A 55,530-nucleotide genomic window follows, 5' to 3' on the forward strand; every position below is an offset into this window, starting at 1 on the left:
GAGCCGGAATTGGCAGCCTTGGTGGCAGAGCGGCGGGCCATTCAACATGACGCGCCCCTGACGCCCGGCGACTTCGAGGGCGCAGCCATGGCTTTCATCGCCACGGGCTGCCCTGGCTGGGATGCGGCGCTTCACGGATTGGCGCAGGCCGCGCATTGCCCGGTCAACGTGGTCGACCGCCCGGACCTGTGCGACATCACCACGCCGTCCATTGTGGATCGCGACCCGGTTGTGATTGCCATCGGGACAGAGGGGACGGCCCCGGTTCTGGGGCGTGATCTGAAGACCCGTATTGAGCAGATGTTGCCCGCCAATCTGGGTGGGTTGGCTGCTTTGGCAGGCCGGTTGCGTCCTGCGGTGGCGGACGCGGTTCCTCGCGCCAAGCGGCGCGCCTTTTGGGCGTGGGTGTTCAAATCCACCCCCCGCGAGGCGTGGACACGCGGCGCAGAGCGGGAGGCTGCGCGGCAGATCAAACAGGCGATTGCGGATCGGGGTGCGCCGGATGCCGAGGACGTAGGGTCGATTGCTTTGGTTGGTGCGGGGCCGGGGGCGCGGGATCTGCTGACCTTGCGCGCGGTGGAGCGGCTGCAAGAGGCCGATGTCATCTATTATGATCGGTTGGTGGACCCGGAGGTGCTGGAACTCGCCCGGCGCGATGCGGAGCGTGTGTTCGTCGGCAAGCATGTGGGCGCGCATGCCTGGCCGCAGGACAAGATCTCTCAGGTGATTGTGGCCGAGGCCTTGAAGGGGCGGCGTGTCGTGCGGTTGAAATCGGGCGATCCGGGGATCTTTGGTCGCGCGGGCGAAGAGGTGGAGGCCGCGAAGGCCGCAGGCGTAACGGTGGAGATCGTGCCGGGTGTCACGGCGGCGTCCGCCGCTGCGGCATCTTTGGGCCAAAGCCTGACGATGCGCGGTGAGACCGATACGCTGGTGCTGGCCACGGGCACCGGGTGCGCGGATGCGCCCTTGCCCGATTGCGTGCGCCATGCCGTGCCGGGAACGACAGTGGCGATCTACATGGGCGTTCGGCAGGTGGATCGGATTTGCGCGGCGCTGGCCGAGCGGGGGTTTCCGGCTACGGCACAGATCGATGTGTGCGTGAATGTGTCCAAGGCGGGCGAGCACATGTTGACGGCAACCTTGCAGGACTTGCCGGGGCGGTTGCAGGCGGAGCAGGTGGACGGTTGCGCGATCTTGCTGGTCAGGTGGCCTGTCCCTGTCGAAGCGGCCAAGCCGGTGCGACAGCTGGCATTGAGCGGCTGAGGGTCAGTGCCTTTGGGCGTCGCGGATCAGGGCGGCCAGGCGATAGAAGCCGTGGGCCATTTTCGTGTACGGCATCAGCAAGAAGAACCCCAGGACCGACCCGAGGTGGAGCGCCAGGAGCGTTGGCATAAGCGCGGTCTGTCCCATTGCGTAGAGCACCAAGCCGCTAAGCGCGACAAAGCCCAGAAGTGCGATGAAGGCGACTTCGCCGCTTCGGGCCTGGGCGGCACCCAGAAGCGGATCGGCCTTGCGCTTGAGGTCAAGCAGCCAGACCGCGCCGAACGTCATCATGATGCCGCCGGGGATGCCCAAGAGCTTGGGCAGGGACAGCAATCCGTAGGGGGCGGGCATATCGAAGGCGTAGTGCAGAACCGTGCCGGACGCGGTGCTGGCGAAGCATAGGGCGAACCCGTAGAGCACGGCTTGATGTGCAAGGCGGCGGGCTTGAGTGAAGCGGTCCTCATCCTCAAAATTGCAGCCCTCGCCATGGCCGCCTGCCAGATTGCGCAGCGTTGCGGCACTTTGAAAGGCCGCGCGCACATGTGCGAAGCGGACGGGCCCGCCGCCCGTGGCGACCCAATAGCGCCGCAAGCTGATCGCGATGCTGGCCAAGGGCGCCAGGAAAGCGGGCGCGAAGATAGCGACCATCAGGTTGTGGGACAGGACGGCGTAAAACCCCTCGCCGTCGCTTGGTCCGGCCCATTTCGCCAACGCAAAGAGGAGCGCGAAGCAAAGCGTGACGGCAATGGTGATGGCCATGCCGTTTCGTTGAAAGGCGCGTGCGACGACCCGTGGAAAGGCAAACTCCTCCCAACTGTCCTGGCGCACGTCGGCCAAGGCGGCGGGCAGGTTCAGGTCGAATTCATGGGGCGCTGTGTATTGGCAGGCGTAGTAGCACCCACGGCAGTTATGGCAGAGGTTTGCCAGCTGCGTGATGTCGCCATCCGAGAAGGCGCGATTGGCGTGGAGGGCGGGAAAGACCGAGCAATAGCCTTCGCAATACCGGCAGGCATTGCAGATTTCAGCCTGACGTCGAGCTTCTTGTATAAGATCAGTTTGCATGTTTTGCGGCCTCCGCCCCTGCGATGCGGCCGAAGACCGTGCCGATGGTCATACCGAACCCGGCCAGATAGCCCTGACCCAAGATGGAGCCCGCCATCGTTTCACCCGCCGCCCAAAGATTGCTGACCGGGCGATTGCCAATGCTGCACTGCGCAGTCTCATCCACCTTGAGGCCCAGATATGTGAAGGTGACCCCGGTGCGCAGCGAGTAGCCGTAGAACGGCGCCTGGGTGATCGGGCGGGCCCAATTCGTTTTCGGAGGCGTCAGCCCCTTGGTCGCCACGCCGTCCAACTCGGTTGGTTTGAAGCCGCGCGTATCCCCGCAACTTGCGTTAAAGGCGTCCACCGTTGCGCGTAATTTGTCTTCGGGCAAACCCATCATGCGGGCCAATTCCTCCAACGTGTCGGCTTTGATGGGCGGGAACACTGATGGCATGAAAAGATCGAGGGATTGAGCATCGATGATCGCGTAGCCCACCTGATCAGGTTGCGCGGCCACGAGCCGCCCCCAGATCGCATAGCGTTTGGGCCAGACATCTTCCCCTTCATCATAGAACCGCTCGGCGTGCTTGTTCACGACGATGGAGAACGGCACGCAGTCGAGGCGGGTTACGATCCCGCCGTCATATTTCGGCGCGCGCCCATCGATAGCGACCGCGTGGCATTGTGTGGGGTCGCCCACTTGTTCGACGCCCTGGTCGAGAAGGTCAGCCAATACCACGCCGCGATTGTATGGCGTGCCGCGGATCAGGAAGTTCTTTGCCGCAGGTCCCCAAGCGCGGGCGAGCCAATCGGTATCGGCCTGAAAGCCGCCCGAGGCAACCACAACGGACTTGGGTTCGAGCCGATGCGTTATGTCGTTTTGCGTGTAATCGAGGTAGACGACACGGCCATCCTCAACTTCCAGATGCGTGACCTTTGCTTCGTATTCCACAGCCACGCCAAGCTTGGCTGCCGTGCGGTAATAGGCGTTCACCAACCCTTTGCCGCCGCCCAGAAAGAAGGCGTTTGTGCGGGCCAGTGATAGAGTCCCAGAGAGTGAGGGCTGAAACCGGACGCCATGCGCTTCCATCCAGGGAAGGCATTCCTCGGACGTGCGAATGGCCAGCCGCGCGAGCCCTTCATGGGTCTTGCCGCCTGTGACTTTCATCAGATCGGCGAAGTATTCATCCTCGCTATAGCTTTCGACCAATGGGCCAAGCGGGCCGTCATGCATGCATCGAAAGTTGCGTGTGTGGCGGGAATTGCCACCGCGATAGGGCTTTGGCGCGGCTTCAAGGATCAGAACCTGCGCCCCGGCCTCAGCCGCGGTGATCGCCGCGCAAAGGGCGGCATTGCCGCCACCGATCACCACGATATCGGGAGTGGGTTTCATGCCTTGCTACCGTCGAACTTCTGGATTGATGACATGGATGGGGGTGCCATCGGCGTAGGCATTCACCTGATCGAAAATGTCGCTGAATTGCAGATCAAACTCATCCTCGGTCACATAGCCGATATGGGGTGTCGGCAGGACGTTTGGATGCGTCAGCAAGGGATGGTCAGTGTCTGTCAAAGGCTCGGTATCGAATACGTCCACGGCCGCGTGAATGCGGTCTCTAGAAATCTCGGCCTCTAACGCGCCTTTGGCGATCAGCCCGGACCGCGAGGTGTTCACCAGAAGGCTGCGCGGGGCCATCGCCGCAAGGTCGGCGGCCGTGATGATCCCGCGTGTCTCTGGCTTCAGGCGTACATGCAGGCTGACAATGTCGGAGGTTGCGAAGAACGCCGCGCGGCTTTCGGCCACGCGGACGCCGTCGGCATGGGCGCGGGCGCGGCCTGCCTCGGACGACCACCATTGCACTTGCAGGCCCAACGCCTCGGCGTAGGTCGCGACTGCTTTGGCGATGCGCCCGTAGCCATAGAGCCCCAATATCCGCCCGCGCAGGGTTCGGCCAACGCCTGCCTGCCACTGGCCAGCGCGGATGGAGGCGACCTGCTGGGGGATCTGGCGATAGCTTGAGAGGATCAGGGCGAGGGTCATTTCGGCGGCCGCGTAAGACGGGGTATCGCTGTGCATGTTGGAGCACAGCATCACGCCGTTGGCGCTGCAGGCCTCCACATCAATATGCGGGTAGACGCTGCGTTGTGAAATGAGCCGGAGGTTCGGCAATCGCGTCAGCAGATCAGCGCCAATGCGCGTCCGTTCCCGAAATAGAACGAGGGCTTCGGCGTCAGCGACACGGTCGGCAAGACGCGCCGGGTCAGGTTCGTGATCCGTCCAAACGGTCACGTCATGGCCGCTGAGCTTTGCGAAGCAGGGCAGCCCTTGAAGCGTGTCAAACCAATCGTCGAGGATGTGAACCTTCATCGGCTTTCTACACCTGCATTGGGTGTTGGTGTGCGGGGGTGGCCACGAACACTGCCGTGCGCAGGGCGTCCAGTGCGTGACGGATCCGCGCGCGGTCATCCAGCAGGCCGTTGAACACGGCATCGCACCCGGAGATAGGTGTGGGGTAGGTGCGGATCTCGTCGGTAATCAGACGTTCGGCCATCTGCAGCTCTGCGTGCGCGAGGGTGAGGCATTCGGTGTATTCATCCGGCATTTTAAGCTCCGATCCATAATTGTATACCATAGTATACAAAACGGAAATGATCAAGCTGGCCTCCAGATGGAGTGGGGCACCATGACCTCGCCCCGGGCCAGAAGGCGAGCGGTTCGGACGAGGCCGGCGGATTTGAGGGTGATGTCCCCGTCGAACCGGGAGAAGTCGACACTGACTTCGATTTGCCCGCTGGCATGTTCGAGAATGATCCGGGCGGGGGCCGCTATGTCGGTTGCCGTCATGCCGTCTGCAACCGACCCCGGGGTCAGCACGCAGGCCGCAAGGCATTGCGCGCCAGTCACGGCCATTGTCGGGTGCGTTTTCCAGGGCATGAAGTAGCGCGTGGCGACGGTGCCGCCGTCTTTGGCAGGGGCCAGAAGGCCGAACTTTGGCGTGACGGACTGGGCCACATCCGCAATGCCCATCGCTTCGCCGGCCTTGATGCGTACAGCCTCCATCCGGGCGAAGAAATCAGTGTTTTCGTTCAGCGCCTCTGCGCTTTCATAGCCGGTCAAGCCAAACGCCTCGGCCCGGGCGATGACCATGGGCATCGCGACGTCCATGCAGGTGACGGCGATCCCGTCGATCATGTCTTGCCTGTGCCCCGTGGGAAAGAGCGCGCCGGTTGCGCCGCCTATGGTGTCCATGAACTGCAAGGAAATGGGCGCGGCTGTTCCCGGCACGCCGTCAATGGCTGCATCGCCTGCGTAGTCCACGGCGCCCCCCGGCGTTTGCACCGTTGCCACCACCCGCGCGCCTGTGTTCACGGCACGTATGTTGATTTGCGTTTCAGGGTCTGCTGCGCGCACCAGACCCATCTCGATCGCGGCGGGACCCACACCTGTCAGGATATTGCCGCAGGTTGGTTTGAAATCGACCGATCGGTCTTCAACGCTGACCTGCGCAAAGAAATAGTCGATATCGGCCCAATCATCCTCCGACGCGCTCAGCATGGCGACTTTGGTGGTGACGGCGTTGCCGCCGCCGATGCCGTCGATATTGAGCGGATGGCCGGAGCCGATGGCGGCGACAAGAACCTCGGCCAGGGCCTCCCGATCCTCGGGCAGGTCGGAGCGTTTGAAATAGGGTCCGCGGGACGTGCCGCCGCGCAGGAACCAGAACGGGATGGCGGTTTGGGTCATGTCAGCGGCCATGGCAGATCAAAGTAGCTTTGCAGCAGGCCGGGTGGGAAATCGCGGTTCAGAAGCGCCGCCATGGCGCAGATGAAGGCGATGCCAGCTGCGGTGTACAGGGCGGCAAAGCCCCAACCCTTCCCGGCGCGGAACCGGATGAACAGCAGAAGGAACACGGCCAGCGCCAGGATGAACCCAACAAGCGATGTCAGGATCAGAAGGCCCGCGAACCAGCCAAGGGTGGGCCAGAGCCCGAAGGCATTGCTGCTCCGATCCTGCACTTCCCGATCAGCAAAGAGCGCGTCGGTTTCCGGCTTGAAGCGCATCTGTAGCAGCAGGATCGCGCCGCCGATCAGGCCGATGGTGGCCACGAAGACCGGGAAGACGCGATCCGTGCGGGCATAGTCGGGGATCGTTGCGGCGTCGTAGTAGGCAATGCCGATATAAGCGGTCACGGCCAGCAGGAAAATCAGCGGCGCACGTTTGCTACCGGACACCACGTCGCCCTCGGCCTGAATGTTCTTGGCCTGCCGCAGGCCCACCACGACGGAGACCAGCGTGACGATGATCAGCACGATGACGATGGGGCTGAAGATGTAGTCCAAGCCCTCCTCAAAGCTGCGGCGGAAGCGGGAGCTGGCGATCTGATAGGCCTGGTTTGTGTACCGCTCCGCCGGAGCCGAGAGCACGAAGCCGATCAGAAAGGCGGGCCGCGACCAGTCGAACCGGCGCATGAGGATGCCCAGAAGACCGATGCCAAAGAGCGCCACAAGATCCCAGATCGACTGGCGAGATTGGAAGGCGGCAAAAGCGATGATCATGAAGAGGAAAGGCGCCAGCAGAGCAAAGCGAATGCTTGTCAGCCGCGCGATGCCGCCGGCGGCGCCAATACAGATCAGCGTGCCCACGACGTTGGCGAGGGCCAGCAGCCAGACGATGGCATAGGTGAAGTTGAGGTTGTTGTTGATCATCGAGGGGCCAACCTCGATCTGGCCGGTGCCCAGAAGGGCGATGCCCGAGATGAAGATCGCCATGGAGCCAGAGCCGGGGATGCCGAACAGAAGCGTTGGGACCAGCCCGCCGCCTTCCTTGGCGTTGTTGGAGGACTCAGGCCCCACAACGCCCCGGATATCGCCCGAGCCGAATTGCGATTTGTCCTTGGACGTCTGGACCGCATGGCCATAGGCGATCCAATCCACGACGGATCCGCCAAGGCCGGGGATCACACCGACCGCGACGCCAATCAGCGAACAGCGGACGGAGAGCCATTTGTTCGCCCACCAATCTTTCACGCCAGTCATCCAGCCCCCGCCCAGGAGCTGCCGATCCGAGATCGCCTTGTCCTGCCGAAGGAGCGCGATGATTTCGGGAATGGCGAAGATGGCGAGGCCCACAATCACCAGTTTGAACCCATCCACCAGATACGGAAGATCGTAGGAGGACATGCGCAGCTCACCCGAAGCGGCACCTTCGCCGATGGTGCCGATCAGCAGACCAAGGCAGGCGGCGACGATGCCTTTGATCGCCACGCGACCCGCGAGGATGCCGACCATCGAGAGGCCGAAGATCGTGACCATCAACAGCTCAGGCGTTTGGAACGCCAGCACGATGGGGCGGGCGGCGAGGATGAAGAATGTCAGGAACGTCGCGCCCAGAAGGCCACCGAAGAGGGATGAGGCAAAGGCCGCAGAAAGCGCCCGCGCCGCCTGGCCCTTTTGGCTAGCGGAAAGCCATCCAGCACGGTGGCTTGAGATGCCGATGAGCCGGGTATCCCCATGAGCACACTGGCAAAGGTGTCGGATGTTGGGACGACGGCCACCATGCCGACCATCAAGGCGAGGCCGTAAAGCGGCTCCATCCCGAACATGAACGGCAGCAGCAGGGACAGGCCCGCAATGCCACCCAGACCCGGAAACACCCCGATGCACAGACCCATGCAGACGCCAAGGATCAGGTATCCCAGCACGGCTGGCTGCAGGATCATGCCAAAGGCTTCAGACAGCGCAGGCAGCGCCGTTGCTAAGAGATCCATGACGGCCTCCGCTTCGGGTCAGGGAAAGGGATGCCCCCGCGCAGCGCGCGAGGGACGTTGGATCGATTACTCGAGGACGACGCCGTAGCGGTCCGCAAGCCACTCAATCACGAAGGTCTGTGCCTCTTCGGGCACTTCCGTGGCAGACGCCATGGCGGTGACAGCAGCGTCACCGGTCATCTGCGGATAGACACCCAGACGCGCGGCCGAGATTTCGGCGAAGTCGTCGCGCTCGGTGATGGCCTGGAAGGCCTGCGTGTAGGTGTCGATGGCCGCTTGCGGTGCGCCTGCTGGCAAGAACACCATCTTCTGAGCCGGGAAACCGGCGGTGAAGAAGGCGACCCAGGCGTCCCATGCGGGGCCGGAGGTTTCGCACGACGCTGCCGCTTCGCAGACTTCAGCGAAGGTGGGCATGTCGGGGAAGGTGGGGTCGCGCACGATGTTGCCATCCGTATCCAGCGCGCCAAAGGAGAACCACGGCACGGCGGTGCCTGCTTCAACCAGGGGCGTCACGCCCGAGAGGTACGACGACGAGGTCTGATAATCGATATTGGCTTCGCCCCGCTCGAACATCAGGCGGCCATCGCCACGGCCTTCGATGCCAAACACAGGCTCGACGTTCAGACCCAGCATTTCCCAAGCCAGAAGCGGCACGAGGTCCAGACGCGTCGCGCCTTGGGACCCGTAGATGAAGTTCTCGCCCGCGATAGCTTCAATGCCGCCGTCAGCCAAAGCTGCGCCCAGGTCGGCGGGCAGGTACGCGACGCCGCCGGTGCCGGAGGCCAGAACGACGTTCCAGTCGTTGTACTCATAACGCACGCGCGGGTCGTTCAGCAGGTAGGGGAACTGTGTCGAGCCGGACGAGCCAAAGATCGTCGTGCCATCTTCATAATCCAGCTCCTGGAAATGGTTTGCCCCACGGGTGGAGCCGGCGCCGGGCATGAAGGTCACCACAACGGTGGGGTTGCCGGGCAGCGCTTCGCTGAGCAGCGGTGCATAGAAGTTGGCCCAGCGGGCCGAGCCGCCGGTTTCCGAGAACGGAATAATCCATTCAACGGTCTCGCCGGACAGGTCCAGCGCGTGACCATCTGCGTAGGCTGCAGCTGCCGAGTGCGGCAACCGATACGCCAAAGAGTAGCGCGGTTGAGCGCTTTGCGAGTGTCTTGATCATGTCTTCCTCCCAAGTGCCGCGTCACGTTGGATGCGGCTTTCCTCCCAAAAAGGCGAAATTCGCCGTCTTGATGCTGCCTATGATTGAGTGCCAATCTTGCATGAACCTTGCACTTGCGAAGATTTGGGGACTTTTCGTGCGGATCGTCATGGTCGAGGACAACATCGCGGTTGCGAAAGGCGTGGCCTACCGTCTGCGTGACGAAGGTCATGCGGTCGACCTGCTCCACGACGGCGGGCAGGCGCTTGAGTTCTTGCGCGACGACACCGCCGATCTGATCATCCTTGACATAAAACTGCCCGGGCTCAGTGGGTTGGAGGTGCTCAGCAGCCTGCGCGCCCGCGGCGATCATCGACCGGTTTTGATGCTGACGGCGCAGTCCGACACCCCAGACCGGATTGCGGGGCTGGATGCAGGCGCCGACGATTACCTTGTGAAACCCTTTGAGATGGCTGAATTGAGCGCCCGCGTCCGGGCGTTGGGGCGCCGAAACACCACCGCAAATCGCGCAGAGCAATCAATTGGACCGCTGCGGTTTGATACCAATGCCCGCATGATTCTGGGGCCCGACGGGCCTTTGACCGTCCCGCGGCGGGAGGTGTCGTTGTTCGAGACACTCCTGCTTGCCAATGGGCGCACTGTCTCAAAACAGGGGCTGTTGGATCACCTTTATGGCACCGGTAGCGATGTCGATGAATCCGTGGTCGAGGTCTACGTCTCGCGCTTGCGCAAGCGGCTCAAGCCCTTTGGCGTGGAGATCACGGTGCAGCGCAGCTTGGGATATGCTTTGTCTGTGGCCGCGTCGTAATGCGTCGCTTTTCCCTGCGCGCGCGGTTGACCGCGATCATCCTGGTGCCCCTTTTGCTGACCGTTCTGGCGCTGGCGATCTGGGCGTCGCGGGACGCGCAACAACGTGCAGCGGACCGGTTTGACCGCTCGCTTCTGGTCACGGCCCTCGGCATTTCGCGGGATACGGCCTTTACCGGCGGCGATGCCCTGAGTCGCGAAACCCGCGACTTGCTCAGCGATACGTCCGGCGGTCCGGTTTTCTATCACGTCTATGCCCCGGATGGGGTCTTTGTGACCGGCTATGCCACGCCGCCCGTTCCGCCCATGGACGAGGTCGCAGGCGGTGCGTTTGCCTATTTTGATGCGACGTATCAAGGCCAGTCCGTGCGGGCTGTCCGCTTCTCCGATTTGATGACGATTGATGGGCTATCGGGCGAATTCACCTTCACCGTTTGGCAAGACCTTACCCTGCGAGACGGCTTTGTGCGAAGCCTGTCGCAGCGGACCTATGTGGTCATGCTGACATTGGTTTTGGCCGTCGCATTCATCGTTTGGTTCGGCGTGCGTCTTGGTCTGGCCCCGTTGTTGGATTTGGAGGACGCGATTGCGCAGCGATCGTCTGAGGACCTGAGCCCTATCCAGCGTCAGATCCCTGTCGAGGTGCGCGGCATCGTCGGTCGGTTGAATACGCTCTTGCAAGAGCTGTCGGCGACGATGCGGACAAAGGACGACTTTATCTCCAACGCCGCCCACCAGCTGCGCAATCCGATTGCCGGTGTGCTCGCCTTGTCTGAAGCTGTCGGTGCGGCCAAGACCATCGAGGAAAGTCAGGAGCGAAGCAGGGATTTGCTCGAAGCGTCCCGAGGGGCGGCAAAACTGACGGAGGATTTGCTTGCATTGGAACGCGCAAAATCGATGCGACCCGATGCAACGGCCGAGCCGGTTAGACTTGTCGTCCGTCCTGCGTGGCATTGCATCCGACTTGAAGGGCACATGTGCGGCCGCAGGCGTCGTTCTTGAAACGGATATTGCCGCGGGCAGTGCCCAGTGCCAAATTGACAGAACACTCTTCGAGCAAGCGGTGACCAACCTGGTCACGAACGCCTTAACGCATGCTGGCCCCACTCTCACCCGCATCGATATTGCCCTGGAAGTGGGTCAGGGGGGCATCTCCATCACCGTTTCCGACGACGGGCGCGGATTGGACGAAAAGGACTTTCACGCCGCCCTTTCTCGGTTCGCGCAAGTGTCCCAAGCGCCGGGAACGGGTCTGGGGCTGCCGATTGTCCAAGCCATTGTGGAAGGGGCTTGCGGGACGCTGTCCCTGAAATCGCTTCCCGTTGGGCTTTCTGTTTGCATGACGCTCCCGCCGGCGATGGCCAAGTGACACGTCGCTTTAAAGGGCCCGATCAAGTCATGCACCGTAGGAAAAGCGCCACGCCGCTCCAGAGTTAGAGGCCATCGAATGCCTGCAATAGCGGCTCAATATCTGAGCGGCGCAAAGGGTGAGAGGTCGACATTCGGTGTCACACCCGCCACCAGATCCGCAATCAAATCGCCGGTTTTCGGGGCCATCATCAGCCCGTAATGCGAATGGCCGAAGGCCGCGAATAACCCGTCCTGCTCAGGGATCGGGCCAAGTGCTGGAAGGCTGTCCGGGAAGGATGGCCTGCGGCCCATCCAGAATGTGCCGCCACTGACGTCCAAGTCCGGAAGCATTGCGCAGGCCTGTTTCGTGAGCAGGGTTTCTTTCTTTGGATCAGCCAGCGCATCAATCGACGCAAATTCGGATTGCCCGGCGATCCGGACGCCCTTCAGCATCGAACTGGCGACGATTTTCGCGCCGACATCCATGACGGAGTTATTCAACTCAAGCGATGCCGCAGGGAATTCAACATGGTATCCCCGTTCCGCAATCAGCGCGCTTTTCAGGCCGAGGGATTTGAGTAAACCAGCGCTCCACACACCAGCAGCGAGCACGATGTTGCGGGCCCGCATCTCTTGGTTTGAGGTTGAGAGGATCCAGCCACCATCGTCGTCTTTGGACAGCGATGTGATTTCAGCTTGAACGAATTCTGCGTTCTGAGCACGAGCCTTTTCCGCCAAGACCTCGGCAATTTTGCCGGGTGAGCGGGCGCGGGCTTGCCCTTTGATCAGGATCGCCGCCTGGAAATCACGGGACAAAGCGGGTTCTTCGCGCGCCAGATCATCGGCACCCAACAGCTCCATCTCTGCACCCTTTTCCTTACGGATCCGGTAGCCGAGATCATTCAGGCGTGCATCCTTCGCATCCCGGAACGCATGCACATAGCAGCTGTCGACGACGAGGTCCTCGTGGCCGGTGCCCTCTAGATGGCGCCGATAAAGCGCGACCGATGGATGGCATAGAATGTCCATCGCGTCTGCGGTTGACCGGGCAGAGGCTTCATTGGATTTACTCAGGAAATGCAGGCCCCACGGTACCATTTTGGGCCAGAATGAAGGGCGTACAGACAATGGCCCTTCCCGATCGAACAGCATGGACGGAATGGACCGCCAGATACCGGGCATGGCTTGCGGTACGATCGACCAGGGCGAGATGACGCCGGCATTGCCAAAGGATGTCTCTGATCCCGGCGCGCTGCGGTCGATGATCCGAACCTTTACTCCGCGCTCCTGCAGCGACAACGCACAGCAGATGCCGACAATACCGGCGCCGATGACAGTGGCACCGTCGCTGCATTTCAGGCCGCAGTCGCGGCGGATCGGCGCTTGATCACCTGGCTGATTATGACGGGCGCACACAAGATCAGCGCGAAGAGATCCGCTTGCAGCGACGGCGCAATGAAGACGAGGCCCGCAAATGCCAGCAATATGCGGAAGGCCGCATTGACCGGGGCATAGAAGTATCCGACGACCGCCGTCGACAGGGCCATTACGCCAGCGATGCAACTGGCGGCGGTGTAAGTGAACTCCCATAGGTCGAAGCCGGTGGAGGATACGAAGAGCAGCACCGGCGCGTAGACAAAGGCCATGGGCGCGACCACCTTGCCAAGGCCAAGCGTGAAGGCGGATATCCCGGTTCGGAACGGGTTGGAGTTCGCGATCGCGGCCGCCGCATAGGCGGATGTGCACACCGGCGGCGTGATCTCAGCCACGACGCCATAGTAAAGCACGAACATGTGGCTTGCGATGGGCGGGATGCCCAGTTGCGCCAGCGCCGGCTGCGCGACAGACACTAGCATGATGTAGAGTGCTGTGGTCGGAACACCCGCGCCCATCAGGATGCAAGCCACCGCAATGAAGACGAGGCTGATGAACAAAGTCAGATCCTCGACGGTGATGAATTGCAGCCCGGTTGCGGCGAACAAGACATGCAGATCATTGCCGAGGTTCGACGCCCCTTGCGTCACCATGAACCCGATGCGGAAGCCGATGCCCGTGGTGTTGATGACGCCCACGACGATGCCCACGGCGGCTGAGGCGGCGCCCACAGCCAGCGCGTATTTCACGCCGGTCTCGAAGGTCTGGGCCATCTCGGGCAGTTTGATCCGCTCCTGCGGGTTCAACGTGCCAAGGACGGCGCAGGCAATCAGGATAAGGCTCATCGGCAGGTCAAAGCCACCGTCCGTGTATTTCCATATGACAAAGGCAATGAACGCCGCGGCGTAGATCAGCGAGCCTGGCGTTTTGACCCGGCTCATCCCTGCGATGATGGCAACGGAGATGCCGCAAAAGGCGGACATGTACGGCGTGTAGCCGGAGAAGAGCACGACCAGCAGCGAGATCAGGGGCACGATATTGGCCCAACCGTCGCGCCAGACTTGGGCGAATTGCGGCAGGGCGTCCTTGGTCAGGCCCTTGAGGTCCAGCTTCTTGGCCATCAGGTGGACGACGGTGAAGACGCCGACATAGTGCAGGATCGCCGGGAAGATCGCGGCAATCACGATGGTGGTGTAGGGGACCTCAAGAAATTCGGCCATGATGAAGGCGGCGGCCCCCATGATGGGCGGCGTGATCTGGCCGCCTGCGGATGACGCGGCCTCCACCCCGCCGGCGAAAGTGGCCGGGATAGCCCAAGCGTTTCATGTTCGGGATGGTCAACGCGCCGGTGGACACCGTGTTGGCGACGGAAGAGCCCGAAATGGTGCCGAAGAAGGCCGAGGAGACGACCGACACCTTGGCAGGCCCGCCCGTATAGCGGCCCGCCAGAATGGTGGCATTGTCGATGAAAAGCTGCCCCAGACCGGTGCGCTGCGCGATCACACCGAACAGGACGAAGTGGAACACGATGGTTGAGACCACCCAAAGGGTCACGCCGAAGATGCCTTCCTGCGGGAAGTACATGGACGACACGAAGGTGCGGAAACGCACGCCCGGATGCTGCAGCACGCCCGGAAACCATGGGCCAAACAGGGCATAGGCGATGAACACGCAGATAATTGCGGGCAGGATCCAGCCAAGTGTGCGGCGCGCGATGTCGAGGACCAGCACGATCAGCACGAGGCCAAAGAAAATGTCGTAGTTGTTCGGATTGCCCATCCGAAAGGTCTGCTCATCAATGCCGAGCATCGGGATGCCGCGCCAAGCCAGGCCAAGATACATCGCCGAAGCAACGCCCAGGGCCATCAGAACAAAGTCGAAGATCGGCACATTGCCGATGCGCAGGCCACCGGTGCGCATTTCGAACGCGCGCTTGGTTTTGAAGATGGGAAAGAATGCGTAGGTCAGGATGAACAGGCCCGCCAGGTGCCAGCCCATGTGCCAGTGGTCAGCGGGAAGGGCGAAACCGGCCGTTAGGTAATGGTAGACAGCGAACGCCAAAGCCACACCGCGCAGCGCCAGAGCGAGGCGCGGGCCGACGGGCCGGATCGCGGCGCCTTCGTCGTATTTGCGCTCGATCTCGGCGAGTTCCTCTTCGGTCAACTCGCGGGTGTCGGTGTTGTCTGCCATGGGGTGCCCTGCCGGTTCCGGTGTCCCTTGTGATTGGGGCGCCCGCTTTGGACGCCCCGACCGTTGATTGGATTAACTCTGGATCACTCCAGAAGACCGGCTTCCTCATAGAAGCGCTGCGCACCTGGATGCAGCGGCACGCCGAGGGCCTCGATGCCCGCCAGCGCCGTGTCGGGCGTGATCAGGCGGCCCTTCGGGTGACCATTGTCGAGGATACGACGGGTCGCATCGTTCCAGAGAGCGGCGGTGATGTTGTACATCAACTCTTCCTCAACCTCGGATGACGTCACCAGGAGCGCCGAGACGGCAGGCGTCAGCGTGTCGTTGTCGATGCCCTCGTAGGTGCCGCCGGGGATCATCGATGGGATGTAGGCCGGGATCGCTTCGTTGATGCGGGCCATGTCTTCCTCGGTGAAGGAATGCAGGTTCATGCCTGAGGTCGAAGCAAGCTGAACCATCGCCGCGACCGGCCAGCCGGCAGCGTAGAAGTAGGCGTCAAGCTGACCGTCGGCGAGACGCGCAGCGGATTGGCTGTTGTTGAGCTCAGCCTCTTCGATGTTGTCGCGGGTGATGCCCCACAATTCCAGCATCTGAAGCACGGCCACCTGTGTGCCGGATCCGGCTTGGGCGATGCCCACACGCAGGCCCTCAAGGTCGCTCAGATCGTTGATCGTCACGCCCGCTGGCAGCACGAGATGCAGGTCTTCGGGGTAAAGGTTGGCGACAATGCGCAGGTTCGGGTGCTCCCTGCCTTCGAAATTGCCTTCCCCAAGATACATCGAGCGCGTCACGTCAGCGGCCGCAAGGCCAGCCTCAAGCTCACCGTTTTGCACCGCCGCGTTGTTGAACACGGATGCGGTGGTAGATTGGGCGATCGCGATCAGCCCTTCGACGCCGCACTGACCACCTTCGTCGCAGGGACGCGAGCCCGGCGGGTTGGAGATACCAGTCGCAATCGCGCCGCCGATGGGGAAGTAGGTGCCACCTGCCCCACCCGTGCCAATGCGGAAGAATTCCTGGGCTGCAGCAGGCGCGCTGACGGCTACAGCAGCCATCATTGCAAGGCCTGCAAAGGTCTTTGTCATATTCATCATCGTCTCCCGGTTGAAGGATTTGAGATTCGGTTCAGCCGAATTTTGCCCCTTCAGGCTAAGAGCGAACTGCATAAATACAAATTTATAATACTTCACAAAACGAAAGCTGAGCTTATGGTTTGGTATGAACATCACCCAACTCACCGTCTTTCGAGAGGTCATGGACAGCGGTTCCATCTCTCAGACCGCAAAGAAACTCGGGCGCACGCAGCCCGCCATTAGTCTGGCCATCAAGAACCTCGAAAAGACGCTGGGGTTATCTCTGTTTGAGCGGCGCGGCAGGCGTTTGTTTCCCGTCCCGGAGGCGCAGTACCTGATGACGGAGGCAACCGAGATCCTTGATCGCCTGGCGACCGTCTCAAGTACGATGAAGGAGTTGAAGTCAGCCGAAACCGGGAGCTTGAATGTCGCTGCAATGCCCGGCCCATCAGCCTACATTTTCCCGCGATTCATCAGCGAAAATGTCGGCACTGGCACAGACTTCCAAACCACGATTTCATCTCGCAGTTCGCCGCAGATCAGGGAGCTGGCGAGGACGCAAAGCATCGATTTCGGGTTTGCGGATTTTGATGAACCTGCTGGACGCAACCCGCAGTACACGTCGCACGTGATCAGCGCGAATTGCTATTGTGCGCTGCACCGCGAACATCCGCTTGCGCGCAGCGACAGCGTGACGATTGCAGATTTGGATGGAAGAATCCATCGGAACGCTGAATGCAGACCACCCATTCTCGCGTAAGGTGGTACAGGCCTTTCAGAATGAGGGGGCCAATTTCGTATCAAAAATCGCGGCACAGTTCTTCTTGCCCCTGATCCCGTTCATCAGCGCCGGGCACTGCTCTGCGATCATTGATCCCCTAACCGTTGTAGCCGAGCGCGAGATGAACATCGCCAAGGGCCAAATCGCGTTTGTGCCGTTTGAGGCTCCCGTCCGCTATACCTACGCTCTGCTGACGCCTGCCCTTCGCCCGCCGTCTCAGCTTGCCATACAAGTCCGGGAAAAGTGGATGAGCACACTTCTGAACATGTTGGAGGATATCGGTGCCTCGCCGCAACTTGGCGTTCATTCAGCTACCGAGGAGTAACTCGGCCAACTCGGTTTGATAGGCAAACAGCGATGCAAGCCCCCCGGTGTGGACAAAGAGCACCTTGCTGCCTTCCGCGATATCGCCGGTCTCCACCAATGCCGGAACGGCGGCAAAAACCTTCGCGGTATAGACCGGGTCAAGTATCAGCCCCTCCGCGCGTGCCGCCATTTTCATAGCGTCAAGCGCCGCAGGGCCAATTTGCCCGTATCCCGGGTTCAGCGCGCCGTCCCAGATTGAGATGAGGTCAGACGGGACGTGTTCGAGTTGGGAGCTCAGCGGCGCAAGGTCATCCAGAACCCTTCTGATCCGCGCCTGCTGCAGGTTTGCGTTTCGCCGAACGCAACTTCCAATGACGCGTCCGTTGAACCCGTTTGAGTGGAGCCCTGTCAGCAATCCGGCATGTGTCAGCCCGCTGCCTGACGCAACAACGACCACGTCGAAATCCGACATCTGATCCATGATTTCCACGGCGGCTTTCACATAGCCCAATGCACCAATCGGTGGATGGCCGAGCCCCAACGGAATGACGTAGGGGCGGCGGCCTCTTGCGCGTTCCTGATCTGCTCGCTCATGCAGGGCGGCATCCGCCCCGGCCTCATCTTCCCCTTCGGCATAGTGAATGACCTCAGCACCAAGAAGTTGGTTCAGCAGGACATTTCCAGATGTTTGATAGTGCGTGCCACGATCGGGGACACGATCTTCCAGTTGAACAATCGTTCGCATCCCGAGGCGGGCTGCCAAAGCCGCAGCCGTGCGCACGAAGTTGGATTGGACGGCACCTGTGATCAGGATTGTGTCGCTGCCCTCAGCGATTGCGGCGCCAAGGTAGAAATCCAACTGCCGCGTCTTGTTCCCACCGAACGTAGGTCCTGCCAGGTCGTCCCGTTTGACCCAAAGATCAATACCCAGTGTCTCGGAAAGACGGTTTAACCGTTCAAGGGGCGTGGGTGTCGTAACAAACCCTGCCTGAGGCGCTTCCAAACCTGTTTCCATCCGGACCAATTTCTTAAGTGTCGGAATTGAGCTGCATCGACTTTTGCCTATCACGATTCGAAGGCCCCGTAGTTCGAATTCAAAAGTACCCCTCAAGTGCGCCTTGGCGTCGTTTGCAGGACCAAAAGCAAAAGGAAATGCGCGCCGCCCTCCGGGTGACTTGCAGCGTGCTCCTTCAATATCCGCGAAGCGGATCCACGATATTGACGAGTGTCTCGCCCCGCATCCAACGGCCGAGATTGTCCAGGAATAGCCGGAACGATGCTTCTTCCCATCCCGGAAAGACCGACGAGCAATGTGGCGAAATGATAACGTTGCCGAGCAACCAGAGCGGGCTGTCCTGGGGCAGGGGTTCGGTCTCGAAAACATCGAGTGCAGCCCCCGCCACATGCCCTGTCTTCAGCGCGTCAAACAGGGCCGTCTGATCCACCACGCCGCCGCGCGAGACATCCGCGAGGATCACACCAGGCTTCATCCTTGCGATTTCAGCGGCGCCTATCAGCCCGCGCGTTGCGGGTACCAGCGGAGTCGAGACGGCAATGAAATCCGCACACGGCAGTAGGCCCGGCAGGTCTTCGGCTGCGTGAACCTCGTCGACATGGTCCATCTTCTGGGGCCGGGCACGGGTCCCAAGTACCGTCATGCCAAATGCGTTGGCGCGTTTCGCGACCGCTTGTCCGGTGTTTCCAAGCCCGACGATCAGAAGCGTCTTACCGGCAAGCGGAGTGACCATGCGCGCATTCCAAAGCCGCGCGGCCTTGTCATTCTGCAAGCCTGGAATATCGAGGGTGAAATGCAGAAATCCGCCAAAGATGAATTCCGCCATCATTCCCGACGCGACACCGGCCGCATTGGTGACAGTGGTTTTCGCGGGGTCCCAATGGCCGAAATGATCGGTGCCCACGCCGCCATTGGCGATCCAGCGCGGGCCGCCGGTATCGAATAGGGCTTTGCGCGGAAATCCCGGTGTCCCGGAGAAGCGAACCGAATACACGATTTCGGGCCGAAAGCGTTCGACCAGGCCGGGCAATGCCTCGTAGTTGTTGCATTCCGAGAATTCTGCTTGTGGGTAGGTGGCCTGCAACAGCCGGGCAAGCGGGGCAGTATCACTGTTGTGCAGAATGATGCGCGGGGTATCAGGCATCGGGATCCTTGATGGGCATCCGCACGAGATGTGCCAGTTCCTCGAATTTTGCGTCAGGCTCTGTCAGCCGTGCGCGCATAGCCCAAAGGGCTGCGCGGCGCGGTGCGGACTGCACGCCGGCCATCACGTGGAATTTCGCCTCAACTTCGCTCAGCTCCATCGGAGCCTCGGGCCCGCCGCGGGCATTTACTTCGCCGGAAGCAAGCGTGGTGCCGTCTTTGAGGGTTACCGTGACATCGGACCACCGACCTTCAGGAAAACGCTGGCTGTACCGGGCCTTTTTTCGAACCGTAATACGCTCCAGTAATGCGGCCACCTTCGGGTCGCTCAAGGTTGCACCGGTAATCTCATTTGGGCCGATTTGTCCGTGCACGACCATAACCGCCAGCGCGAACGGAAGAGAATACTGGGCCTGCGATGTTGTGGCGGGCATCCCAGGAAAGAGGGCTGCGGATTCCGCAAACGTGTTCACCTCGATCGCTGCGACGTCACCAGCAGAGAACCCATGTTCGCGCATCAATCCCGAAAGGGCGTCCAGCGCCGCATGGGCCCAGCGGCAGATCGGATAGGGCTTGATATAATTGCGCTCGATCGTCCAGACCTGACCCAGGTCGGACCAGAAAGGCGTGGCCGCCGCGTCTTCCACGGTGATCGCTGGGGCTCCGGTGAACCCGTCCATCGCCAGAAGTGTGGCCATCGATCCCACCAGCGCCCCCATGCCCGAACCGTCGTGCAGCATGGTCGGATTGGCGATTTCGCGCATCATCTGGCTGCGCGGACCGTGATATTCGGCAATGCCCAAGGCCTGCCGCAGCTGGTCTCCGTTTGCGCCCGACAAACGACATCCCATCGCTGCCACCCCCAACGCGTTCCAAGCCCCTGACGTATGGTAGTCGTTGACCGTTGCATGTAGGGCCATGGCCGCCCGCGCAGCAATCTCATAGGACATCACCAACGCTTCCAATGCCTTGCGTGCGGGCAGATCAGGGCGGCGTTCTGCAAACGCGAATAGGGCGGGCACCACGGCACACCCGATATGGCCCTTGGTCGGGTTGTAGCCGTCATGGGCGTCGAGATTGTCGATTTGTGTGGCTGCGGCAAAAGCAGCCCCGGGGATCGAGGCGCGGCGCCCATCGAACATCATATGTGCCGAGTGTTCCGGTGCGCCGGCATTGTGGAAGGCAAAGGCATGATCGCGCGCAAGCCGCCCCGCCTCCAGATCCGTCGCACCAATTGCCACCCCGACGGTGTCGATCAGCAACGTCGCAGCCATATCGAGCGCGCTCTGCGGAAAATCCCGACCCGACAATGCGAATTCGGCGACCCGGTCACAGTTCATAGCCGCGCCCTTTCCAGAAGTTGCCCGTATCCCGGCAGTGCGTCCCCAATCTCAGCCAATTGCATGGCCTGGAATACCATGGCCTGGTTCGAGCTGATGACTGGCTTGCCAATGGCCTCTTCCAGTCGGGAAATGATCTCGACACTGCGCATGTCGGTACAAGACAGCGCGACAACCTCCGCGTCAGGGTGATCGGCAGCGAGGCCCAGCTCAAATACCGCCGTAGGATCAAGCTCGCCCTGCCCGTAATTGTCCAGCGCTTCGCCGACCTCGGACCGGGCAACGGTTTCAATGCCGGCCTCTTTCAGAAACGCGATGGCCATGTCGTTGATCGCGGACACGTAGGGTGAGGCGAAGCCGATGCGGCTCGCTCCAACAGTGCGCAGCGCATGCACCAAGGCCCCGGCCGCCGTTACTGCCTTGGCGCCGCTTTCGGCCTTGATCCGTTCGGCAAGCGCGCGGTCGAAGGCAGGGCCATGCGTCAGCGTGGCTGAGGTGCAGCCATACAGGATCACGTCCGGGCGCACGCCCTGCAACAGGTGCAGCGGCTCGTCCAGATCCGCCGCGCCGAGCCCGTGCATTTGGTCGGCGTCGGGTATCTCATCCTGATCATACCCGCCCATGCGAGCAAAATGCATGGACACACCATTCGGTCGCAAAAGCGTCATGTCGGGTTCGAGATTGGTGTTCGTAAACGGCACCAAAATGCCAAACCGGGCACGTCCGCGCGAATGGGTCATGGTCTTCTCTCCCCATCCAACGTTCCAGCAGCCCAGCCGCGAAGTCGAGGTCTTGCGCGACACCGATGGTCGCGCGCAGGCAATCGCCAAGCTCGGCGGCGGCCTGTGGTCGCAAAAAGACGCCTTCGCGGCGCAAGGCTTCATCGGCGTTTTGCGCCTCCTCTGCAGTCTCGAACTGGATCAGCACGAAGTTTGTGTGGCTATCGGGAAGGTCGAATCCGGCCTCTCGCAATCGGGCGATGAGGCCATCGCGCAACCCGGCGGTCACTGCACAGGTTTCGCGCATATAGGCTTGGTCGCCAAGCGCTGCAGCGGCGGCGACCTGTCCGGCGACGGAGATATTGTTGGGATTCATCACCTTGCGGATTTCGCCGGCAATTTCAGCCGGAAACAGCCCCCAGCCCACGCGCATTCCGGCCAACCCATAGGCCTTGGAGAATGTGCGCAGGACTACGGTGTCGCCACGTTCCACCAGATCGAACAGGGGCTCCTCCAGATGATCGGCGAACTCTCCATAGGCCTCGTCGATCACCAGCAGGATGTCCCCGCGCAGGCCATCGCGCAGGCGCAGAAGCTCGGCGCGAGGGATGCGGGTGCCGGTCGGGTTGCCGGGATTGGCGACGAACAGGATGCGGGTGTCGGGCCTAACCGCTTCAAGCAACTCATCGACCGAAACATATCCGTCCTGTTCCGGGGCACTGTCAAAACGCGCGCGTGCCAACCCGGCGGTAGCGCGAAAGAACGGGTAGGCATGCGCCGGGGCCAACACCGCGTTCCGCTCATCGGCAAATGCGTGGCTCAGGCAGGCAATCAGTTCCATTGACCCATTGCCACACAGGATCCCTTCCATCGGGATGCCGTGCAGATCTGACAGGGCTGTGCGTAAGTCACCCCATTCCGGATCTGGATAAAGATGCGCCGTTGCCAGCGTCTTCGCGGCGGCCTCGATTGCAAGTGGGCTGGGTGGACGCAGGCTTTCGTTTTGCGACAGCGAGATGAGCCGCTTGCCCAGCGGCGCATCCAGCCGGGCCAACGCGTAAGGCGACATGGCCGAGATATGGGAAACAGACGGGATCATGGGTCGAGTCCGTAAATAGTGCGGGCGGCGTCACGGCTTATCAAACCCTCTTTCAGGTCACGCCGGATGTCCTCGGGGCGGCGTTCCGCCGCGGGGCCAAAGCCGCCCCCGCCCGGCGTTTCAAAAATTAGGGTTTCACCAGCTTTCACCCGAACCTCCCCCTTGCCGGGCAGGTCTGGGCCGGTCTCGCCGATCCGTATACGTCCCGCAGTTCCGTCACCGCCGCCATGTCGCCCGCGCGCGGGGTTGCTCACCCGTTCAACTGACAGGAACAGCAGGAAATCCTCATCCCGCGCCGACGTCACCTCGATATGTTGACCCAGCCCCCTCGGGTGCGGCCGGGTCCGCCACTGTCGGGCTTCAGCTCGCGCCGGGTGATCAGGACGGGCGCAACCGCCTCTGTGGTTTCCACCTGGCTTCCCCAAACGCCCGAGGGAAAGGCGGTGGCCGACAGCCCATCGAGACCGGGACGGGCGCCGGTGCCACCACTGAACACGAGTTCCAGTGCAAACTGTTCATGGGCACGGGAGGCCGCCCCGGGCACGTGGCGCAGCGGCAGGTCGTACATGCAGGAAGCGCCTTCGGCGGGAACCAGATCCGGCAGCGCCTGAGATAGACAACCGTAGATCAGATCGGGGGTCATTTGGCCCAGCGTATGCCGCATGGCAACCGGTGCAGGAGGCTGGGCGTTCAGGATACAGTCCTTTGGTCCGGTGACACGAAAAGGCGCGAGCGAGCCTGCATTGTTGGGAATATCCGGTCCGATGATGCAACGAAGCGCAAAGACGGAATAGGCCGTTGCGTAGTTGAGCGGCACGTTGATGCCTTTGCATGACAGGCCCGACGTTCCGTCGAAATCGATGTGCACCTGGCCGTCGGCGATGGTCAGAGCCGCATGCAGCTCGACCTCTTGCTCATAGCCATCGACTTTCAGCACATTGTGCCAAGTGCCCTTAGGCAGCTCGGCAATTGCTTCGATGGTGCCGCGATAAGACGTGCCGATGATGTAGTCGGCCAGATCGCCCAAATGGTCGATACCGAACTCCTCCATCATGTTGGCGAGCCGCGCTGCCCCGGTCTCACAACACGCAATGAGGGCGTAGATGTCGCCCTCATTGGCGATGGGTTCGCGCGAATTGGCTTTGACGATCTCCATCAGAAGCGTGTTCAGCGCGCCCCCGTCCATCAGCTTGCACGGTGGGATGCGCAAACCCTCGTCATAGATGTCAGCCCCCTCCGGCCCCATGCCGAGACCGCCCAGATCGACCAGATGCGATGTGCAGGAGGTAAAGCCGACCACACGACCCTTGAAGAACACCGGCATCATCAAGAGAAAATCGTTCAAGTGTCCGGAGGCGATCCATGGATCGTTCGTCAGATAGATATCTCCGGGCTTCATGTCCTGAAGCCCGAAACGCCCGCGGAGAGTCTTCACCGCTTCGGCCATTGTGTTGATGTGGCCGGGCGTTCCGGTCACGGCCTGTGCCAGCATCCGGCCCTCAAGGTCGAAAATGCCTGCCGAGATGTCCCCACATTCCCGCACAATGGGGGAGAAGGCAGCGCGGATCAGCGCCTGCCCCTGTTCCTCGACCACGGCCAAGAGACGGTTCCACATGACCTGCAATCTTGTATCTGCCACGTTCATTGCATCGTCTCCGGGTTGCGGGTGAGCCAGATATTGTCACCTCCATCCACGCGGGCTTCAAAATCCGCACTCACGAAGGTGGTGGTTTGCGCCTCGATGATCAGGGCGGGCCCCGAAAGCTTGTCGCCGGGACATAGTCCCGCACGATCGTGGATGGCCGCATCGCGCCAGTCACCGGTGACATCACACAAGATGGACCGGTGACCAACTGGCATCGCTTGCCGGGCCACAGGGGCTTCGGGATAACGCTCCAATGCGCGCGGCTCAGAGGATATCACAACCGCCCAGTTCATTATTTCGATGGTCATCCCTGGCACGGCCCGACTGAACTGGCGGCTATATTCCTGCTCGAATGCTTGGCGGAGACCTGCGATGTCTTCTTCCGCCAGCCTCCGATCAGGCAACGGGATTTCGATCTCATGCCCTTGCCCGTGATAGCGCATGAACGCCTTGCGTCGCTGTTCCAGCGCGCCGTCCGGTGCGCCCGCGCGGACTACGGATCGGGCCTCGTGCTCGATGTCCTCAAAAAACGAGTTGAGGCCATCGAGATCGAGCGTTTCAAGTGTGGCATATCGCGAACGGACGATCTCGAAAGAGACGGGCGCAAACAAGAACCCGACAGCCGAGCCAACGCCGGGGTCACGCGGTATCAGAATGCGATCAACCTGTGAGCGCCGGGCGACCCGGGTGGCATGCAGGGGGCCATTCCCGCCAAAGGCGATCATCAGGCGCGTGCTCAGATCTTTGCCTGACTCGACCGCGTGCATCCGGCCTGCACTCGCCATATTCTCATCCACGATTTCGCTGATCCCGTGCGCGGCCTCCGCGGCCCCAAGCCCCAGTGCCTGCCCTACGCCGCGCTCAAGCGCTGTTGCAGCAGCATCCATATCGATCGCAAGCCGACCTTCGGCGAAGCGCCCCGGTTCAATTAGCCCCTGCATCACATCGGCATCGGTCACTGTGGGCTCCGATCCGCCCTTGGCGAAAGCCGCAGGTCCGGGTTCCGAGCCCGCGCTTTCCGGCCCGACCTGCAAACGGCCCAGCCGGTCCACATGCGCGATGGAACCGCCGCCGGCGCCGATCTCGATCATTTCAATCACAGGGATACGCACCGGCATGCCCGATCCCTTGATGAACCTTGCCGCGCGCGCGATTTCAAATTTCCGCGCGCTCTGCGGGCGGAACTGGTCGATCAGGCAAAGCTTGGCGGTGGTCCCGCCCATGTCGAAACTCAGAACGTCGCGCGCGCCGATCTCGGCGGCAATGCGTGCGGCCAGAATGGCACCGCCGGCTGGACCAGATTCCACCAGCCGGATCGGCAGACGCGCGGCCGTATCCAGCGTGGTCATCCCGCCACCAGCGGTCATCATGAGGATCGGACATTCCAGCCCCTCCTGCGTGAAACGCGCTTGGAAATCCGCCAGATAGTGCGCCATCTGCGGCTGGATGTACGCATTGGCAATGGTGGTCGAGAGACGGTCGAACTCACGCGCCTCGGGGCTGACTTCATGCGAAAGAGAGATCACCAGATCGGGTAGCGCAGCTTGCAAGAGGTCACGTAATCTCAGCTCATGCACCGGGTTGGCATAGGCATGCATCAGGCAGATCGCCACCGCACCGGCGCTGCTTTCAGTGAGGTGCTGGATCAGTCTGGAAGCAGCCGCCACATCCAGCGCCTTCAGTTCTCGCCCCTGCGCATCAAGACGCCCGCCGATCGTGAAGGATCGCGATCTCGGCACGATCAAGTCGGGTTTGACCAGATTAATGTCATATTGGCTGTACCGGCGCTCATAGGCGATCTCGAGGATATCGCGAAACCCTTCGGTCGTGACGGTCGCCACGATAGCGCCGCGACGCTCGATCAACGCATTGGTGGCCAGTGTGGTGCCGTGGATGAACCCGGCAATCTGCGCCCAGTTCGCCTTTGCCGAACCCAGCACACGCCTGACCCCTTCCAGCGCTCCAAGGGTCGGGTTGTCGGGCGTGGTTGGCGTTTTGGTTGTGGCGAGTATCCGACCATTGCCGCTTACAAGGACCGTATCGGTGAATGTTCCGCCGATATCGACGGCAAGGCGAAGCCCGTTACTGTTGCGCATGGAAAGCCGACCAAAAGCGGAAAAATGGGAAAGTGAACGTGGGCCCGGACCCTCAGGATCCGAAGCGGAAAACAACCGCGGTCACGTCAAACGACCAGATCACATCCGGTTGCCCGGCGCCCCAGATCCACCCTTTTGCTTTGAGCCAGCATGCAACGGCCTTCCTGCATTTCGCTACCCAGGACGCTGCCTGAGACCAAAAACGGTTGTCAACAAAAAGCGCATCAATCCGGGAGACACGTGCGCTTGGTCAGCCAGCAAAGCGATTCCATCGTTGTGATAGGCATCAAAGCTCGAAATTCGCTGGAAGAAACGCAGTTTCGTTACGCTTGCGCAGGCAGGCACGCTTCGGCCCGCAACGCCAAACTTTCGCGGAGACCGCAGAAATTAGGCGGGCGACGAATTTTCTCTAAGCGGACCAAGTCATGCATTGGCATGCTCGCCCGTTTGAGTGAGCGCCTGGTTGAAACCGCTTCCTGTGAGCGTTGCGGAGGGAGGTTTATGCGGGGCTGTGGCGGCACGCCAAGGTCACTGGCGCGGGCGTCGTTGCCCGCAACGTTGCGCTAGTTGTTTCTCAGTCATTCATAAGACTGTAAAAATGGAATCCATTCATGAGATTTTGGGAAAAGTGGTGCGCTGAAGGGACTGTGATTGAGGGCTTAAGAATATGAAAAATATTGCGCTAAAACAATTGAGTTGTGAGGGGCACCGCCAAATATACCCCCAGATACATTTGCGACGGCCGCCCTAGCCCTGATAGTCGGCCGACTGATCAGGCAGAGACCTGGAATAATGCTAGCATATCGCCTCACAGACTGTCTCAACGGCGCAAAGCCGACGGTGATGCTCTTCCATGGGTCGCCCATCAGGCTCCACCATGCCGCTGTTCGAGAAGGGTGCAGCTATTATGGTCGTTACGGGACAGCAATATGGAACACACAGTTCGCGACGATCGCTACTGATCAGAATCCGAGTTGGGTGGATCATCGTAGACTGACCACCCGAAATCTCCATCGCTCGAAGGCAGGTCTTCCTGCCGCGTGTTTCTTGCCAAATAGGCTTTAGCGATGAAGTTTGCCGTAATCGGTGCAGTTAGAAAGAGAAACAAAGAGATCAGCAACTCATGAACAGAGATGTGTCCGGTCTCCATGTAGAAGAAGATCATGGACGCAATAAGGACCCCGCCAACGCCCAGGGTCGTGGCCTTGGTCGGGGCGTGCAGGCGTTGCAGCGTGTCTTTGAGTTTCACCAACCCATATGAACCGACTAAGCCAAAAAGCCCGCTGACAACGAGGGCGATTGAGATGAGGAGTTCTGCGGCAAAGCTCATGCGTTCATCCTCACTCGATAATGTCGCCGCGCAGCAGAAAGCGGCAATAGGCGACGGTTGAAACGAACCCGACCATGGCGATCAGCATTGCAGCCTCGAAGTAGATCGCCGTGCCCCGCCACACGCCGTAAAGCACCAACAGGGCGATCACGTTGATCACCATGGTGTCCAGCGCCAGGATACGGTCGGCGTCGTCTGGCCCCACGGCCATGCGCCAAAGGTCCAGGATCAGGGCGATGCCATAGCAGCCTGCCGCGAAGAAAAGCGCGTATTCGATCATGGGAAAATCTCCAAAAGACGGCGCTCGTACCGGGTCTTGATCTCGTCACGGATCGCATTGGGATCATCGGTATGCAGGCAGTGCACAAGGATGGCGCGGCCATCGGCCGCCAGCGTCGCCGAGACTGTCCCGGGGGTCATCGTGATGGTGCCCGCTAGGACGGTGATCGCCTCAGCCGAAGTGAGTTCAAGCGGGATCGGGATCCATTGCGAATTGATCGTGGTCTCGCGCTTGAACAAGATGATTGCGGCGACCTGGACGTTGGCCACGATGATATCCCAAAGCACGACCAAAACGTATTCCACCGCCTTCAGAGGCCGGGCAAGGGTCGGGCGGTCCGGCCAATAGGCCGCCGTCAGCATCGGGATAATAAGGCCGAAGCTGGCGCCCAGGATCAGGTTGCCCAGGGTGAAGGTGTTCACGAGGCCAAGCCAGACGAGGATCAGCATCAGGCTGAGCAAGGGATGAGGGACAAGGCGTCTCACCATGGTCAGTGCTCCTCCTCGGCATGTTCACCATGATTTTCTTCACTGCCGTAATCGGTCGTGTCCGCCTCAACCTCAGGTTCAGGTGGGGTCAGGACAGCGTCGACGTAACCCGCACGGTCAAACAATTGCTCAGACGTCCCTTCCAGGTAGGCAGTGACGGGCCCCGCGAAAGCCGCGAGTGCCGCCAGCCCGGCCAAGGCAACCATGGCCGGGGCAACCTGTCCCGCCGTTGCGGGCGCCTGGGCGTCAGCTTTGTCTGCCTTTGGGTCCGCCTCAGCGTCCGCCGGACCGGCCATTGCCGTGGATTTCCAGAACAGGATACTGCCCGCCCGCGCGAAGCCCACAATGGTCAGTAACGACCCGACCAGGATCGCGGACCAGGCCCATCCGATCACTCCCGGCTCCCGTAGGGCGTCGAGGACAAGCAATTTTCCAAGGAAGCCGCTGAGCGGGGGCATGCCTGCCATGGCAATTGCTGCGGCAAAGAACAGCGCCGCGAAAAGGCCGTTTTGAACCGTGGGCGGCTCTGGCCGCAGGGCATCTGTCGCGCGGCGAGTGACGACCAGATCAGCCACGAGGAACAGACAAGCCGCCGCGAAGGTCGAATGGACCATGTAGTAAAGCGCCGCCAGCGTTGCGACTTGCGAGAAGACCGCAACGGCCACCAGCAGAGTTCCCATGGAGCCCACAACGGAAAACGCGATCAAGGGCATCAGACGGCGCGCGCCCAAGACGCCAATCGCCCCAACGGCAATCGTCACAATGGCCGCTGGGAACAGCCACGTCGCGGCCAGATCTTCTGTCGCGGAGATGCCCGGCCCGAAGGCAGTCGTGTGGATCCGCAGGATCGCGTAGGCGCCCACTTTGGTCATGATGGCAAAGAGCGCCGCAACCGGTGCAGGGGCGTTTGCATAAGTGGCGGGCAGCCAGAATTGCACCGGGAAGAGTGCTGCTTTCACCGCAAAGACGATCAACAGCAAGATGACTGCCACGCGGACGAGGGCGGCCTCCTCCGCCGGGATCTCGGCGATGCGCACGGCCAGATCGGCGATGTTGAGCGTCCCGGTTGAGGCGTAAAGCGTGCCCAAGGCAAACAGGAACAGGGTCGATCCGGCCAGGTTCATGACCACATATTGCAGGCCCGCCCGCATCCGCGCCTTCCCGCCGGAATGGATCATCAGGCCGTAGGAGGCGATCAACAGGACCTCAAAGAACACAAACAGGTTGAAGATGTCGCCGGTCAGGAAGGCGCCGCAAATGCCCATGAGCTGGAACTGGAACAAGGCATGGAAATGCCGCCCCCGTGCGTCCCAACCGGTCGTGATTGCGTGGATCAGGACCACCATCGCGAGCGCCGAGGTTAATAGCACCATCAGGGCCGACAGCCGGTCGAGCACGAGGACAATGCCGAACGGCGCAGGCCAGTCCCCAAGCCTGTAGACATGGGTCGTGCCATCCGCCGCCATGGTCGCAAGACCCAGAGCAATCGCCAACAAAATAGCCGTGCCCGCGACCGAGGCCGTACGCGCCAGGGTGATGTCGTGCCGCATCGCGAAGGCGATCATCGGCGCCAGCATGGCGGGCAGGACGACGGGAAGAATGATCCAATGCATCACGCGGCCCCCTCATCCTGGGGGTCGTCATCGTCCGGCTCGATGTCGATCTGGTCGCTGTCCGACTCCAGATAGGCGCCAAGCCCGATCATCACCAGAACCGCCGTCATCCCGAAGGAAATCACGATGGCCGTCAGCACCAGCGCTTGTGGCAGCGGGTCGGTGTAGCTCGCCTCGCCATAGCGCGACAGGATGGGCGATTGGTCAATGGCGAGCCGTCCGCTCGCGAAAAGGAACACGTTTACCGCATAGGACAAAAGCGCCAACCCAAGGATCACCGGGAACGTCCTGAGCCGCAGCAACAAGTAGATCCCACCTGCCGTCAAAACGCCGATACTGCTTGAAACGATCAACTCCATCTCAGCGCTCCGCCTCGTCTTGGGTGTTCTCCGCGGGGTCGTAATCCATCGGATCGACGTTCACCGTCTCACCGGCGAAGCGAGCAATCCGGCTGAGGCTATAGAGCATCAACATGACCGCGCCGAGCACGGTCAGGAACACGCCCAGATCGAACAGCATCGCCGTGGCCAGCTCAAACTCTTCAATCGGGGGGAGGTGCACGTAGGTGTAGGCACTTGTCAGGAAAGGACGCCCCAGAAGCCACGCGCCGACGCCGGTTGCGGCCGCGATCACGACGCCGAGGCCGATCATCGTGTGGTACTCGATCCGCTGCCGTTCCTGCGTCCAAGCGAAACCAGACGCCATGTATTGCATCAGCAACGCAATCGCGATCACCAGGCCCGCGACGAAGCCGCCGCCGGGTTCATTATGGCCGCGCAGGAAGATGTAGAGACCAACGACGATGGCGATAGGCATGAGAACGCGGGTGACAACGACCATCATCAGGGGGTGGCGGTCCCGCGACCGGTCCTGCGAATAATCGGTGTTCTTCAACCGCCGCGCCGCCGGTCCATCCAGCAGCGCATGCATCATTGCGTAGATCACAAGACCCGCGATCCCCAACACGATGATCTCGCCAAACGTGTCATAGCCCCGAAAATCCACCAGAATGACGTTGACCACATTGGTGCCGCCGCCACCCTCATAACTGTTGGCGAGGTGGTAGTCCGAGATCGTCTCGATATCGCGCACCAGGAAGGCATAGGCGAGCGCGGCCACGCCTCCGCCCGCCCCAAGCGCAATGACGCCATCGCGCATCTTAAGGCCCGTGGGGCTCTCCTTCGGGGTCGTCTTCGGCATGAAATGCAGCGCGAGCAGCAGCAGCATGATCGTGACCGTCTCAACCGAGATCTGGGTCAGCGCCAGATCTGGCGCTGAGAGGTAGGCAAAGCCCGCGGAAATCGAAAGCCCGATGATCCCGATCAGCACAAGCGCCCGGAACCGGTGGTGGTGCATGGTCACGACCGAGATCGTGGCCACGATCAACATCACCCACCCCACCGCCATGACCGGCGGCACCGGCAGCAACCCTCGGGTCGGAGCGGACAGACCGCTGGAGGAATAGGCGATCCAGCCGAGGCCCACAGACGCGACGGTGAAAATGGCGAGGTAGCGGCTGATCGCGCCATTATGGGTGTCATCCGAGATACGGCGCGCCGCCGCGACGATGGCTTCAACCAAGCGGTCGAAGATCGCCTTCGCCTCTGGCCGCGGCAAAGCATTCCAGACCCGATCCAACGGCGTGTGCATGGTCAAAAGGATCGCACCGCCGAGCACGGCAATGATCGACATCCAAAGCGCCGGCGTGACCCCGTGCCAGATCTTCAAATGCGGGTGCAGATCGGCGCCGGTCACGGCATTCGCAGCCGCCGTCACGATTCCTTCCGCCAGGAACGGCGCGACCCCGATGATCACAACCAGACGTGACCAGAAGCGCAGGAGCGGCCCACATGCCAAAGGGCGGATCGTGGGGCTTGCTGGGGTAGTCATCCCGCACAGGTCCAAAGAACACATGGAAGATGAAGCGCAGCGAATAAGCCACCGACAGAAGCGCGCCGATCGTGGCCATGACTGGGACGGCGTAGGGGCTGCCCCACCAATCGGTATGCGATGCCTCTTCCAGCATCATTTCCTTCGACAGGAACCCGTTGAACAATGGAATACCTGCCATCGACAACGCCGCGACGGTGCCGATCAGGAAGGTGATCGGCATCAAATGCCGCAAGCCCCCCAACCGTTTGATGTCGCGTGTATGCGTCTCATGATCCACGATGCCCGCCGTCATGAAGAGCGCGGCCTTGAAGGTCAGATGGTTGATGATGTGGAACACGGCGGCGACGGCGGCGGCCTGCGTGCCGAACCCCAGAAGCATCGTCAGAAGGCCAAGGTGGCTCACCGTCGAGAAGGCTAAAAGCGCCTTCAGGTCATCCTTGAACAGCGCGATGAGTGCGCCCAACACCATCGTAATAAGGCCGATCGTCGTGACGATGTAGAACCATTCGTCGGTCCCCGCGAGCGCGGGCCACATGCGCGCCATCAGGAACACGCCCGCCTTCACCATCGTCGCCGAATGCAGATAGGCCGAAACTGGCGTGGGAGCCGCCATGGCGTGCGGCAGCCAGAAGTGGAACGGGAACTGTGCCGACTTGGTGAACGCGCCCAGAAGGATCAGGATCAAGGCAGGCAAGTACAACTCGGACGCGCGGATCTGGTCGCCCGCCTGCAAGATGTCGGTCAGGTTGTAGCTGCCCACGATATTGCCGAGGATCAGCATCCCCCCGATCATCGCAAGGCCACCCGCCCCAGTGACCGCCAGCGCCATGCGCGCGCCTTGGCGACCCTCTGGCAAGTGCTTCCAGTAGCCAATGAGCAGGAAGGACGACAGCGATGTCAATTCCCAGAAAATGAGCAAAAGCAGGATGTTATCCGACAGGACAATGCCCAAGCATCGCCCCTTGGAACAGCAACAAATAGGTGTAGAACTGCCCCATCGGATCGTCGCCCGACAGATAAAATCGGGCATAAAGAATGATCAGTAAGCCCACGCCGAGGATCATCCCCGCAAACAAAAGCCCCAACCCGTCGAGGAAGAACGAGGCCGACAAGCCCAACTGCGGCAACCATTCGAGTTCGGCCTGTATCACCTCGCCCCTCAGGACAGCCGGTGCCAGTACGACAAGCATCGTCAGCGCAAGCGCGGTCGGCACAGCCGTCGCAATCGCACAGGCATTTCGCCCGGCCCGTATCATCAGGCCCGGCAACAGCGCGCCGACAAAGGGCAGTACCGCGATTATTAGAAGGATCGTCCCCGCGAGGCTCATGGTATGGCCTTGTCGTTTTTGGTGGTTATCGGGATTTGTAGCGGGGGCGACGACGCACTACAACCAAACGGTTCTTGCGAGCTCTCCTGCCTTCTGAACGGTTTCTGCTTTTAGGTGTATCTTGTGGCCAATACAGTGACTTCTAAGGATCGCGAACCTGCAGGTTGGCAAGATTTCGGCAAACTGAAAATGTGGTAGTCGGAGTTGAGTGTTTTCGCGATGGCAAGTAGCAGCATGAAAATGCGGCTGATTGTAGGTACGGCCCTGTTTGCGGCGGTTTCAGATAGCGCTCTAGCGGAGCAGATCACGGGTGCAGCATATGTGCGTGACGCCGACACCACTGTGATCTCAAGGACAGAAATTCGCCTGTACGGTGTCGATGCTCCAGAGCCCTACACTCGTTTGGGCCGGCAAGCAGCTATCTTCTTGCATGACCTACTCCAGGGCGAAACCGTGCGATGCGACGTCGAGAATGCGTCAATGGGGGAGCCACTGCTTGGAACTTGCTACATTGAAGTCGATGGAAACTACTCGGACATAGCTGCGATCTTAGTTTCTGTCGGCCATGCATTGGATTGCCAAGCAATATCGGGAGGGCGTTACAGAAATCTTGAGCAACCGGAAGTTAGGTCGCGTTTCACTCCTGCCGAATGCTGTTGAACGCTGAAAACGGCCCAAACCGGACCTTCGCAATGCGATCGGTATGCTGCGCTCGCAGCCCGTTTAGCGGACATTAATGTGCAGCCCGCATTTCAAGACCTATGAAATTTGCGATACAGCGCCATTCCAGCTGTTTGTCGTTGTTTTTTACACAGAGTTCTCATTTACAACGCCTTCGCTTGATCCTGTAGTCCTTTTGGGCTCTGTAACTCGGACAAACGCGAAAATCCTTGCGTAACTAGAAAACTAGGCCCTCTGCAAACCGACAGCACGAGGCGATGGTAGCTGGCTTCGCAATGAGTTTGACCGCAAAACGGCACGTGTTGATACCACCAAGAGAGACGATCCAAAGCCCAAGAGGTTTATTTCGTGAGCTGCCCACTCAGCTCAATTGGATCTCCTTATTCAGTCGTATGTCAGAGTTGCACCGTCATCAGGTGCGATAACCCGCCCCTCGAGGCCGGCACGCGACGCTGCCGACAAAACGTCAGACCGTGTGACTTTACAGTGGCTGATGGCCCCGATGTGATTTGCAACAACGACGCCTTGTGTGAGTTTGGCGATTTCGACCATGTCTGACGCGTTCATTATGACCTCGCCACCGATGTCAAATTGGGCTCCTCCGGCGGGAGCGACAACGACGTCTGGCTTATGCGTTTTCATAAAAGCTATCAGTTCGGAAGTCAGAATCGTGTCGCCCGTAATCAGCAAGGACGGGTGGCCTGGCAGCTGGATAAAATAGCCGACACCGTGCTCCATCAACGCTCCGATCAAGCCGCGACCGTGCGTGCATGGCGTTGTTTGAACTGTTCCATTGAAGAACTGCTGATCCACGCCAAAGGCGCGCCTTAGCGGCAGCGTTTGCAGTCCTTTTTTCGACAGCACATCTGCGTCCTTCTGTGTACACAAGATGGGGAGATTTCGGCTGCGAAACCACCGTGCCCCGGCCCGATCAAGATGATCAAAATGCCCTTTCTGGAAATGAGTGATGAGGCCGTGGGTGGCCGTTTCCATCAGGTCGAATGCGCCGTCTGGCAGCTCGACAGTCGGATTTCGCGCGCGATATTTGAACAAGCGTACCGGAGGAATTGCGTCCTTAACGGCCAGCATCGGATCGACAAGCAGCCGCACGTCTCCAAAGTCGACAAGGAGTGTTGCATTGCGGATTTGATGGATCTTCATCGCGAGTTGTCCTCTTTCAAATCGCGCACAGCGGGCGCTTTCGTGGTCATAGGTGAGTATCCGCAGAGCGCGGAGTCACATCTGGATTGTGAACAGGATCGCGGCGCACGATGCGGGCCGGAACACCAACCGCCGTGCACGCCGCAGGGACGGGTTGCAAGACAACGCTTCCGGCTCCGACCTTACTGTAAGACCCGACTTCGACGTTTCCGATCACGCTTGCACCCGCGCCAATCATGGCCCCCTTGCGGATCTTTGGATGGCGGTCCCCCAGTGTTTTTCCGGTCCCACCTAGCGTCACGTTTTGCAGAATCGTGACGTCATTCTCGACGACAGCGGTTTCGCCGATCACGATACCCGATCCATGATCAAGAAAGACTCCTACACCCAAGCATGCCGCCGGATGTATGTCGGTGCCAAAAACCGCGGATGCACGGTTGGAAAGCCAGAATGCCAGCTCTCGCTTGTTCTCTTGCCACAGCCGGTGCGCAACGCGATGCACCTGCAAGGCGTGGTAGCCTTTGAAGTTCAGAAAGGCATGCAGATGGCTCGAGCAGGTCGGGTCCCGCATGTAAGCCGCAACAAGGTCCTGCACCGCATCGAACGCAACGGACGGATGCCTGGCCACTACGCTTGTAAACATCTCTACATAGCGGTCTTTGGGGCATTCCGCGCTCGCAAGCGCGACCGACAATCGGTTTCCCAAAGCATCCTGAAACGAACCCGCGCTGAGGATCACTCTACTCACGATGCGAGAAAGAAACGGTTCCGCCGCGGTCAACGCGCGCGCATCCCTTTGGACATAAGTCCAAACCTCACGCATCAATCCGTCGTCATGGGCCAAATCTGCCATCAGCGGGCGACTTTCTGGTTTCGCGCGGTGGCCGTCGGCATTGATGAGGGTGTCTGATCTATCTGCCCTGGGGCATGCATACCCGTGGATGACCCCGACGTCAGAACGGCAAGCCCGGCCACCACCAACACAAGGGCCAGGGCATCGGCAACATCAGGAACCTGCCCCAAGACGGGGATTGCCAGCATTGTTGCTACGCCAGGTGTGAGGGCCGACAGCGTGCCTGCCATATCGGGGATCAACACTAGGCCACGACTGAAGGCGTATAAAGCTAGCAATCCAGACAAGACCCCTTGGAACAACAGCTGAAACGTCACATCCGACAATGACGCTTCCCGCAAATTGGACAGGTCGGAAAGGAACCAAATCGGAAGTAGGACAGCACAAGACAAAGAGCCAACGACCGCTGTTGCAAGAAATGACGAAACCGCCGTTGATTGCATGGTCACGGTAAAGCTGGCCCAGCAAAGCGCGCCTGTCAGGAAAAGAACATGCCCGCGCCACAAATCCTCGTGGCCGAAGGGATCGGTCCCGTGCAAGAGGGTTGTCGCCGCGCCGGACAGGATCAAGAGTACGGATACCCACTGCCGCATGCCCAGTCTCCGAGCGAGGAACACCACACCAAGCGCAAGGGCGAAGACAGGCATGAGCCTCGGAACAAGCGCACCAGCGTGTGAAACGGGTGCATGGCTCAGGCCCAATCCGACAAGAAAGATGAATGGAGCGCCGTATGCCGACAGACACAAGCATCGCACCAGACCAAGGCGTACAATGTCTTGCCGGTGGCGCCAAAGAAACGGTGCTAGCACCAGCGCCGGAATCAGCGCCCTAAAGACGGCAAGGTCGGCGAGCGAAAGTGCAGTGGTTTGACCCGCCGATGTCAGCACGAGCCAACTGGACCAGATTAGAACCGCGACGGACATCCACACATATCCCCTGAACCGCGACGACCTTGGACGAGTGCGATTCATTGCCGGCATGAATCGCCACGCTGGTGCATGGTGAACTGCGCTACGCGCGGCAAGTTCCGGCCATGTCGCTTGTTCGCAGATCGCACAGGCATCAGATTTCCCATCAGCTTAGTCCTCCTCCTGACATTTGACCTGCTCTGCGCTGCTACAAGCCGCGATTGAGACAAAACACGATTTCCGCACAGTAAAGATCGAAGAAGAGGGCGCCGAATGCGTCGGAGGGCAGGCTCAGCATTCGGCGCTCCACGGTGCCTTGAGGCCTGGCACTGTTACTCGCGCTCAGCGCGAATGTCGCTCACTTGGCGGCCTTGTATGCCCCAGTTTTCGAGCGGCACCTCATCGATCACAACAAACGTTGTGGCTGGATCCTTGTTGAGGACGATCTTTAGCAGATCGGTTACGCTAGAAATGAGCTGGGCCTTCTCCTCAGCCGTTGGGCCGGTGCCATCTGTGCCGCCTTCCTGCGTCACCTTGATATTTACGTAGGGCATAGTGTTACTGCTTTCTTTCGACGAACGAGAAAACCTTTGTCAGCACGCGCCAACCTTTCTCGGTTTGAATGATTGTCAAAAGGTCCTGATAGTTGCGGCCCATCATGGTCATCCGCGCTTCGACAAGACCGATCTGATCCCCTTTGAAGGTGATCCGTTCGATCACCTCTTCTCGGGGGTCACCGCGCGACGACGGCGGGGTCCGGGCGTCGATCCGGGCCATATAGTCCTCGAGCCCCATTTGTTCATAGGTCCCCGCCGTACCATTCACATAGGCAAGATCAGGGTGGAACACGGTGCGCAACACCGCACTATTGGACTGATAGAGCCCATCGAAATAGCGCTGCATCAGGTCCTTCACGTGGGCTTCGTGTTGTTTGGTCATCACGCCAGCCCCTCGGCCTTGAACGCAGCCTGAGCAGATGGACGACCAGCTATCCGATCCACGTAGCGTGACAGATGTGGCCAAGTCGCAAGGTCGATGTCTTTGAAGTTGGCCCAGTAGGCCATGACAAACGTGTAGGCGTCGGCCACCGAGAAAGTGTTGTCGACCAAATAGTCGCGCCCGTCGGACAAGACGGACTCAAGGTAAGAAAGCTTCCCCTTCACCTTGTCCCGGGCCGCTGCCCTTTCCGCATCTGTTGTGGCGTCGTTGAACAACGGTCCCCACGATTTGTGTAGTTCTGCTGCCGCGTAGTTAAGGAATTGCTGTAGTCGCGCGCGTTCGATGGTGCCAAGAGCTGGCGCATAGGCATTTTCCGCGTTGTTATCTGCGAGATACTGGAGGATGGCTACACCTTCGACCAGGATCTCACCGGTATCAGTTTCGAGCGTGGGCACATAACCGTTTGCGTTGATGTCAATGTAGTTGCGTCCACTGTCCGTGACCCCGGCTTTGGTATCGACGGACTCAATGTCAAAGTTTGCCCCGACGTCATGCAGCATGATGTGGCTCGCGAGTGAACAAGCGCCGGGTACATAGTAGAGTTTCATAGCAGGCTCCGTATTGCGTTGAGCCTAAGACGTAGTTGCCAATCCAACAAATTGATAACATCGAGTTTTCATGGTTATGATCCAAAGAATAGATCATTTGGAGCGCATCATGACGCTGAATCAGTTGGCCGCATTCGAGGCGATCGTCGCGACAGGAACCTTTCGTGCAGCTTCGGAGCGCCTGAACAAGGCACAATCTGCGGTCAGTCATCAGATTCGGAAACTGGAGGACGAGCTGCGCTTTGACCTTTTTCTCGGGAAAGCTACCGCCCAATGCTGACTGCTGAAGGTGAAGTGTTTCACCGTGAAACCTTGAAGGTGCTGCAGCAATTCCGTGCGCTGAAAGTAACGTCCGATAGCCTAGCAGGCGAGTTTGAACCGATTGTTCGTGTCGCTGTAACCGCGACGCTGTCACTCGACCCGTTTCTTGGCCTGCTGGCCGACGTGGGCGGGCGCTTTCCAAGTACGCATATCCAGGTCGCCAGCGAAATGATGGGCGGGCCGATCGCCCGCCTCATGCAAGACGAGGCAGACCTGGTGATCGCGGGACTGGACGGAGTGCCAATCGAGCAAGTCGAGACCTTGCCCGTAGGTTCCGTATCCATAGTCCCGGTGGCACATAAGGAATACCCCGTCGCACAATCGCCAGGCATCCGCGCCCGTGCCGAGATGCAGGGATATACACAGGTCGTCGTCGCTGGAACGGGCGGTCGAGCTTTTGAACAAAGCCGCGACGTCATTCCAACGGCGCAACGATGGACGGTCTCGGACTTTGCCACAAAGAAATCCGTCATTAAGGCGGGTCTTGGATGGGGCGGCATGCCGCGCCACCTCATCGAAGACGACCTTCGCAATGGCGAACTGATCGAGCTGAAAGTCGAGGGGTTTCCGACCCGGCATACAGAGATTTTCGCTATCCGGCGAAAGGATCAGGTCATGGGGCACGTCGCGTCTGCAATCTGGTCAGAACTCGGAACGGATGACACTAGTGCTGTGCCGCTCGCTTGAGGTGTTCAAGAAGTGCTGAAACTCTGCTGGGGAGGTGTTCGGTCTCAGGATGGACGGCATGGATGACGGCGTCATCGCGCCAAAAATCCTCCAGAACCGGCACAACTCGCCCTGAGGATATCGAGTCATCAAATCCATCCTCAACCATGTAGGCCACACCCAAACCTGCTTCGCAGGCGGCGCGAATGGCAGGACCGGAGTTGAAGCGCAGCCGGCCATGAATTGCTACCTCCCGCCTGCGCCCGTTCTCGGTAAATGACCAGGAATTGGTATGTGTCTTGATGCATTCATGATGGCGGAGGTCCGCCGGTCTTTGCGGTTTGCCATGCTCCTCTAGGTACTGCGAGCTGGCAGCGGCCACGCGCCGTCGCGCCACAAGTGGGTGAAATGTCAAGCCGGCCCGGTCGCTGGTGTCTGCCCGGATCGCAAGATCGTAGCCGTCGTTTATGATGTCGACCCACCGAGGACTGAACTCGACGTCCAGTTCGATATCAGGATGATCGCAGGCAAACGTAGCCAGGGCCTCGGCCATAAAGCCGCTCTCAAAAGACCCTGTTGGTGCGGCGACGCGCACGCGACCAGACAGCGTCACCTGCCCAGAGCGCACTTCGTCTAAAGCCAGATCCAAGTCCTGAGAAATTCGCTCGCAGTGCTGTCGCAACCGTTGACCCGCGTCAGTCAAACGCACAGACCGCGTTGTACGCTGAAAAAGAACAACACCAAGTTTTGCCTCAAGACGCTGCACCTGCCGACTGACATGTGGCACCGACACATCAAGAGCACGGGCCGCACCTGTGAAGGAGCCCGCAAGAGAGACTGCCAGAAATTCGCCAATTCCGTCGGCTTTCATTGTTTCTCCAAGGTAAATATCAATTGCCAAATGCTAGACTAATATTTTTTCTGGGAAATACCAGTTTCTCTTTCATCTGAAAAAAAGGAGAGAGATAGACTATGGCGAATTCCCTTTTCGACCCGATTGAGTTGGGACGGTACACACTGAAGAACCGGATACTCATGGCACCGATGACGCGCGGCCGCTCTGACGCCGACGGTGCCCCACAAGACATCGTTGCCCAGTATTACGGTCAGCGGGCCGAGGCTGGTCTGATTATCACCGAAGCGGTGGCCGTCAGCCGAATGGGTCATGGCTGGCCGGGCGCGCCCGGACTATATACCGACCACCAACAAACCGAATGGGCCAAGGTCGCAAACTCCATTCACACCGCTGGCGGACGGGTCTTCATGCAGCTCTGGCATATGGGCGGTGCCGTCATTCCCGATTACATCGACGGAGCTCAACCTGTCGCACCGTCAGCCGTCGCGCTTTCGGGGGAAATCCCGGATCGCCAGGGCAACTCAACAGCGTTCGTCACGCCACGCGCTCTGACTCGAGCTGAGATCGCGGACGTTGTTCGCGACTTCTTAAACAGCGCGGAGCGGGCCGTCGCAGCAGGAATCGACGGTATTGAAATCCATGCAGCGAACAGCTTCTTGATCGATCAGTTCCTGCGCGACAGCACAAACCGTCGCACCGACGAGTACGGTGGCACCGTCGCAAATCGCGCGCGGTTACTGCTTGAAATCGTGGACGACATGGCAGCGCGCATCGGCGCGGCCCGTGTCGGTGTCCGGATCTCGCCGACCAATGCCGTCTTTGGGATTTCCGACAGTGATCCTAAGGCGTTGTTTTCCCATGTCGCTGCGGCTCTCTCACAAAGAGAACTGGCCTATTTGCATGTGCTCGAGCCATCCAACGAAAGCGAAAGCTTCATGGCGACCGCCAATCCCACTTTGGCGGATCATTTGCGGCAGGCCTATTCGGGCACGTTCATTCTCAACGGTGGCCTTGACCTCACGGCTGGCACGGCGGCGCTCGATGAAGGACGCGCTGATGCTGTGGCAATGGGCGCGCCCTTTATCGCAAATCCCGATCTCGTGACCCGCCTTGCCGAGGGTATTCCTCTCGCCGCGCCGGACCAGTCCACGTTCTACACGCCAGGTCCAGAGGGCTATTCGGACTACCCGAACGCCCAAACCGCCGCGGCCTGACACCCGGCAATTTTTACCCACAGACACCGGTTCTTGTACCAACTTGGCCGCGTTTCTTGCGCGGCTGCCACTGACCATCCAACACCAGAAAGGATAAACCATGAAACTCTACCACATCCCCGGAACCTGCTCTTTGGCAGTTGAAGCGATGCTTCAAATTGCGAACATTCCTCATGACACAGTGTCACTAGCGTTGTTTGAAGAGAATGCAGACCACAAGGCCGCCAACCCACTCGGCAAGGTTCCGGCGCTTGATACAGGCGATCAGTCACTGGTCGAAGGCGCGGCCATCAATCTCTGGCTTTCCGCGCGGCATCCGGAAACGGGGATGATGCCTGATCTGGCGTCTAACGAAGGGGCACAGGCGCTGCGCTGGCTCATCTTCGGATATGCAACGATCCACCCGGCATGGAGCCGCGTCTTTATGCCATCGCGTTTCATCAACGATCCGGATCAGGAAGCGGCCGTCAAATCGATCGCCGAAGCGGACCTGCACAAATACTTCAGCCTCGTGGCGGACCAGGTTCGTGACGGCGGTTTCGTCGCGGGGCAAGATTTGACGCTTGCTGATCTTTATCTCGGCGTTTGCCTGCACTGGGAAGTGCATCTCGAAGAGAAGCTCACAGAGGCCTTCCCTGAGCTCGCCAGCTATTTGTCCCGCGTAAAGGCAGACCCGCGCCTTGCGACTCTGTACGGAGATGAGTTTGCCAGTGCGGCTTGATCCCCCGAAACGGGCTCTCGTGGTTCTGGCACATCCTGAACCGCAAAGCTTCAACGCCGCCCTTGCGAGGGCGGCGGTATCCACATTGGAGAACAATGGTTGGAGCGTAACATTTACTGACTTGTATGCGACGTCCTTTGACCCCGTGTCAGACCGCAAGAACTTTTCTAATCCCAAGCCATCGTCGCAAGTTCTTCGGCTGCAGACTGAGGAACGGAGCGCGGCCGAAACAGGAGCCTTCGTTCCAGTCCTCGCGCAAGAACAGGACAAGATGCTGAATGCCAACCTGGTCATTTGGCAGTTTCCGCTTTGGTGGGGAGGAATGCCTGCGATCATGAAAGGCTGGATCGACCGTGTGCTCGCCTCTGGTGTTGCCTATGGCGGAGGTCGCAAGTTCGACACTGGCGTTCTACGCGGGCGCTACGGCCTTTTGTCACTGACCACCGGTGGCGCAGCGGAGACATTCGACGCCCAGGGGTTCGGAGACATGGATCAGGTGTTGCATCCAATCCGACGCTGCATCCTCGAATTCGTGGGGCTCATAACACTTCGCTCGCAGGTCGTCCACCAACCGGAAATGCTCCTCAATCATCAGCGCACCGCAGAGATTGAGCTTTGGAAAGACCGCCTATCTAGGATTGAGTCTGAGTTCGCCCAGCGCGGCGTTGAGGATTGACCCAAAAGTCACAAACCCCAAGTCCATCAGAGTAAGTGCGCCGCCGCCATCCAACTTGCCGCTGTGACTACGGCGGTCACCGTCCTGACGTGGTTCAGCTTCGTCCAGTGGCTCGCATAGATCGGCCAAAACTCTGATATTTCTTTCGGTTTATTGGCCATCGCATCAAGCCGGTTGTTCAAGGGGACGTTGCCCATGACGGTGACCAGAAGCACACCTACGAGATAGGCAAGCGCCCCTGCAATGCACAGGATCTGGACCGCGCCTGAAAGTCGCCAGATCGCAAGAGCCGCAATCAGGGCCGCGACCGGAACAAGCCCCAGCAATCCAACCATGAAAATGGATCGATAGACTGTGCGGTTCAGCCCAACCATCCCGTCTGCCCCATGTGCATCGGGTGCCTGCGCAAGGCCGCGCATGACAAAATCCGAAAAGCTAAGGAAGACACCCGCTACCAAAGCCGCGATGAAGGCCGCACACGCCAAAGATACCTCAATCATGCTGCTCGCCTCTTCAACTAGAAATACCGACTGCGCGACCGATATATGACCGCTCGACCACTTGACGGGTCAGGAAGCGGGCGACATCGGCACGCGCGATTTTCAGATCAAGCCCGCGCGCTGTGATCGGCACGTCCTCGACAACGACACGCCGGGTCGCCTGTTCCGTGAAGGCTCCGGGTCGCACAATGGTCCAGTCAAGGCCGCTTGCCTCAACAAGGTGCTCCTGCAGTTCATGGTCGCGAAAGACCGGCGCAAGCAAAGCCCCAAACATGACGCGCTTCCACCAGAAATTCAGATTGCCCCAACTGTCGCGTGCACCCAGCGTCGACTGACAGATTAGCCGCCGCACGTTGTGCAGTTGCATTGCTTTGACGACATTCAGAGTGCCCTGTGATCGAATGACGCTTCTGCGGGACATCCCAGCACCCAGCGTTACTATAACCGCATCATGGCCGCGAACAGCATCGTTGACGTTCTGCGCGTTCAAGGCATCCCCAGCGATCAACTTAAGCGTGGTATTTGCCAGTCCAAGCTTTTCAGGCGTGCGGGCGAACGCCGTGACGGTGTGGCCGGCCTGCAAAAGACTTTGCACGGTAAGCCGACCGACTGTTCCGGTCGCACCAAAAACGATGACCTTCATTCTAGCCTCACTTGACACATTGTAAACTTGACATCGTGTCAAATGGATGCAACTTGACACTATGTCAAGCCCTTCGCTGAACACGCGCCAGCGCGCCCTCGATGCAACATGGAAACTCTTGGAAGCCAGAGCCGACCAGGTCAGCATGTCCGACATAGCCAAGGCCGCCGGGATCAGCCGTCAGGCGCTATATCTGCATTTCGCAAGCCGTGCAGAGCTCTTAGTCGCGACCACGAAGTACATCGATGGAGTCAAAAACGTGGATGCCCGCTTGGCTGAAAGCCGCGCTATCAAAGCCGGGCTGGCAAGGCTGGATGCTTATGTCACAGCGTGGTGCAACTACATCCCCGAAATTCACAGCGTATCCGTGGCCCTGCGTGCCATGCGCGCAAGCGACGCCGAGGCCGCTGCCGCTTGGGAAGACCGCATGAAAGCCGTCCGGCACGGGTGCGCCGCAGTTGTCGAGGCGCTGGGCGCAGATGGTAAGCTTAGGCGAGACCTCTCCAAGAAGTCCGCAACCGATCTTCTTTGGGTGTTCCTCTCGGTAGAGAATTGGGAGCGCCTCGTCGGAGAATGCGGGTGGGACCAAGAAACCTATGTCAGGTCGATGAAGACCATAGCAGCGTCGGCAATTACTGCCAGCCAACCGGATGAATAGCGGCCCAAAGCGGAAGTTGAAACCTCCTTCGGTAGCTGCAACGCGGCTTCGCTAAAGCGGACGTTCCAAAGACTTGCTCAGGACCAATCGAAGATAGGTGTTCGATGCGGCTGTGATTTCGGCGCACTCAGGCCAGTGTTTTGGAGCTGGAACCTGCGATCACCCTTATCCTGGCCCACAAAAGATCGGTAGCAATGCAGTTCCCGAAAAGACTACTGCGTCCAGAAATCCGCTAACGCTCCGATTTCCCTGTCAACTGCAAGCCAATATGACGCCGCGAAGTTCTGCCAGGCCCCTAAGCCGTCCGATCAACGGATAGCCTGGGAGGGTTGTACCAGAGCGATCATGTAACAGTGCGTGCCCATGGTCTGGTCGCATCGGAATACTGTGATCGTCCCGACCTTCGGCCTTCCGCCGTCGTTCTTCCGCTAAAAGGGCTCGCACGGTTTCGACAATGCCAGTGTCGCCATGTAGGTGCTCCGACTCCATGAAGCTGCGTTTGGCTCCGTCGCGCGCGCGATCGCGCGTTGTATTTCGCAAATGAGCGAAGTGGATGCGATGCCCATGCTGATCAATGAACTCAAGCGGGTCGAAGTCTTCGTTAACGCCAAGCGATCCGGTGCAAAAGGTTACCCCGTTGGAGCGACTGTCAACGGCGTTCAAAATGCGTGTGAAGTCCTCGAGGGTGGACAGCACCCGAGGCAAACCGAGCAGCGAGAATGGCGGGTCGTCCGGGTGACAGCAGAGCCTCATGCCGAGCGCCTCTGCGGTTGGAATTACTTCGGACAAGAAATCGATTAGGCTCTGTCTCAGATCATCCGGAGTGGTGCCTTCATAGACCGCGAGCGCTTCGAGGATGCCGGAAAGTGTCCAGGTGTCATTTGCCCCGGGCAGACCGGCGATGACATTCTCGACGAGAGTGGTCTTGTCCGGATCGCTGAACGTCGCAAACCGCGCGCGCGCGTCTTCTATCGTTTCCAGGGTGTAGTCGCAGAGCGCGCTCGGCCTTTGGAGCAGAAAGCAATCGAATATCGCAAAATCAACGATGTCAAAGCGCATCGTGTACCCGCCATTCCCTAACGGATGCCGAAGGCCCGTACGAGTCCAATCGAGCACCGGCATGAAGTTGTAGCAGACGGTCCGAATGCCACACTCGGCCAGGTTTCGGAGGCCTTGTTTGTAGGCGTCCAAATGTGCCGACACCGGACCGTTTTTTGATTTGATGGCCTCGGAAACGGGGAGGCTTTCAACAACATCCCATTTCAACCCGGATGGAATGCCCCCAGGGTTTTCCACCTCGCGTTGCCGCTTGTGAATTTCGGCCTTGGTCCAAACCTGCCCGTTCGGGATGTGGTGTAGGGCAGAGACGATACCGGTTGCCCCAGTCTGCTTTATGTCGGCGATGCTGATGGGATCAGCGGGACCGAACCATCGCCAAGTCTGCTGCATTTGACCTCACCCTTCTGCATATGCATGTTCGTTTGAGGGGACGTTCACATGTACCAGTGCGCCTTTGCCTGCGACCACTTGACGGGCAATGAAGCATCCGAATTCAATTCCGGCACGCAGGCTTTTCCCTTGCAAAAGAACCGCCAAAACACCTGCGTTGAAACTGTCGCCTGCTGCGGTTGCGTCGATCACATTTGATACAGGCTGAACCTCGGCAACATCGCGTTGGTTACCGTCTTGAAATTCGATCGTGCCGTCGCCGTTTTTGACAACTATTTGCGGGACGCCTTCCTTTGCATAACGCTCAAGTGTATCGGTTGGGCTTCGATCTCCGAACCAAGCCGCTTCGTCATCGAACGAAGGCAAGACGATATCCGCACATTTCGCAGCCGCCATAGTGGTTTCCATCATGTCTTCGGCGGAACCCCACAATTGGCGGCGCAGGTTGGTGTCAAAGGCGATGGTTTTACCAGATGCGCGGTGCTCCCTCACGGCGTCGAGGAACAAGGTTCGAGAGTGCCGATCAAGGATGGCGAGCGAGATCCCGGAGAAATAGATGAGATCGGCGGACGTCATCGAACGGTTTAGTGCTGGAACATCTGATGCGAATTGGCGCGCTGCGGACTGGCTACGCCAGTAGGAGAAACTGCGTTCACCCTTCTCCAGGTGGATCATATATAGGCCGATGGTCTTTTCAGAGTGACGCGCAACGTGCGTCGTGTCGATGCGGCTTTGCTCCATGAACGAGACCATCTGATCCGAGAGACGGTCAACACCCACGGCAGTCAGGAATTGGACCTCAAGCGCAGGCGCAACCCGGGCGAGATACCAGGCCGTGTTGAAGACATCGCCCGCATAGCCGAGGGAGAACTCCCCAGCTTGTCGAGAAGGCGCAAGTTCGGCCATGCATTCGCCGATTGCCAGAACGCGCATATTGGTCACAGGAAATCGTCGCGGCGGGGCGTGAAGCAATCCACCAGAGTTCCGGGTTCAAGACAGACGCAGCCATGGGTCTGGCCCGAAGGAATGACAAAACTGTCGCCTGATTCAAAAACCTGCTCCGCATCGCCGAGTGTGAAGCGAAATCGACCGCTTTCGACATAGGTTGATTGAACGTGGGGATGATTATGCAACTCACCGAAGGCGCCTGTCGCAGCGAAACGAAAAGCAACAACCATCAGATCCGGATGATCCGACAACACTTGTCGGGTGACATTTTCACCGGTTGAGACGATCGGAAATTCAGACATGGTCGGCTCTTTCTTCGACTAGGAGAACAGCATGCCGCCGTTGATGTCGATATTGGCTCCTGTGATGAAGGCGCTGTCGTCGCTCGCCAGAAACAATACAAGGTTGGCGGCGTCGTCGACGTGACCCTGGCGTTTCAAAGGCGCGTTTGTCTCAAACCCGCGACGGCCCGCATCCGGAGTGTGGATGTTGTGGAAATCCGTGTCGATCATGCCGGGGCATAGCGCGTTGACGCGAATATCGGGGCCCACTTCTTTGGCCAGGCCGCGCGTCATTGTCATGACTGCCCCTTCGATGTTGCATAGGCCACAGCGCCCGGTCCGCCGCCATCGCGGCCAGCTTGGCTTGCAAGATTGACGATTGCGCCTGAGGTCATCTTTTCAAGACAGGCTTTCGTCATCAGAAAGGTGCTGGTGAGGTTCAGGCGCATCACGGCCTCCCAATGGTCCAGCTCCATCTCAGCCATCGTCTTGCGTGCGATCAGGCCGCCGGCGTTGTTCACCAAGATATCGATACTTCCAAAGGTCTCTAGTGTTTTGGAAACGAGGGCTTCAACTTCCACCGCATTGTTAAGATCGCCTTGCATTGCAAAGGCTTGCCCGCCCGCCGCCTTAATCTCAGCCACAGTTTCGTCCGCCCCGGCAGAGCTGGAGAAGTAGTTTACGGCAACCTTCGCCCCTTCCGAAGCTAGTTTGATTGCAACTGCCCGGCCGATATCGCGACCACCTCCGGTCACAATGGCGGTTTTATCAGTCAGTTTCATGTCTGTCCTTCCTTTGCGGAATGCGAGTTGCGCACGGGTAAATCTTGAGACGAAGCGGTTCTGAGCATCATTCTGGGAACGCGCCCGGCATCAGCGTTTGGGGGAGCCAGAGGATGATCTCTGGGAAGGCCGATAAAAGGATCAGGATGATCAACATAGGGGCCAGGATGAACACAACCTCACGCAGCACTTGCACCACGTTGAGCCCGCCGATTGCTGCCGAGATCAACAGGCACAATCCATAAGGTGGCGTGACGAGGCCAAAGGCGAGCGAGACGATTCCGATGATTGCAAAGGCAATCGGATCAAGGCCACCGGCTTGTGCCACCGGCATCAGGACAGTGCCGAGGATAATGATGGTTGGGATGGCATCAATGAAGAGACCAAACAGAAGGAATAGCAGTGCGATCAACAAGGCAGTTCCAAACGGGCCAAATTCCCAGGCCGTGAGAACGCTGACCAGGAGGCGTGGCGCATTGTAGAACGAAAGTAGCCAGCCGAAGGCCGAAGCTGTGCCGATTGCAAACAGCGAAATGGCCGCGAACCGGGCAGTGTCATAAAGGATATGCCCCAGATCCTTGGGCGTGACTGTGCGGTAGACGAACATTCCAAGGATCAATGCATAGCCCGCCGCAATAATGGCGCTTTCGGTTGGTGTGACGATACCGCCCACGATACCGCCGATCACAAAGATAGGGGTCAACAGCGCAAGAGCCGCACCTTTCCAGGCTGACCAGAACTCGCCCCAATTTGGCGTGGCTGTCACGGGGTAGTTGCGGATTTTGGCGAACGCGTAGACCGTGCCCATCAGCGCCAGACCAATCAGAAGCCCTGGGATGGCACCGCCAAGAAACAATGCACCGACTGAGATCTGCATGACCCCGCCCCAGACGATCATCAGGATCGACGGTGGGATGATGACACCCATAACCGATGAGCACGCGGTTATCGCCACCGCAAATCGGGTGTCATAACCCTCGCGTTGCATGGCGGGGATGAGGATTTTGCCAATACCAGCTGCATCGGCGGTGGATGAGCCTGAGATGCCCGCAAAAAGCATCGAGACCGCGACATTTACATGCCCCAAACCGCCGGGCATCCAACCTGTCAGCACGCGGGCCAATTCGATCAGACGGTCTGTCACCTTGCCCGAATTCATCAGATTGGCCGCGAGGAGGAAGAAGGGCACTGCAAGCAGGATGAACGAATTATAGCTCTGAAACATCCTGTCGAGGACTATGAACGGGGTCAGCCGCAATTCGAGGAGAACGACGGGGATTGTGGCAAGCCCGAGGGCGAACGCCACAGGAACGCGAATGAAGATCAGAGCAAGGAATGCCGCGATCAACATGATCGCCGCGGTTGCGGTATCGAGGATCAATTTAGCGTCCTCCCGAGACTGAAAAACTGCGCGAAGTCCTCGACCAATCGGTAACCCGACAGGACCAACCAAAGACCACCCGCAATCGGAACCGAGATGTGTGTGATTGCGAGGTTCGCGCGCATCATTACCGAGCGCTGATTGCCGCCAAATTCTGTGTATTCGATGCCATAAAACAGGAACAACGCCCCAAAGATCATGATGGCGAGGTGGACGGTGCCGTTCTGGATCAGCCGAAAGATCGGCTTTCGTGCGTCGGGCGTGATCCGAACGTCGAAATGCGTCCCATCCCAAACTGCGACGACCGATCCAATCATGACGATCCAGACGAAGAGGAAGGTCGCCAGTTCTTCGGTCCAGAGGTATGTTGGAATTATTCCGGTGTAGCGTGACAGGACCTGCATTGCGACCGGCACAGCCAGCGCGCCCATGAGGATGCCGAGCGCGACGCGAAGGGCCGCGCAAAAGCGGTCGAGTAGAGTTCCAAGCATATCTTGCCTCGATCGAAGAAGTCGGACCGCGATGCGTCAAGCGATGATCCGGCGGGCGAGGTATAATCTCCTCGCCCGCCAGTTGGGAGATTACATACCGCGAATGGCTTCGAGCAGTTCGGTCGCACCAAGCTCTGCTGCGTAGGCATCTTGAACCGGCTGAACCAATTCGAGCATTTGCTCACGACCTTCGAATTCGTGCACTTCGATCTGGCCTGCCTCGAGCATCTCTTGCAGAATTTCGCCATCTGCGCCGCTCTCAAGTGCGCGTCCAAAGGCGCCAGCCTCTGCCCCGGCCGCCATGATGGCGTCTTGCAGGTCCGCAGGCAGTCCGTCGAACGTGGCTGCCGACATCACGATGGGGCGCACCGTAATCGTGTGTTGGGTCAGCGAGATATGCGGCGCAACTTCGTAGAAGTTGAGGTTCTGGATCGAAGCGGCTTCGTTCTCAAAGCCCGCAATCACGCCTGTCTGGATTGCGTTGTATACTTCGTTATAGGCAATAGCGGACGGTGCGGCGCCAACAGCATCGAATGTTTGGGCTTGGATCGGAGCACCCATCACACGCATCCGGTGTCCAGCCAGTTCTTCCATGTTGGTTATCGGTGCAGCGGACGCGAGGTTGCGTACGCCACCGCCGTGGTAGCCGACGATTACAATGCCCGCCGCTTCGCGCAGGTCATCTTCGAGGGGCGAAAGGACGTCTGAAGAGAGCACCGCATTCCAGTGTTCCAAGTCGCGGAACAGGAAGGGCATATCCATCAGGGGGATCGACTCAGAGAATACAGCCATGTTGGAGGGGGCGAGGATCGTGTAGTCGACTGCGACACCCTGGTTGAGATACGTCACATAGTCCGATTCAACGCCCAGTTCGCCATTCAAGCGTAGATCAAAGGCAACTTCACCGTCATAGTTTTCGGCCACGAGACGTTCGAATTCTCGCAAAGTCTGCGTAAAGGCATGCTCCTCGTCGAACATGCTTGCACCGCGTAGTGTGACGTCTTGCGCCTGCACCGTGACGACGCTTCCCAACAGGATAGCCGTAGCAGCCATCGTCTTGATCGAAAAATTGAACATTCGTTCCTCCCAGATGAGATTCAATTTGTTGTCTTTCATCCCGACAGGGCCGGGACGGGCTTCGGAGTCACAAGGATCCCGTTGCCGCATTCGGTCATGCTTGCTTTTGACGTCTCAAGCCTCCCTTAAGACGTCAGCCAAACCTCAAACTGGGATACTAGTCAACTAAAATATGTGATCCTATATCGTGAAAAAGCCGCTTTCGATAAGACTATCGGGGAATAATTGAGCTTCTAGTATCCCAATTTAACCTGTTCTTTTCCCGATTGCTCTGCCACAGTGCTGAGAAACCTAGGCAGGATGTGCAAGCGATGGCAGGGATAGACACACTCGATCGGGCAACCAGTAGCGATATGGTATTCGACGCACTCTACGCGCGAATTACCCAGTTGGATTTGCTGCCGGGCACCAAGATCTCCGAATCGGAAATTGCCAAGTCGTTCGGGTTGTCGCGACAGCCAGTTCGAGAAGCATTCACACGGCTTGCTAAGCTCAACTTGCTATTGGTTCGTCCGCAACGCGCGACAGTTGTGCGCCCTTTTTCACGCCAGTTGATCGCAAACGCCCGGTTCGTCCGTACAGCGGTGGAGTTGGAGGTCGTTCGCGCTGCGTCCTTGGAGAGAGACCATTCAATAGATGCTGAGCTGAAATCCAACTTGAAGGATCAGGCAAATGCCGTGGCCGCAGAGGATGCGCGAGCGTTCCATGATCTCGACTACGAATTTCACAGACTTCTGTGTGCTGCAGCTAAGCAAGTATTTGCGTTCGAGATTATTTCCGAGAACAAGGCGCAGGTTGACCGGCTTTGCATGTTGGCGCTGACGAGCAAGGATGCGATGGCTGCGCTCCATGAAGACCATCAGTTGCTTTCGACTGCGTTGTTCAACGGGGATGCCCATACAGCAGATGAAATCCTGCGGGTGCATCTGAACCGACTTACACCCACGATCGACGCCATTTACACCACCCACCGGGCTTACTTTGACGACTGATCGCTCTTAGGCGAACCCTTTGGCGCAAGAGTACACAACGGTTTTCTTGTGTTTCGGCCCGAAGCAGACGTTCAGTAGAGCCAGAAGATGCCGCGCTGCGGCGTGCCGAAGGAGACATTTGCCGCTATCCAATGCCAAAGGCCAAGCAACCGAAAAGCGCTGTCTAATTCGGTATATTTGCTGCGTTTCTTGCGCTAACGCCGTACCTGCAAAATGCTCGTCCACCTGGCACAAGGTATCTCCAGAAAGGGTTTGGTGTTTCCCAATGGAAATAGGCCACGATTGATTAAGACGGTCAGCGTGCAAAAAAGTGCCCTAGAGCGGCGCTGCTCACGATGCGCGTCGTGTGAGTGCCGGCACGCCAAGGCTCAACAAGAGAGGTCGCGTAATTGAGCTCCCAAGGGGACCATTCTTGCCGCGATTTGCGCATGTACAATAACTTGCGCGGTCAAGGAATTTAGCACTGCACACCCAGCGTGAGCGCCCCATCTACCACCAGGTTGGTTCCAGATACAAAACTCGCCGCCGGGCTCGCCAAATAGACGGCCGCGCTGGCGACTTCCTCTGGCGTGCCCATCCGTCCCATCGGGTTGGCAGCAACTTGTTTTTTGAAGAAGTCTGGATTGTTCGCTTCGTGTCGGTGGTCCAGGCTGGTACTGGGATTGCGACGAGCCGAAATGATGTCGCGATCTGCCTCAGACGATAGCATGATGACATCGCTGTTGCAGTTTGGGCAGATCGCACGGAACGCATGTTTTCCCTGCAGGTTGAGGTCCTCAACGGTTGAAATCTCCGGGACCACATGACCCTTGCAAGTGACGCATTTGAACGCACCTGGCCGCAAAATGCGCTTGTTCTTTGCGGCTCGGTGTTTGTGGAATGCCTGCACAACGGCACCCCGAAACCGGTAGGGTGCCGGAACGTCAGACGGCTGCAATCCTTCGCCGACCCAATTGGAAACCGTGTTCGCGGTTACCTTGAACATCGTTTGCAGGTCCTCGACACTGTAAACCCAATGCCCTTTGACTCGCGATATCGAGTAAGACCGGCTCACTGGAGCGGGGCCTTCGCAACCAATTTCTCAAACGCAGCAAGTTCGCTCATGCGCCAACGGGACGTGCCGGGGCTCAGCTTGTTCGGTTTAGGAAAGCCTGGGCGGACATCGACCCAACGCCAGACTGTGGACCGCGACACGGAATAGCGCGCAGCGACGTCGATATCCGACATGAACTTTTCAACACAAAATGCGCAGGGCGCCTCGGCGACTTCGCTGGCTGGGAAATCAGAATTTCCGATTTCCGCGTACAGGTCCAACTGATCGGGAAGTACCTCGCGGCTCTCGCCATCAAGCGGCGGACGCTTAGCCATTGCTGTCGTTCTCATAGAGGGCACGAATCTCTTCGACGCGCCAAACAGTCGTCCGGGGGCCAAGCTTGATGGGCTGCGGGAAACGCCCGTCCTCGACCCCTTTCCACCATGTCGATTTCGAAACAGGGATGGAGCCGTCCTGCCCAAGGATCTGGGCCAGACGGACAAAGCCGGTGCGAGGGAAGTCAGGTGCGTTTTTCATTGTGCGTTCCAATCTCAATCGATTGCACGCAGTCTCACCTTGTCCTGACAGGTGTTGAGGCACTCAAGGTCAAAAAATTATCCTCTGAAGTATAACAAAAAATGCCGTTCTTGAGTCCCTATTTTCCCTGAATCGCCGCGCGTGCATCGCTTCCGAGCTGTCTAAATCCGCCGCGTAACGTCTTCTTAAGCACCCTATCTGTGAGAGAGAACCCAATCATCTGGCCCGCGTTTTGAATCTCCTTGGAAACGCGCCCGATGTCGTCCTCAGACAAGAGCCCGTGTTTTTCCACTGCCATGGTTACAATGCCCCGCTGAAGCATAGATTCGGTAAAGTGGTGCAAGGCGGCCTCCCTCAACCCGGGCGATTTCTTCGAACCGGTCCTCCAGAAAGTACAGAACCTCATCTGTCCGCGTGTCTTTCTTGTAGGATCTGAACAGGGCTGTGTAGTCCACGGTCCGAGGCTCAACGCCGACCGTCAGGAGCGCGGCCTCTGCCAAGGTGATCACCTACGGCAGAATGCCAGTGCGCCTTTTGGGGAAGGCGGTCGTCTACGGCCCAGCCTCCTGCAAACCAATCCGGGGTGGCCGCCGTCAGCGATCAGATACAGGCGGATAATTTGTGATGGATACCGTGCTCAAAGGCGAAGGGGTTCGTCTGAAGGCCGGTTGCGTCGCAGTAGCCCTGCATAAGCTCCTCGGTTGAAATGGTTCGCAAACGAGCTTCAATGTCGCCGCGAAAGGATTTGAGCTTCCTTTCAAACTCCATAAAGATTTGAAACGGCTCGGGGCAAATTCCCTTCAGTATCCGAGGCCTTTTCCATTAGGCCAGCTCGCCCAGTGCCAGATCTACCGCTTTTGTGATCAGCGGGTCTCGTCCTTCGTCGGTCATTCACTCGGGTCCAAGTGTTGGTCTCTTCCATGCCCATCCAAGGGTGCGCCACGCCAAGTCATAGCGAACATGGTCTGGCACAGGGTCCCAATTGGTCTCAAGAGGGCCGGGCGCGTCTAGCGTTCTGCGCGCCGCTCCTCCAGCTATCCAGCCCACCAATCCATCATCCTGATCCGCTCCTCCCAATGCTCGCCCCGCGCATAGGCGCGGCGGAAGGCGTTGGCCTCGATGTGGGCGAGTTGCCGTTCGATGGCGTCCGGGTTCCACAGGCCGCTCTCATTTGCCAATGTAGAGAATGTCGCGCGAAAGCCGTGGGCGGTCATTTCTTCATTCGTGTAGCCGATGCGGCGGAGGGCTGCGTTCAGGGTGTTCTCGCTCGTGGGGCGTTGAAGGTTGCGCAGGCTGGGGAATAGGTAAGCGCTTTGGCTGCTCAGGGCTTGGAGTTCGCGTGCAAGGGAAACGGCTTGAACGATACTTGAACCGCCACAAGCGCGAGCCGCTCGGATTGACCAAAAGGTGCAGTCCGTCGAAATCCGCGAGCTTGAAAGGCTTATCGCGCGGTTTGATGTTTCAGAATCTGTGTGTCTGACAACGGCATGGTTGGGGGTATCGTCCTTGGGGGTATTTCGCGAAACCCCCAGATTATACCCCCAATGGGGGTACATGTCCCGGGCCTTGGATGGACCTTGCTGGACAAAGAGATACCGCAAAGACCTTATATTTAAGGTCCTATCGGATGTCTCTAACCATGTCTGGATTGGAAGGTGGTGCCGCTGAAGGGACTCGAACCCCCGACCCCATCATTACGAATGACGTGCTCTACCATCTGAGCTACAGCGGCGTAACCGCGGCGCTATTAGCAAGGCGCGCGCGGGTTGAATAGACCTAATTTCGCGTTTCTACCGTGACATCCGCGTCCTCAACCTCTGAGGAAGTCGCGTCTTCACTTGTCACGCTGTCGTCTGTCGAAAGTGCGATTTCGGGGACCTCCACGATATCAGCATCTTCTGCCGGTGCGGAGTGGTCTTCCAATGCGCCTACGATCAACGGCAGCATCTGTGCCGGGCCGGCCAAGGCAGCCTCGGATTGGCGCACTTCGGACCAATCCAGCGTGTCAAAGCTATCGCAATTGCCGCAAACCGGGCGC

At 59.3% G+C, this 55,530-nt stretch carries 54 protein-coding genes, 1 tRNA gene and 5 pseudogenes (2 of these 60 cut by a window edge); 14 read left to right on the plus strand and 46 right to left on the minus strand.

The annotated features are described in order from the left end of the window. Positions 1 to 1,263, plus strand: partial view of a siroheme synthase CysG gene (cysG, locus tag ACZ1HK_RS15075; protein WP_472629382.1) — the 3' portion only. 135 nt of this gene lie to the left of the window's left edge; only the last 1,263 of its 1,398 coding nucleotides appear in the window; its start codon lies beyond the left edge, outside the window; the stop codon is at positions 1,261 to 1,263. Positions 1,264 to 1,266: 3 nt separating this feature from the next. Here the strand turns inward: cysG and tcuB are convergent, their stop codons facing one another. The 7 genes and pseudogenes from tcuB to ACZ1HK_RS15110 form a co-directional block, all read right to left on the minus strand. Beyond that, a complete protein-coding gene (gene tcuB / locus ACZ1HK_RS15080; protein ID WP_472629383.1) occupies positions 1,267 to 2,325 on the minus strand; it encodes a tricarballylate utilization 4Fe-4S protein TcuB in 1,059 nt (352 codons plus the stop codon). Then, positions 2,315 to 3,700 carry an FAD-dependent tricarballylate dehydrogenase TcuA gene (gene tcuA / locus ACZ1HK_RS15085; RefSeq protein WP_472629384.1) on the minus strand — a complete coding sequence of 462 codons (1,386 nt, stop codon included), beginning with the start codon at positions 3,698 to 3,700 and terminating at the stop codon, positions 2,315 to 2,317. Before tcuA ends, tcuB begins: the two co-directional genes overlap by 11 nt. 6 nt (positions 3,701 to 3,706) lie before the next feature. Then, positions 3,707 to 4,675 (minus strand): D-2-hydroxyacid dehydrogenase family protein, encoded by a 969-nt coding sequence (locus ACZ1HK_RS15090; protein ID WP_472629385.1) that lies wholly within the window; start codon positions 4,673 to 4,675, stop codon positions 3,707 to 3,709. Between the two features lie 7 nt (positions 4,676 to 4,682). Next, positions 4,683 to 4,910 carry a hypothetical protein gene (locus ACZ1HK_RS15095; RefSeq protein WP_472629386.1) on the minus strand — a complete coding sequence of 76 codons (228 nt, stop codon included), beginning with the start codon at positions 4,908 to 4,910 and terminating at the stop codon, positions 4,683 to 4,685. Between the two features lie 50 nt (positions 4,911 to 4,960). Then, positions 4,961 to 6,052, minus strand: a complete 1,092-nt coding sequence (locus ACZ1HK_RS15100) for a 4-oxalomesaconate tautomerase (protein ID WP_472629387.1) — start codon at positions 6,050 to 6,052, stop codon at positions 4,961 to 4,963. Then, positions 6,049 to 8,075, minus strand: a pseudogene (locus ACZ1HK_RS15105) (tripartite tricarboxylate transporter permease). Before ACZ1HK_RS15105 ends, ACZ1HK_RS15100 begins: the two are co-directional and overlap by 4 nt. A gap of 66 nt (positions 8,076 to 8,141) precedes the next feature. Further along, positions 8,142 to 9,194 carry a tricarboxylate transporter gene (locus tag ACZ1HK_RS15110; protein WP_472629388.1) on the minus strand — a complete coding sequence of 351 codons (1,053 nt, stop codon included), beginning with the start codon at positions 9,192 to 9,194 and terminating at the stop codon, positions 8,142 to 8,144. A gap of 152 nt (positions 9,195 to 9,346) precedes the next feature. On the opposite strand from ACZ1HK_RS15110, the gene ACZ1HK_RS15115 reads away from it, so the two are divergent. The 3 genes from ACZ1HK_RS15115 to ACZ1HK_RS15125 are packed head-to-tail and all read left to right on the plus strand — an operon-like array spanning position 9,347 to position 11,422. Continuing rightward, positions 9,347 to 10,054: a response regulator transcription factor gene (locus tag ACZ1HK_RS15115; RefSeq protein ID WP_472629389.1), complete on the plus strand. Its 708-nt coding sequence runs from the start codon at positions 9,347 to 9,349 to the stop codon at positions 10,052 to 10,054. After that, positions 10,054 to 11,055, plus strand: coding sequence for a sensor histidine kinase N-terminal domain-containing protein (locus tag ACZ1HK_RS15120; RefSeq protein ID WP_472629390.1), 1,002 nt, complete (start codon positions 10,054 to 10,056; stop codon positions 11,053 to 11,055). Before ACZ1HK_RS15115 ends, ACZ1HK_RS15120 begins: the two co-directional genes overlap by 1 nt. Further along, positions 10,961 to 11,422 carry a sensor histidine kinase gene (locus tag ACZ1HK_RS15125; RefSeq protein ID WP_472629391.1) on the plus strand — a complete coding sequence of 154 codons (462 nt, stop codon included), beginning with the start codon at positions 10,961 to 10,963 and terminating at the stop codon, positions 11,420 to 11,422. The genes ACZ1HK_RS15120 and ACZ1HK_RS15125 overlap by 95 nt, the downstream gene beginning before the upstream one ends. 95 nt (positions 11,423 to 11,517) lie before the next feature. Here ACZ1HK_RS15125 and ACZ1HK_RS15130 read toward each other — a convergent pair whose 3' ends face one another. From ACZ1HK_RS15130 to ACZ1HK_RS15140, 3 genes and pseudogenes are all read right to left on the minus strand, one after another. Next, complete coding sequence (locus tag ACZ1HK_RS15130) at positions 11,518 to 12,819, minus strand: NAD(P)/FAD-dependent oxidoreductase (RefSeq protein ID WP_472629392.1); 1,302 nt, start codon at positions 12,817 to 12,819, stop codon at positions 11,518 to 11,520. After that, positions 12,759 to 14,967, minus strand: a pseudogene (locus ACZ1HK_RS15135) (TRAP transporter permease). The gene ACZ1HK_RS15130 and the pseudogene ACZ1HK_RS15135 overlap by 61 nt, the downstream one beginning before the upstream one ends. Positions 14,968 to 15,050: 83 nt before the next feature. Further along, on the minus strand, positions 15,051 to 16,058 hold the full coding sequence (locus ACZ1HK_RS15140; RefSeq protein WP_472630846.1) for a TAXI family TRAP transporter solute-binding subunit: 1,008 nt from the start codon (positions 16,056 to 16,058) through the stop codon (positions 15,051 to 15,053). Between the two features lie 127 nt (positions 16,059 to 16,185). On the opposite strand from ACZ1HK_RS15140, the gene ACZ1HK_RS15145 reads away from it, so the two are divergent. Both ACZ1HK_RS15145 and ACZ1HK_RS15150 read left to right on the plus strand, forming a co-directional pair. Beyond that, the gene (locus ACZ1HK_RS15145; protein ID WP_472629393.1) at positions 16,186 to 16,800 is read left to right on the plus strand and encodes a LysR family transcriptional regulator; all 615 of its coding nucleotides are present in this window, start codon (positions 16,186 to 16,188) and stop codon (positions 16,798 to 16,800) included. Then, positions 16,751 to 17,146, plus strand: a complete 396-nt coding sequence (locus tag ACZ1HK_RS15150) for a type 2 periplasmic-binding domain-containing protein (RefSeq protein ID WP_472629394.1) — start codon at positions 16,751 to 16,753, stop codon at positions 17,144 to 17,146. Before ACZ1HK_RS15145 ends, ACZ1HK_RS15150 begins: the two co-directional genes overlap by 50 nt. On the opposite strand, the gene ACZ1HK_RS15155 is transcribed toward ACZ1HK_RS15150, so the two are convergent. From ACZ1HK_RS15155 to ACZ1HK_RS15215, 13 genes and pseudogenes are all read right to left on the minus strand, one after another. Next, a complete protein-coding gene (locus ACZ1HK_RS15155; protein WP_472629395.1) occupies positions 17,129 to 18,142 on the minus strand; it encodes a D-cysteine desulfhydrase family protein in 1,014 nt (337 codons plus the stop codon). The genes ACZ1HK_RS15150 and ACZ1HK_RS15155 overlap by 18 nt on opposite strands. Positions 18,143 to 18,317: 175 nt before the next feature. Then, the gene (locus ACZ1HK_RS15160; RefSeq protein ID WP_472629396.1) at positions 18,318 to 19,286 is read right to left on the minus strand and encodes a D-2-hydroxyacid dehydrogenase; all 969 of its coding nucleotides are present in this window, start codon (positions 19,284 to 19,286) and stop codon (positions 18,318 to 18,320) included. Beyond that, positions 19,279 to 20,625: an MmgE/PrpD family protein gene (locus ACZ1HK_RS15165; protein WP_472629397.1), complete on the minus strand. Its 1,347-nt coding sequence runs from the start codon at positions 20,623 to 20,625 to the stop codon at positions 19,279 to 19,281. The genes ACZ1HK_RS15160 and ACZ1HK_RS15165 overlap by 8 nt, the downstream gene beginning before the upstream one ends. Next, a complete protein-coding gene (locus ACZ1HK_RS15170; RefSeq protein WP_472629398.1) occupies positions 20,622 to 21,263 on the minus strand; it encodes a maleate cis-trans isomerase family protein in 642 nt (213 codons plus the stop codon). The genes ACZ1HK_RS15165 and ACZ1HK_RS15170 overlap by 4 nt, the downstream gene beginning before the upstream one ends. Beyond that, positions 21,235 to 22,443 carry a pyridoxal phosphate-dependent aminotransferase gene (locus ACZ1HK_RS15175; protein WP_472629399.1) on the minus strand — a complete coding sequence of 403 codons (1,209 nt, stop codon included), beginning with the start codon at positions 22,441 to 22,443 and terminating at the stop codon, positions 21,235 to 21,237. The genes ACZ1HK_RS15170 and ACZ1HK_RS15175 overlap by 29 nt, the downstream gene beginning before the upstream one ends. Next, positions 22,440 to 24,088: pseudogene (locus tag ACZ1HK_RS15180) on the minus strand (hydantoinase B/oxoprolinase family protein). Before ACZ1HK_RS15180 ends, ACZ1HK_RS15175 begins: the two are co-directional and overlap by 4 nt. Next, positions 24,085 to 26,184: a hydantoinase/oxoprolinase family protein gene (locus ACZ1HK_RS15185; protein ID WP_472629400.1), complete on the minus strand. Its 2,100-nt coding sequence runs from the start codon at positions 26,182 to 26,184 to the stop codon at positions 24,085 to 24,087. Before ACZ1HK_RS15185 ends, ACZ1HK_RS15180 begins: the two are co-directional and overlap by 4 nt. Before the next feature lie 955 nt (positions 26,185 to 27,139). After that, positions 27,140 to 27,514, minus strand: coding sequence for a Na+/H+ antiporter subunit G (locus ACZ1HK_RS15190; protein ID WP_472629401.1), 375 nt, complete (start codon positions 27,512 to 27,514; stop codon positions 27,140 to 27,142). A gap of 10 nt (positions 27,515 to 27,524) precedes the next feature. After that, complete coding sequence (locus tag ACZ1HK_RS15195; protein ID WP_472629402.1) at positions 27,525 to 27,794, minus strand: K+/H+ antiporter subunit F; 270 nt, start codon at positions 27,792 to 27,794, stop codon at positions 27,525 to 27,527. Beyond that, positions 27,791 to 28,282 (minus strand): Na+/H+ antiporter subunit E, encoded by a 492-nt coding sequence (locus ACZ1HK_RS15200; protein WP_472629403.1) that lies wholly within the window; start codon positions 28,280 to 28,282, stop codon positions 27,791 to 27,793. Before ACZ1HK_RS15200 ends, ACZ1HK_RS15195 begins: the two co-directional genes overlap by 4 nt. Before the next feature lie 2 nt (positions 28,283 to 28,284). Further along, positions 28,285 to 29,898 (minus strand): monovalent cation/H+ antiporter subunit D, encoded by a 1,614-nt coding sequence (locus ACZ1HK_RS15205; protein WP_472629404.1) that lies wholly within the window; start codon positions 29,896 to 29,898, stop codon positions 28,285 to 28,287. Further along, complete coding sequence (locus ACZ1HK_RS15210) at positions 29,895 to 30,254, minus strand: Na+/H+ antiporter subunit C (RefSeq protein ID WP_472629405.1); 360 nt, start codon at positions 30,252 to 30,254, stop codon at positions 29,895 to 29,897. Before ACZ1HK_RS15210 ends, ACZ1HK_RS15205 begins: the two co-directional genes overlap by 4 nt. Before the next feature lies 1 nt (position 30,255). Continuing rightward, positions 30,256 to 33,116: pseudogene (locus tag ACZ1HK_RS15215) on the minus strand (monovalent cation/H+ antiporter subunit A). A gap of 240 nt (positions 33,117 to 33,356) precedes the next feature. Here ACZ1HK_RS15215 and ACZ1HK_RS15220 point away from each other — a divergent pair. Further along, a complete protein-coding gene (locus ACZ1HK_RS15220; RefSeq protein ID WP_472630847.1) occupies positions 33,357 to 33,776 on the plus strand; it encodes a thermonuclease family protein in 420 nt (139 codons plus the stop codon). 405 nt (positions 33,777 to 34,181) lie between these two features. Here ACZ1HK_RS15220 and ACZ1HK_RS15225 read toward each other — a convergent pair whose 3' ends face one another. From ACZ1HK_RS15225 to gstA, 6 genes are all read right to left on the minus strand, one after another. Next, positions 34,182 to 34,958: an MBL fold metallo-hydrolase gene (locus tag ACZ1HK_RS15225; RefSeq protein ID WP_472629406.1), complete on the minus strand. Its 777-nt coding sequence runs from the start codon at positions 34,956 to 34,958 to the stop codon at positions 34,182 to 34,184. A 46-nt stretch (positions 34,959 to 35,004) separates the two neighbouring features. After that, on the minus strand, positions 35,005 to 35,811 hold the full coding sequence (gene cysE, locus ACZ1HK_RS15230; protein WP_472629407.1) for a serine O-acetyltransferase: 807 nt from the start codon (positions 35,809 to 35,811) through the stop codon (positions 35,005 to 35,007). After that, entirely contained in the window at positions 35,811 to 36,791 is a 981-nt protein-coding gene (locus tag ACZ1HK_RS15235) for a DMT family transporter (protein WP_472629409.1), read from the minus strand. Before ACZ1HK_RS15235 ends, cysE begins: the two co-directional genes overlap by 1 nt. Before the next feature lie 260 nt (positions 36,792 to 37,051). Then, positions 37,052 to 37,273, minus strand: coding sequence for a tautomerase family protein (locus ACZ1HK_RS15240; protein WP_472629410.1), 222 nt, complete (start codon positions 37,271 to 37,273; stop codon positions 37,052 to 37,054). Between the two features lie 4 nt (positions 37,274 to 37,277). Continuing rightward, on the minus strand, positions 37,278 to 37,658 hold the full coding sequence (locus ACZ1HK_RS15245; RefSeq protein WP_472629411.1) for a nuclear transport factor 2 family protein: 381 nt from the start codon (positions 37,656 to 37,658) through the stop codon (positions 37,278 to 37,280). Continuing rightward, a complete protein-coding gene (gene gstA, locus ACZ1HK_RS15250) occupies positions 37,658 to 38,266 on the minus strand; it encodes a glutathione transferase GstA (protein ID WP_472629412.1) in 609 nt (202 codons plus the stop codon). The genes ACZ1HK_RS15245 and gstA overlap by 1 nt, the downstream gene beginning before the upstream one ends. 97 nt (positions 38,267 to 38,363) lie before the next feature. Between gstA and ACZ1HK_RS15255 the strand changes: the two genes are divergently transcribed. Both ACZ1HK_RS15255 and ACZ1HK_RS15260 read left to right on the plus strand, forming a co-directional pair. Then, positions 38,364 to 38,546 carry a LysR family transcriptional regulator gene (locus ACZ1HK_RS15255; RefSeq protein ID WP_472629413.1) on the plus strand — a complete coding sequence of 61 codons (183 nt, stop codon included), beginning with the start codon at positions 38,364 to 38,366 and terminating at the stop codon, positions 38,544 to 38,546. After that, positions 38,540 to 39,274: a LysR substrate-binding domain-containing protein gene (locus ACZ1HK_RS15260; protein WP_472629414.1), complete on the plus strand. Its 735-nt coding sequence runs from the start codon at positions 38,540 to 38,542 to the stop codon at positions 39,272 to 39,274. The genes ACZ1HK_RS15255 and ACZ1HK_RS15260 overlap by 7 nt, the downstream gene beginning before the upstream one ends. On the opposite strand, the gene ACZ1HK_RS15265 is transcribed toward ACZ1HK_RS15260, so the two are convergent. Next, positions 39,252 to 40,154, minus strand: a complete 903-nt coding sequence (locus ACZ1HK_RS15265) for a LysR family transcriptional regulator (protein WP_472629415.1) — start codon at positions 40,152 to 40,154, stop codon at positions 39,252 to 39,254. The two genes, ACZ1HK_RS15260 and ACZ1HK_RS15265, sit on opposite strands and share 23 nt — an antisense overlap. Positions 40,155 to 40,225: 71 nt before the next feature. Between ACZ1HK_RS15265 and ACZ1HK_RS15270 the strand changes: the two genes are divergently transcribed. From ACZ1HK_RS15270 to ACZ1HK_RS15280, 3 genes are all read left to right on the plus strand, one after another. Continuing rightward, positions 40,226 to 41,323 (plus strand): alkene reductase, encoded by a 1,098-nt coding sequence (locus ACZ1HK_RS15270; protein ID WP_472629416.1) that lies wholly within the window; start codon positions 40,226 to 40,228, stop codon positions 41,321 to 41,323. Between the two features lie 100 nt (positions 41,324 to 41,423). Then, on the plus strand, positions 41,424 to 42,044 hold the full coding sequence (locus ACZ1HK_RS15275; RefSeq protein ID WP_472629417.1) for a glutathione S-transferase family protein: 621 nt from the start codon (positions 41,424 to 41,426) through the stop codon (positions 42,042 to 42,044). Further along, the gene (locus ACZ1HK_RS15280; RefSeq protein WP_472629418.1) at positions 42,022 to 42,720 is read left to right on the plus strand and encodes an NAD(P)H-dependent oxidoreductase; all 699 of its coding nucleotides are present in this window, start codon (positions 42,022 to 42,024) and stop codon (positions 42,718 to 42,720) included. The genes ACZ1HK_RS15275 and ACZ1HK_RS15280 overlap by 23 nt, the downstream gene beginning before the upstream one ends. Positions 42,721 to 42,746: 26 nt before the next feature. On the opposite strand, the gene ACZ1HK_RS15285 is transcribed toward ACZ1HK_RS15280, so the two are convergent. Both ACZ1HK_RS15285 and ACZ1HK_RS15290 read right to left on the minus strand, forming a co-directional pair. After that, positions 42,747 to 43,220, minus strand: a complete 474-nt coding sequence (locus ACZ1HK_RS15285; protein WP_472629419.1) for an anthrone oxygenase family protein — start codon at positions 43,218 to 43,220, stop codon at positions 42,747 to 42,749. Positions 43,221 to 43,233: 13 nt separating this feature from the next. Further along, positions 43,234 to 44,019 carry an NAD(P)-dependent oxidoreductase gene (locus ACZ1HK_RS15290; RefSeq protein ID WP_472629420.1) on the minus strand — a complete coding sequence of 262 codons (786 nt, stop codon included), beginning with the start codon at positions 44,017 to 44,019 and terminating at the stop codon, positions 43,234 to 43,236. On the opposite strand from ACZ1HK_RS15290, the gene ACZ1HK_RS15295 reads away from it, so the two are divergent. Further along, positions 44,009 to 44,521 carry a TetR/AcrR family transcriptional regulator gene (locus ACZ1HK_RS15295; protein WP_472629421.1) on the plus strand — a complete coding sequence of 171 codons (513 nt, stop codon included), beginning with the start codon at positions 44,009 to 44,011 and terminating at the stop codon, positions 44,519 to 44,521. The genes ACZ1HK_RS15290 and ACZ1HK_RS15295 overlap by 11 nt on opposite strands. A gap of 252 nt (positions 44,522 to 44,773) precedes the next feature. Here ACZ1HK_RS15295 and uxuA read toward each other — a convergent pair whose 3' ends face one another. The 7 genes and pseudogenes from uxuA to ACZ1HK_RS15330 form a co-directional block, all read right to left on the minus strand. Continuing rightward, positions 44,774 to 45,970, minus strand: coding sequence for a mannonate dehydratase (uxuA, locus tag ACZ1HK_RS15300; RefSeq protein WP_472629422.1), 1,197 nt, complete (start codon positions 45,968 to 45,970; stop codon positions 44,774 to 44,776). Between the two features lie 6 nt (positions 45,971 to 45,976). Beyond that, a complete protein-coding gene (locus ACZ1HK_RS15305; RefSeq protein WP_472630848.1) occupies positions 45,977 to 46,903 on the minus strand; it encodes a sugar kinase in 927 nt (308 codons plus the stop codon). A gap of 5 nt (positions 46,904 to 46,908) precedes the next feature. Next, positions 46,909 to 47,220, minus strand: a complete 312-nt coding sequence (locus ACZ1HK_RS15310; RefSeq protein WP_472629423.1) for a cupin domain-containing protein — start codon at positions 47,218 to 47,220, stop codon at positions 46,909 to 46,911. 18 nt (positions 47,221 to 47,238) lie between these two features. Further along, positions 47,239 to 47,981: pseudogene (locus ACZ1HK_RS15315) on the minus strand (3-oxoacyl-ACP reductase family protein). Between the two features lie 67 nt (positions 47,982 to 48,048). After that, positions 48,049 to 49,362 (minus strand): TRAP transporter large permease, encoded by a 1,314-nt coding sequence (locus ACZ1HK_RS15320; RefSeq protein WP_472629424.1) that lies wholly within the window; start codon positions 49,360 to 49,362, stop codon positions 48,049 to 48,051. After that, entirely contained in the window at positions 49,359 to 49,853 is a 495-nt protein-coding gene (locus tag ACZ1HK_RS15325) for a TRAP transporter small permease (RefSeq protein ID WP_472629425.1), read from the minus strand. The genes ACZ1HK_RS15320 and ACZ1HK_RS15325 overlap by 4 nt, the downstream gene beginning before the upstream one ends. Before the next feature lie 90 nt (positions 49,854 to 49,943). Continuing rightward, positions 49,944 to 50,930, minus strand: coding sequence for a TRAP transporter substrate-binding protein (locus tag ACZ1HK_RS15330; protein ID WP_472629426.1), 987 nt, complete (start codon positions 50,928 to 50,930; stop codon positions 49,944 to 49,946). 311 nt (positions 50,931 to 51,241) lie between these two features. Here ACZ1HK_RS15330 and ACZ1HK_RS15335 point away from each other — a divergent pair, with 311 nt between their 5' ends. After that, a complete protein-coding gene (locus tag ACZ1HK_RS15335) occupies positions 51,242 to 51,922 on the plus strand; it encodes a GntR family transcriptional regulator (RefSeq protein ID WP_472629427.1) in 681 nt (226 codons plus the stop codon). A 457-nt stretch (positions 51,923 to 52,379) separates the two neighbouring features. Here ACZ1HK_RS15335 and ACZ1HK_RS15340 read toward each other — a convergent pair whose 3' ends face one another. The 7 genes from ACZ1HK_RS15340 to ACZ1HK_RS15370 all read right to left on the minus strand — a co-directional run. Beyond that, positions 52,380 to 52,976: an SDR family oxidoreductase gene (locus tag ACZ1HK_RS15340; protein WP_472629428.1), complete on the minus strand. Its 597-nt coding sequence runs from the start codon at positions 52,974 to 52,976 to the stop codon at positions 52,380 to 52,382. Further along, entirely contained in the window at positions 52,973 to 53,290 is a 318-nt protein-coding gene (locus tag ACZ1HK_RS15345) for a helix-turn-helix transcriptional regulator (RefSeq protein WP_472629429.1), read from the minus strand. The genes ACZ1HK_RS15340 and ACZ1HK_RS15345 overlap by 4 nt, the downstream gene beginning before the upstream one ends. Next, positions 53,283 to 53,492, minus strand: a complete 210-nt coding sequence (locus ACZ1HK_RS15350; protein ID WP_472629430.1) for a helix-turn-helix transcriptional regulator — start codon at positions 53,490 to 53,492, stop codon at positions 53,283 to 53,285. Before ACZ1HK_RS15350 ends, ACZ1HK_RS15345 begins: the two co-directional genes overlap by 8 nt. A gap of 1,034 nt (positions 53,493 to 54,526) precedes the next feature. Beyond that, complete coding sequence (locus tag ACZ1HK_RS15355) at positions 54,527 to 54,817, minus strand: tyrosine-type recombinase/integrase (RefSeq protein ID WP_472630849.1); 291 nt, start codon at positions 54,815 to 54,817, stop codon at positions 54,527 to 54,529. Beyond that, entirely contained in the window at positions 54,711 to 54,950 is a 240-nt protein-coding gene (locus tag ACZ1HK_RS15360; RefSeq protein WP_472630850.1) for an Arm DNA-binding domain-containing protein, read from the minus strand. Before ACZ1HK_RS15360 ends, ACZ1HK_RS15355 begins: the two co-directional genes overlap by 107 nt. A gap of 198 nt (positions 54,951 to 55,148) precedes the next feature. Continuing rightward, positions 55,149 to 55,224: transfer RNA gene (locus ACZ1HK_RS15365), tRNA-Thr, on the minus strand. Positions 55,225 to 55,268: 44 nt separating this feature from the next. Beyond that, positions 55,269 to 55,530, minus strand: the end of a protein-coding gene (locus ACZ1HK_RS15370; RefSeq protein WP_472629431.1) for a heme biosynthesis HemY N-terminal domain-containing protein. 1,259 nt of this gene lie beyond the right edge of the window; 262 of the gene's 1,521 nt are visible here — the last part of the coding sequence; its start codon lies off the right edge, out of view — the gene reads right to left on this strand; the stop codon is at positions 55,269 to 55,271.

This window comes from Gymnodinialimonas sp. JB5-7 (assembly GCF_055693405.1).

Coding starts and splice junctions, on each gene's coding strand:
- tcuB (WP_472629383.1), bottom strand. CDS start 2,325: ATGCAAACTGATCTTATACAAGAAGCTCGACGTCAGGCTGAAATCTGC.
- tcuA (WP_472629384.1), bottom strand. CDS start 3,700: ATGAAACCCACTCCCGATATCGTGGTGATCGGTGGCGGCAATGCCGCC.
- ACZ1HK_RS15090 (WP_472629385.1), bottom strand. CDS start 4,675: ATGAAGGTTCACATCCTCGACGATTGGTTTGACACGCTTCAAGGGCTG.
- ACZ1HK_RS15095 (WP_472629386.1), bottom strand. CDS start 4,910: ATGCCGGATGAATACACCGAATGCCTCACCCTCGCGCACGCAGAGCTG.
- ACZ1HK_RS15100 (WP_472629387.1), bottom strand. CDS start 6,052: ATGACCCAAACCGCCATCCCGTTCTGGTTCCTGCGCGGCGGCACGTCC.
- ACZ1HK_RS15115 (WP_472629389.1), top strand. CDS start 9,347: ATGAACCTTGCACTTGCGAAGATTTGGGGACTTTTCGTGCGGATCGTC.
- ACZ1HK_RS15120 (WP_472629390.1), top strand. CDS start 10,054: ATGCGTCGCTTTTCCCTGCGCGCGCGGTTGACCGCGATCATCCTGGTG.
- ACZ1HK_RS15125 (WP_472629391.1), top strand. CDS start 10,961: ATGCAACGGCCGAGCCGGTTAGACTTGTCGTCCGTCCTGCGTGGCATT.
- ACZ1HK_RS15140 (WP_472630846.1), bottom strand. CDS start 16,058: ATGAATATGACAAAGACCTTTGCAGGCCTTGCAATGATGGCTGCTGTA.
- ACZ1HK_RS15145 (WP_472629393.1), top strand. CDS start 16,186: ATGAACATCACCCAACTCACCGTCTTTCGAGAGGTCATGGACAGCGGT.
- ACZ1HK_RS15150 (WP_472629394.1), top strand. CDS start 16,751: ATGGAAGAATCCATCGGAACGCTGAATGCAGACCACCCATTCTCGCGT.
- ACZ1HK_RS15155 (WP_472629395.1), bottom strand. CDS start 18,142: ATGGAAACAGGTTTGGAAGCGCCTCAGGCAGGGTTTGTTACGACACCC.
- ACZ1HK_RS15160 (WP_472629396.1), bottom strand. CDS start 19,286: ATGCCTGATACCCCGCGCATCATTCTGCACAACAGTGATACTGCCCCG.
- ACZ1HK_RS15165 (WP_472629397.1), bottom strand. CDS start 20,625: ATGAACTGTGACCGGGTCGCCGAATTCGCATTGTCGGGTCGGGATTTT.
- ACZ1HK_RS15170 (WP_472629398.1), bottom strand. CDS start 21,263: ATGCATTTTGCTCGCATGGGCGGGTATGATCAGGATGAGATACCCGAC.
- ACZ1HK_RS15175 (WP_472629399.1), bottom strand. CDS start 22,443: ATGATCCCGTCTGTTTCCCATATCTCGGCCATGTCGCCTTACGCGTTG.
- ACZ1HK_RS15185 (WP_472629400.1), bottom strand. CDS start 26,184: ATGCGCAACAGTAACGGGCTTCGCCTTGCCGTCGATATCGGCGGAACA.
- ACZ1HK_RS15190 (WP_472629401.1), bottom strand. CDS start 27,514: ATGAGCTTTGCCGCAGAACTCCTCATCTCAATCGCCCTCGTTGTCAGC.
- ACZ1HK_RS15195 (WP_472629402.1), bottom strand. CDS start 27,794: ATGATCGAATACGCGCTTTTCTTCGCGGCAGGCTGCTATGGCATCGCC.
- ACZ1HK_RS15200 (WP_472629403.1), bottom strand. CDS start 28,282: ATGGTGAGACGCCTTGTCCCTCATCCCTTGCTCAGCCTGATGCTGATC.
- ACZ1HK_RS15210 (WP_472629405.1), bottom strand. CDS start 30,254: ATGGAGTTGATCGTTTCAAGCAGTATCGGCGTTTTGACGGCAGGTGGG.
- ACZ1HK_RS15220 (WP_472630847.1), top strand. CDS start 33,357: ATGCGGCTGATTGTAGGTACGGCCCTGTTTGCGGCGGTTTCAGATAGC.
- ACZ1HK_RS15225 (WP_472629406.1), bottom strand. CDS start 34,958: ATGAAGATCCATCAAATCCGCAATGCAACACTCCTTGTCGACTTTGGA.
- cysE (WP_472629407.1), bottom strand. CDS start 35,811: ATGGCAGATTTGGCCCATGACGACGGATTGATGCGTGAGGTTTGGACT.
- ACZ1HK_RS15235 (WP_472629409.1), bottom strand. CDS start 36,791: ATGCCGGCAATGAATCGCACTCGTCCAAGGTCGTCGCGGTTCAGGGGA.
- ACZ1HK_RS15240 (WP_472629410.1), bottom strand. CDS start 37,273: ATGCCCTACGTAAATATCAAGGTGACGCAGGAAGGCGGCACAGATGGC.
- ACZ1HK_RS15245 (WP_472629411.1), bottom strand. CDS start 37,658: ATGACCAAACAACACGAAGCCCACGTGAAGGACCTGATGCAGCGCTAT.
- gstA (WP_472629412.1), bottom strand. CDS start 38,266: ATGAAACTCTACTATGTACCCGGCGCTTGTTCACTCGCGAGCCACATC.
- ACZ1HK_RS15260 (WP_472629414.1), top strand. CDS start 38,540: ATGCTGACTGCTGAAGGTGAAGTGTTTCACCGTGAAACCTTGAAGGTG.
- ACZ1HK_RS15270 (WP_472629416.1), top strand. CDS start 40,226: ATGGCGAATTCCCTTTTCGACCCGATTGAGTTGGGACGGTACACACTG.
- ACZ1HK_RS15275 (WP_472629417.1), top strand. CDS start 41,424: ATGAAACTCTACCACATCCCCGGAACCTGCTCTTTGGCAGTTGAAGCG.
- ACZ1HK_RS15280 (WP_472629418.1), top strand. CDS start 42,022: ATGAGTTTGCCAGTGCGGCTTGATCCCCCGAAACGGGCTCTCGTGGTT.
- ACZ1HK_RS15285 (WP_472629419.1), bottom strand. CDS start 43,220: ATGATTGAGGTATCTTTGGCGTGTGCGGCCTTCATCGCGGCTTTGGTA.
- ACZ1HK_RS15295 (WP_472629421.1), top strand. CDS start 44,009: ATGTCCGACATAGCCAAGGCCGCCGGGATCAGCCGTCAGGCGCTATAT.
- ACZ1HK_RS15290 (WP_472629420.1), bottom strand. CDS start 44,019: ATGTCGGACATGCTGACCTGGTCGGCTCTGGCTTCCAAGAGTTTCCAT.
- uxuA (WP_472629422.1), bottom strand. CDS start 45,970: ATGCAGCAGACTTGGCGATGGTTCGGTCCCGCTGATCCCATCAGCATC.
- ACZ1HK_RS15305 (WP_472630848.1), bottom strand. CDS start 46,903: ATGCGCGTTCTGGCAATCGGCGAATGCATGGCCGAACTTGCGCCTTCT.
- ACZ1HK_RS15310 (WP_472629423.1), bottom strand. CDS start 47,220: ATGTCTGAATTTCCGATCGTCTCAACCGGTGAAAATGTCACCCGACAA.
- ACZ1HK_RS15325 (WP_472629425.1), bottom strand. CDS start 49,853: ATGCTTGGAACTCTACTCGACCGCTTTTGCGCGGCCCTTCGCGTCGCG.
- ACZ1HK_RS15330 (WP_472629426.1), bottom strand. CDS start 50,930: ATGTTCAATTTTTCGATCAAGACGATGGCTGCTACGGCTATCCTGTTG.
- ACZ1HK_RS15335 (WP_472629427.1), top strand. CDS start 51,242: ATGGCAGGGATAGACACACTCGATCGGGCAACCAGTAGCGATATGGTA.
- ACZ1HK_RS15345 (WP_472629429.1), bottom strand. CDS start 53,290: ATGGCTAAGCGTCCGCCGCTTGATGGCGAGAGCCGCGAGGTACTTCCC.
- ACZ1HK_RS15350 (WP_472629430.1), bottom strand. CDS start 53,492: ATGAAAAACGCACCTGACTTCCCTCGCACCGGCTTTGTCCGTCTGGCC.